Annotated in this window: 61 protein-coding genes (1 of these 61 running past the window's edge); 21 read left to right on the forward strand and 40 right to left on the reverse strand. The window is 29.6% G+C overall.

Features of this window, described 5'->3' with window-relative positions; genetic code table 11:
• Positions 1–169 precede the first annotated feature (169 nt).
• Genes Q0O83_RS06100 through Q0O83_RS06115 form a run of 4 tightly spaced genes read left to right on the forward strand, consistent with a single transcriptional unit; the run spans position 170 to position 2,980 of the window.
• Complete coding sequence (locus Q0O83_RS06100) at positions 170–628, forward strand: tRNA (cytidine(34)-2'-O)-methyltransferase (RefSeq protein ID WP_294095181.1); 459 nt, start codon at positions 170–172, stop codon at positions 626–628.
• A gap of 1 nt (position 629) precedes the next feature.
• Positions 630–1,118: a dihydrofolate reductase gene (locus tag Q0O83_RS06105; protein WP_294095183.1), complete on the forward strand. Its 489-nt coding sequence runs from the start codon at positions 630–632 to the stop codon at positions 1,116–1,118.
• 55 nt (positions 1,119–1,173) lie between these two features.
• Positions 1,174–2,388: an outer membrane protein transport protein gene (locus tag Q0O83_RS06110; protein ID WP_294095185.1), complete on the forward strand. Its 1,215-nt coding sequence runs from the start codon at positions 1,174–1,176 to the stop codon at positions 2,386–2,388.
• A 16-nt stretch (positions 2,389–2,404) separates the two neighbouring features.
• Positions 2,405–2,980, forward strand: a complete 576-nt coding sequence (locus Q0O83_RS06115) for a TetR/AcrR family transcriptional regulator (protein WP_294095188.1) — start codon at positions 2,405–2,407, stop codon at positions 2,978–2,980.
• A gap of 31 nt (positions 2,981–3,011) precedes the next feature.
• Here the strand turns inward: Q0O83_RS06115 and Q0O83_RS06120 are convergent, their stop codons facing one another.
• From Q0O83_RS06120 to Q0O83_RS06130, 3 genes are all read right to left on the reverse strand, one after another.
• The gene (locus Q0O83_RS06120; protein ID WP_294095190.1) at positions 3,012–3,743 is read right to left on the reverse strand and encodes a hypothetical protein; all 732 of its coding nucleotides are present in this window, start codon (positions 3,741–3,743) and stop codon (positions 3,012–3,014) included.
• A gap of 103 nt (positions 3,744–3,846) precedes the next feature.
• Entirely contained in the window at positions 3,847–6,363 is a 2,517-nt protein-coding gene (gene recJ / locus Q0O83_RS06125; RefSeq protein ID WP_294095193.1) for a single-stranded-DNA-specific exonuclease RecJ, read from the reverse strand.
• 24 nt (positions 6,364–6,387) lie between these two features.
• Positions 6,388–8,226, reverse strand: a complete 1,839-nt coding sequence (locus tag Q0O83_RS06130; RefSeq protein WP_294095195.1) for a transglycosylase SLT domain-containing protein — start codon at positions 8,224–8,226, stop codon at positions 6,388–6,390.
• 144 nt (positions 8,227–8,370) lie between these two features.
• On the opposite strand from Q0O83_RS06130, the gene mutL reads away from it, so the two are divergent.
• The 8 genes from mutL to Q0O83_RS06170 all read left to right on the forward strand — a co-directional run bounded on the left by mutL (position 8,371) and on the right by Q0O83_RS06170 (position 15,551).
• On the forward strand, positions 8,371–10,257 hold the full coding sequence (mutL, locus tag Q0O83_RS06135) for a DNA mismatch repair endonuclease MutL (RefSeq protein WP_294095198.1): 1,887 nt from the start codon (positions 8,371–8,373) through the stop codon (positions 10,255–10,257).
• Complete coding sequence (gene rlmH / locus Q0O83_RS06140) at positions 10,254–10,721, forward strand: 23S rRNA (pseudouridine(1915)-N(3))-methyltransferase RlmH (protein ID WP_294095199.1); 468 nt, start codon at positions 10,254–10,256, stop codon at positions 10,719–10,721. The genes mutL and rlmH overlap by 4 nt, the downstream gene beginning before the upstream one ends.
• A gap of 42 nt (positions 10,722–10,763) precedes the next feature.
• Positions 10,764–11,105 carry a hypothetical protein gene (locus Q0O83_RS06145; protein ID WP_294095201.1) on the forward strand — a complete coding sequence of 114 codons (342 nt, stop codon included), beginning with the start codon at positions 10,764–10,766 and terminating at the stop codon, positions 11,103–11,105.
• Positions 11,105–11,473 carry a DUF1934 family protein gene (locus Q0O83_RS06150; RefSeq protein WP_294095203.1) on the forward strand — a complete coding sequence of 123 codons (369 nt, stop codon included), beginning with the start codon at positions 11,105–11,107 and terminating at the stop codon, positions 11,471–11,473. Before Q0O83_RS06145 ends, Q0O83_RS06150 begins: the two co-directional genes overlap by 1 nt.
• 52 nt (positions 11,474–11,525) lie before the next feature.
• Positions 11,526–12,935: a tetratricopeptide repeat protein gene (locus tag Q0O83_RS06155; protein WP_294095205.1), complete on the forward strand. Its 1,410-nt coding sequence runs from the start codon at positions 11,526–11,528 to the stop codon at positions 12,933–12,935.
• Between the two features lie 23 nt (positions 12,936–12,958).
• Positions 12,959–14,437, forward strand: coding sequence for a lysine--tRNA ligase (gene lysS, locus Q0O83_RS06160; RefSeq protein WP_294095207.1), 1,479 nt, complete (start codon positions 12,959–12,961; stop codon positions 14,435–14,437).
• Between the two features lie 76 nt (positions 14,438–14,513).
• A complete protein-coding gene (locus Q0O83_RS06165; protein WP_294095209.1) occupies positions 14,514–14,855 on the forward strand; it encodes a CidA/LrgA family protein in 342 nt (113 codons plus the stop codon).
• A complete protein-coding gene (locus tag Q0O83_RS06170) occupies positions 14,856–15,551 on the forward strand; it encodes an LrgB family protein (RefSeq protein ID WP_294095211.1) in 696 nt (231 codons plus the stop codon). It abuts the gene before it with no gap.
• Positions 15,552–15,805: 254 nt separating this feature from the next.
• Here the strand turns inward: Q0O83_RS06170 and Q0O83_RS06175 are convergent, their stop codons facing one another.
• The 5 genes from Q0O83_RS06175 to Q0O83_RS06195 form a co-directional block, all read right to left on the reverse strand.
• Complete coding sequence (locus tag Q0O83_RS06175) at positions 15,806–16,048, reverse strand: hypothetical protein (RefSeq protein WP_294095349.1); 243 nt, start codon at positions 16,046–16,048, stop codon at positions 15,806–15,808.
• A 73-nt stretch (positions 16,049–16,121) separates the two neighbouring features.
• Positions 16,122–16,457, reverse strand: coding sequence for an STAS-like domain-containing protein (locus tag Q0O83_RS06180; RefSeq protein ID WP_294095214.1), 336 nt, complete (start codon positions 16,455–16,457; stop codon positions 16,122–16,124).
• Positions 16,458–16,477: 20 nt separating this feature from the next.
• Entirely contained in the window at positions 16,478–16,972 is a 495-nt protein-coding gene (locus tag Q0O83_RS06185; RefSeq protein ID WP_294095217.1) for a toxin-antitoxin system YwqK family antitoxin, read from the reverse strand.
• Between the two features lie 12 nt (positions 16,973–16,984).
• On the reverse strand, positions 16,985–17,395 hold the full coding sequence (locus tag Q0O83_RS06190) for a SoxR reducing system RseC family protein (protein WP_294095219.1): 411 nt from the start codon (positions 17,393–17,395) through the stop codon (positions 16,985–16,987).
• A gap of 141 nt (positions 17,396–17,536) precedes the next feature.
• A complete protein-coding gene (locus tag Q0O83_RS06195; protein ID WP_294095222.1) occupies positions 17,537–17,746 on the reverse strand; it encodes a hypothetical protein in 210 nt (69 codons plus the stop codon).
• A 165-nt stretch (positions 17,747–17,911) separates the two neighbouring features.
• Here Q0O83_RS06195 and Q0O83_RS06200 point away from each other — a divergent pair, with 165 nt between their 5' ends.
• The 8 genes from Q0O83_RS06200 to Q0O83_RS06235 all read left to right on the forward strand — a co-directional run bounded on the left by Q0O83_RS06200 (position 17,912) and on the right by Q0O83_RS06235 (position 24,861).
• Entirely contained in the window at positions 17,912–18,706 is a 795-nt protein-coding gene (locus Q0O83_RS06200) for a TIGR00282 family metallophosphoesterase (protein ID WP_294095224.1), read from the forward strand.
• Positions 18,707–18,716: 10 nt separating this feature from the next.
• Positions 18,717–19,646: a 50S ribosomal protein L11 methyltransferase gene (prmA, locus tag Q0O83_RS06205; protein WP_294095227.1), complete on the forward strand. Its 930-nt coding sequence runs from the start codon at positions 18,717–18,719 to the stop codon at positions 19,644–19,646.
• A gap of 11 nt (positions 19,647–19,657) precedes the next feature.
• The gene (gene cmk / locus Q0O83_RS06210) at positions 19,658–20,320 is read left to right on the forward strand and encodes a (d)CMP kinase (RefSeq protein WP_294095230.1); all 663 of its coding nucleotides are present in this window, start codon (positions 19,658–19,660) and stop codon (positions 20,318–20,320) included.
• 116 nt (positions 20,321–20,436) lie between these two features.
• Positions 20,437–21,552 (forward strand): glycosyltransferase N-terminal domain-containing protein, encoded by a 1,116-nt coding sequence (locus Q0O83_RS06215; protein WP_294095234.1) that lies wholly within the window; start codon positions 20,437–20,439, stop codon positions 21,550–21,552.
• The gene (trmB, locus tag Q0O83_RS06220; RefSeq protein ID WP_294095235.1) at positions 21,549–22,250 is read left to right on the forward strand and encodes a tRNA (guanosine(46)-N7)-methyltransferase TrmB; all 702 of its coding nucleotides are present in this window, start codon (positions 21,549–21,551) and stop codon (positions 22,248–22,250) included. The genes Q0O83_RS06215 and trmB overlap by 4 nt, the downstream gene beginning before the upstream one ends.
• A 24-nt stretch (positions 22,251–22,274) precedes the next feature.
• The gene (locus Q0O83_RS06225; protein ID WP_294095238.1) at positions 22,275–23,555 is read left to right on the forward strand and encodes an adenylosuccinate synthase; all 1,281 of its coding nucleotides are present in this window, start codon (positions 22,275–22,277) and stop codon (positions 23,553–23,555) included.
• Between the two features lie 52 nt (positions 23,556–23,607).
• Positions 23,608–24,639 carry an asparaginase gene (locus Q0O83_RS06230; RefSeq protein WP_294095241.1) on the forward strand — a complete coding sequence of 344 codons (1,032 nt, stop codon included), beginning with the start codon at positions 23,608–23,610 and terminating at the stop codon, positions 24,637–24,639.
• Positions 24,640–24,648: 9 nt separating this feature from the next.
• Positions 24,649–24,861: a hypothetical protein gene (locus Q0O83_RS06235; protein ID WP_294095243.1), complete on the forward strand. Its 213-nt coding sequence runs from the start codon at positions 24,649–24,651 to the stop codon at positions 24,859–24,861.
• 48 nt (positions 24,862–24,909) lie between these two features.
• Here Q0O83_RS06235 and tgt read toward each other — a convergent pair whose 3' ends face one another.
• The 22 genes from tgt to Q0O83_RS06345 all read right to left on the reverse strand — a co-directional run bounded on the left by tgt (position 24,910) and on the right by Q0O83_RS06345 (position 44,850).
• Positions 24,910–26,076: a tRNA guanosine(34) transglycosylase Tgt gene (gene tgt, locus Q0O83_RS06240; RefSeq protein ID WP_294095246.1), complete on the reverse strand. Its 1,167-nt coding sequence runs from the start codon at positions 26,074–26,076 to the stop codon at positions 24,910–24,912.
• A 9-nt stretch (positions 26,077–26,085) separates the two neighbouring features.
• Positions 26,086–28,266 (reverse strand): bifunctional (p)ppGpp synthetase/guanosine-3',5'-bis(diphosphate) 3'-pyrophosphohydrolase, encoded by a 2,181-nt coding sequence (locus Q0O83_RS06245; protein ID WP_294095248.1) that lies wholly within the window; start codon positions 28,264–28,266, stop codon positions 26,086–26,088.
• A 66-nt stretch (positions 28,267–28,332) separates the two neighbouring features.
• Positions 28,333–28,845: an adenine phosphoribosyltransferase gene (locus tag Q0O83_RS06250; RefSeq protein ID WP_294095250.1), complete on the reverse strand. Its 513-nt coding sequence runs from the start codon at positions 28,843–28,845 to the stop codon at positions 28,333–28,335.
• Positions 28,846–28,901: 56 nt separating this feature from the next.
• Positions 28,902–29,687 (reverse strand): hypothetical protein, encoded by a 786-nt coding sequence (locus Q0O83_RS06255; RefSeq protein ID WP_294095251.1) that lies wholly within the window; start codon positions 29,685–29,687, stop codon positions 28,902–28,904.
• Positions 29,688–30,347 carry a DUF502 domain-containing protein gene (locus Q0O83_RS06260; protein ID WP_294095253.1) on the reverse strand — a complete coding sequence of 220 codons (660 nt, stop codon included), beginning with the start codon at positions 30,345–30,347 and terminating at the stop codon, positions 29,688–29,690.
• Between the two features lie 2 nt (positions 30,348–30,349).
• Positions 30,350–31,609 (reverse strand): hemolysin family protein, encoded by a 1,260-nt coding sequence (locus Q0O83_RS06265; RefSeq protein ID WP_294095255.1) that lies wholly within the window; start codon positions 31,607–31,609, stop codon positions 30,350–30,352.
• Between the two features lie 119 nt (positions 31,610–31,728).
• The gene (accB, locus tag Q0O83_RS06270; protein ID WP_294095257.1) at positions 31,729–32,181 is read right to left on the reverse strand and encodes an acetyl-CoA carboxylase biotin carboxyl carrier protein; all 453 of its coding nucleotides are present in this window, start codon (positions 32,179–32,181) and stop codon (positions 31,729–31,731) included.
• Positions 32,182–32,190: 9 nt separating this feature from the next.
• Entirely contained in the window at positions 32,191–32,631 is a 441-nt protein-coding gene (locus Q0O83_RS06275; protein ID WP_294095259.1) for an ACT domain-containing protein, read from the reverse strand.
• 13 nt (positions 32,632–32,644) lie between these two features.
• Positions 32,645–33,499, reverse strand: coding sequence for a bifunctional methylenetetrahydrofolate dehydrogenase/methenyltetrahydrofolate cyclohydrolase FolD (folD, locus tag Q0O83_RS06280; RefSeq protein WP_294095261.1), 855 nt, complete (start codon positions 33,497–33,499; stop codon positions 32,645–32,647).
• Positions 33,500–33,501: 2 nt separating this feature from the next.
• Positions 33,502–34,152 carry a redox-sensing transcriptional repressor Rex gene (locus Q0O83_RS06285; protein WP_294095263.1) on the reverse strand — a complete coding sequence of 217 codons (651 nt, stop codon included), beginning with the start codon at positions 34,150–34,152 and terminating at the stop codon, positions 33,502–33,504.
• 26 nt (positions 34,153–34,178) lie between these two features.
• Positions 34,179–35,108 carry a methionyl-tRNA formyltransferase gene (gene fmt / locus Q0O83_RS06290; protein ID WP_294095265.1) on the reverse strand — a complete coding sequence of 310 codons (930 nt, stop codon included), beginning with the start codon at positions 35,106–35,108 and terminating at the stop codon, positions 34,179–34,181.
• Positions 35,109–35,116: 8 nt separating this feature from the next.
• Positions 35,117–35,548 carry a type II 3-dehydroquinate dehydratase gene (aroQ, locus tag Q0O83_RS06295; protein ID WP_294095267.1) on the reverse strand — a complete coding sequence of 144 codons (432 nt, stop codon included), beginning with the start codon at positions 35,546–35,548 and terminating at the stop codon, positions 35,117–35,119.
• Positions 35,545–36,006 carry a transcriptional regulator NrdR gene (nrdR, locus tag Q0O83_RS06300; RefSeq protein ID WP_294095270.1) on the reverse strand — a complete coding sequence of 154 codons (462 nt, stop codon included), beginning with the start codon at positions 36,004–36,006 and terminating at the stop codon, positions 35,545–35,547. Before nrdR ends, aroQ begins: the two co-directional genes overlap by 4 nt.
• Positions 36,007–36,015: 9 nt before the next feature.
• Positions 36,016–36,486: a PTS sugar transporter subunit IIA gene (locus tag Q0O83_RS06305; RefSeq protein ID WP_294095271.1), complete on the reverse strand. Its 471-nt coding sequence runs from the start codon at positions 36,484–36,486 to the stop codon at positions 36,016–36,018.
• Positions 36,480–37,184, reverse strand: a complete 705-nt coding sequence (recO, locus tag Q0O83_RS06310) for a DNA repair protein RecO (protein ID WP_294095273.1) — start codon at positions 37,182–37,184, stop codon at positions 36,480–36,482. The genes Q0O83_RS06305 and recO overlap by 7 nt, the downstream gene beginning before the upstream one ends.
• Positions 37,181–37,732 (reverse strand): hypothetical protein, encoded by a 552-nt coding sequence (locus tag Q0O83_RS06315; protein ID WP_294095275.1) that lies wholly within the window; start codon positions 37,730–37,732, stop codon positions 37,181–37,183. Before Q0O83_RS06315 ends, recO begins: the two co-directional genes overlap by 4 nt.
• Entirely contained in the window at positions 37,732–38,538 is an 807-nt protein-coding gene (gene mreC, locus Q0O83_RS06320; RefSeq protein ID WP_294095277.1) for a rod shape-determining protein MreC, read from the reverse strand. The genes Q0O83_RS06315 and mreC overlap by 1 nt, the downstream gene beginning before the upstream one ends.
• A gap of 2 nt (positions 38,539–38,540) precedes the next feature.
• Positions 38,541–39,644 carry a M20/M25/M40 family metallo-hydrolase gene (locus tag Q0O83_RS06325; RefSeq protein WP_294095279.1) on the reverse strand — a complete coding sequence of 368 codons (1,104 nt, stop codon included), beginning with the start codon at positions 39,642–39,644 and terminating at the stop codon, positions 38,541–38,543.
• Positions 39,645–39,777: 133 nt separating this feature from the next.
• On the reverse strand, positions 39,778–41,541 hold the full coding sequence (locus Q0O83_RS06330) for an NADH-dependent [FeFe] hydrogenase, group A6 (RefSeq protein ID WP_294095281.1): 1,764 nt from the start codon (positions 41,539–41,541) through the stop codon (positions 39,778–39,780).
• Between the two features lie 12 nt (positions 41,542–41,553).
• Complete coding sequence (locus Q0O83_RS06335) at positions 41,554–43,341, reverse strand: NADH-quinone oxidoreductase subunit NuoF (protein WP_294095283.1); 1,788 nt, start codon at positions 43,339–43,341, stop codon at positions 41,554–41,556.
• 36 nt (positions 43,342–43,377) lie between these two features.
• The gene (locus tag Q0O83_RS06340) at positions 43,378–43,872 is read right to left on the reverse strand and encodes an NAD(P)H-dependent oxidoreductase subunit E (RefSeq protein ID WP_294095285.1); all 495 of its coding nucleotides are present in this window, start codon (positions 43,870–43,872) and stop codon (positions 43,378–43,380) included.
• A 78-nt stretch (positions 43,873–43,950) separates the two neighbouring features.
• Entirely contained in the window at positions 43,951–44,850 is a 900-nt protein-coding gene (locus tag Q0O83_RS06345) for a LysR family transcriptional regulator (protein ID WP_294095288.1), read from the reverse strand.
• A 123-nt stretch (positions 44,851–44,973) separates the two neighbouring features.
• Here Q0O83_RS06345 and Q0O83_RS06350 point away from each other — a divergent pair, with 123 nt between their 5' ends.
• Positions 44,974–45,213 (forward strand): hypothetical protein, encoded by a 240-nt coding sequence (locus Q0O83_RS06350; RefSeq protein ID WP_294095295.1) that lies wholly within the window; start codon positions 44,974–44,976, stop codon positions 45,211–45,213.
• Between the two features lie 37 nt (positions 45,214–45,250).
• Here the strand turns inward: Q0O83_RS06350 and fba are convergent, their stop codons facing one another.
• The 10 genes from fba to mnmG form a co-directional block, all read right to left on the reverse strand.
• Positions 45,251–46,228 carry a class II fructose-1,6-bisphosphate aldolase gene (gene fba, locus Q0O83_RS06355; protein ID WP_294095297.1) on the reverse strand — a complete coding sequence of 326 codons (978 nt, stop codon included), beginning with the start codon at positions 46,226–46,228 and terminating at the stop codon, positions 45,251–45,253.
• A 73-nt stretch (positions 46,229–46,301) separates the two neighbouring features.
• Positions 46,302–46,772, reverse strand: coding sequence for a hypothetical protein (locus Q0O83_RS06360; protein WP_294095300.1), 471 nt, complete (start codon positions 46,770–46,772; stop codon positions 46,302–46,304).
• Complete coding sequence (serS, locus tag Q0O83_RS06365; RefSeq protein WP_294095303.1) at positions 46,759–48,030, reverse strand: serine--tRNA ligase; 1,272 nt, start codon at positions 48,028–48,030, stop codon at positions 46,759–46,761. The genes Q0O83_RS06360 and serS overlap by 14 nt, the downstream gene beginning before the upstream one ends.
• A 33-nt stretch (positions 48,031–48,063) precedes the next feature.
• The gene (locus tag Q0O83_RS06370) at positions 48,064–48,651 is read right to left on the reverse strand and encodes a TIGR03936 family radical SAM-associated protein (RefSeq protein WP_294095306.1); all 588 of its coding nucleotides are present in this window, start codon (positions 48,649–48,651) and stop codon (positions 48,064–48,066) included.
• A gap of 119 nt (positions 48,652–48,770) precedes the next feature.
• Positions 48,771–49,769 carry a UDP-3-O-(3-hydroxymyristoyl)glucosamine N-acyltransferase gene (lpxD, locus tag Q0O83_RS06375; protein WP_294095308.1) on the reverse strand — a complete coding sequence of 333 codons (999 nt, stop codon included), beginning with the start codon at positions 49,767–49,769 and terminating at the stop codon, positions 48,771–48,773.
• Between the two features lie 29 nt (positions 49,770–49,798).
• The gene (locus Q0O83_RS06380) at positions 49,799–50,284 is read right to left on the reverse strand and encodes an OmpH family outer membrane protein (protein ID WP_294095310.1); all 486 of its coding nucleotides are present in this window, start codon (positions 50,282–50,284) and stop codon (positions 49,799–49,801) included.
• A gap of 23 nt (positions 50,285–50,307) precedes the next feature.
• Positions 50,308–52,386 (reverse strand): BamA/TamA family outer membrane protein, encoded by a 2,079-nt coding sequence (locus tag Q0O83_RS06385; protein WP_294095311.1) that lies wholly within the window; start codon positions 52,384–52,386, stop codon positions 50,308–50,310.
• 23 nt (positions 52,387–52,409) lie between these two features.
• Positions 52,410–56,750, reverse strand: coding sequence for a hypothetical protein (locus Q0O83_RS06390; RefSeq protein ID WP_294095314.1), 4,341 nt, complete (start codon positions 56,748–56,750; stop codon positions 52,410–52,412).
• 41 nt (positions 56,751–56,791) lie between these two features.
• Positions 56,792–57,496, reverse strand: coding sequence for a 16S rRNA (guanine(527)-N(7))-methyltransferase RsmG (rsmG, locus tag Q0O83_RS06395; RefSeq protein WP_294095316.1), 705 nt, complete (start codon positions 57,494–57,496; stop codon positions 56,792–56,794).
• Positions 57,497–57,671, reverse strand: the 3' portion of a protein-coding gene (gene mnmG / locus Q0O83_RS06400; protein ID WP_294095320.1) for a tRNA uridine-5-carboxymethylaminomethyl(34) synthesis enzyme MnmG. Its footprint extends 1,715 nt past the window's final position; 175 of the gene's 1,890 nt are visible here — the last part of the coding sequence; its start codon lies beyond the right edge, outside the window; its stop codon occupies positions 57,497–57,499.

A 57,671-nucleotide genomic window follows, 5' to 3' on the forward strand; every position in this document is an offset into this window, starting at 1 on the left:
GCTGACAGAAATTATAGTACCACAATTTTTAAACTTCGTCAACAACTTTTTTTATTTTTTTTTACACAAATTAAATTACAGAGCTTTTTTAATTAATTTTGTCTTCTAAAAAAAATTATGCTAAAATTAAATGACTTTAATTATAATAACTTTTTTAAGGAGGATTTTTATGAATATAGTGCTAATGGAGCCGGAAATTCCATACAATACAGGAAATATAGGGAGAAGCTGCGTTCTTACGAATACTACTCTTCATCTTATAAAGCCTTTAGGGTTTTCTTTAGACGAAAAACAAATTAAAAGATCAGGGCTTGATTACTGGGATATGATAGATTTAAAAGTTTGGGAAAATTACGAGGAATTAAGAGCAGCTTATCCTGATTCAAATTTCTTTTTTGCTACAACTAAAACAACTCAAAAATATTCTGACGTTAAATATGGACCTAACGACTTTATTGTTTTTGGACCTGAATCTAGAGGTATTCCAGCTGAAATAAGAGAAGCTAATACTGAAACTTGTATTACAATTCCTATGATAAAAATGGGAAGATCTTTAAATCTTTCAAACTCAGCAGCTATTGTTCTTTATGAAGCTCTTAGACAAAATGATTTTGATTTAGGAGAATAATATGCTTTCACTCATTGTTGCAATGGATGAAAATAACCTTATCGGTAAAAACAACTATGTGCCTTGGGATATTCCCGAAGATTTAAAAAAATTTAAAGAGGTCACTACTGACAATATTATTATTATGGGAAGAAAAACTTTTCAATCTATAGGACGAGCACTTCCCAACAGAATAAATTTAGTTTTAACAAAAGATAAAAACTTTTCTTCTGATAATGTTGATGTATTTCATTCTCCTGATGAAGCTTTAAGAAAAGCTTTTTCTTTACAGAAAGAGTTAAATAAGAAAATTTTCATTATTGGTGGTAAAACAATCTATGAATATTTTTTACCTCAAATTAACGAGTTGCATATCTCGCATATTAAAGGAAGCTTTTTTGGAGATACTCATTTCCCTGAAATAAATCTTTCAAATTTTAACATAATCGAAGAGATTGAATATAAGGATTTCACTTATCGTCGCTACTTAAAAAACACTTGTAATTTTTAAAAACATGTGTTATATTACACTAGTAATTTTCAAAACTAGGGAGGAATATATACAAATGAACAGATTAAAATTATCATTACTAGCTTTAATCGCTAGTTTAAGTGTTTCTACAATGGGAGCGTCAATAGATCATATTCAAAACTACTCAGCTGAGTATGGAGGGAATCCTGCACAGCAAGGTGCTATAAATGTTGGTTCTACAGTTTACTTTAACCCTGCTGGTCTTATGAGATTAGAAAATGGTACTTACTTTGTTGGGGGGCTTCAGTACGCATTTGGAGATCAAAACATGTCTCAAGACGGAAGAGATTTCTCAACTAACCTAGCGTCACCAATTCCTAACTTTGCTCTTTATAAAAAAACAGATGATGGAGCATACTTCTGGACTGTTGGAGGAGTAGGTGGAGGAGCCACTCTTGAGTATAAGGATAGTATTCCTTTACCGAATCTTGGTAATTTAAACTTCAATGACATTTTAAAAAATACAAATGTTAAAGGATCAAATATGTATGCACAAACAACCTTAGGTAAAGCATATAACTTAACTGACAAATGGTCGGCTTCAGTTGCTCTTAGAGGTGTTTATGGAAAAAGAACTTTAGAGGCTAAAACTACTTTAGGTCAAAATGATGTTTCTATTGACTCTGAAAGAACCGCTGTTGGTTTTGGTGGACAACTTGGATTGAACTATACTCCTAATGATAAATTAAACATCGGATTTAGATATGATACAAAAGTAAATTTAGATTTCGAAACAGAATCTAAAATAAATGATAAAACAAATATGGTTTCTAATGCACTATTGGATATATATCCTGTTTATGCTGACGGACGTAAAACTAGAAGAGACCTACCTGCTTTAGCTGCTTTAGGAGCATCATATAAAGTGACTGACCAATGGACAACATTCATCGGTGGTAACTACTACTTCAACGAATCAGCTACTATGGATAGAGTAGAAAAAATGAACGTTGACTACGATAATGGATGGGAGATATCTGTAGGTTCTGAGTACTGGTTTACAAACCAATTCGCTTGGTTAGTTGGATTCAACTACGCTGATACAGGAGCACCAGATAAGAGTTTCGCTGCAACTGAGTACGCACTTGACTCAACTATGATCGGTACTGGAGTAAAATATAGACCAAACGAAACTATGGAGTGGACAGTAGCATTCAACCACTACTTCTACGACACTAGAACTGTTGAAAATATAAAATATGAAAAGGAAATATCTAGTGTAGGTATTAACTTTGTAAAAAAATTCTAATTTTTTAGGAGGCCTTATGCCAAAAAAAGCTATTTTTAAAAGAGAACAAATACATGCAAAAGCTTTTGAAATGTTTGTTAAATACGGTTTAGATGAAATTACAGCAAGAAATTTAGCTAAAGCTCTACACTGTTCACCAGCACCTATATACAGTTGCTACACATCTATGGATGAACTAAAATTAGAGCTTATCGAAAGAGCTAAAAGCATATTCATGGAATATGTTATGAGACCTGAAACAGATATGGTTTTCCTTAATAGCGGTATTGGACTTTGTACTTTTGCAAGAGAAGAAAAACAACTTTTCAAATCGATTTTCTTAAGAGATAACTCTTATGCTAATCTATTAAAAAAGTTTAGAGATTTAATGAAAGTAGAGATGGAGAAGGACGAAAGATTCAATAACCTACCTACTGAGTTTAAAAATGATCTATTTCTAGATTGTTGGTTATTTGGACACGGTTTAGCAACTTTAATAGCTACCGATTATTTCGAAAACCCAACAAACGAGTTTATCCAAGATAAACTTTTAAATAGTGCTGCTCTTATGCTTTATAAAAGATTAGATGATTTCAGATCAAAAAATATGTAATTAAAAATAACAAACAAAAAAAAGAGACGACCTAATCGGTTGTCTCTTTTTCAATCTCAACATTTATTTTTTCATTTTCTTTTTCTACACTATCTTTTTGCCGCTCAATCTTCAAAGAATACTTAGATCCCAATCCAAATATTATAGTTAAAATTGAAGTGATAAATATATACACAAATAAAATATAATAAAATACACCTTGAGCTAGATACATCGAAAATGTAATTAACACTCCAAAGATAGAATCTATAAATCCATCAAATATTAAAACTCTTTTGATAACTATCAAAGTTCTATTGTCCTCAATACCATCTTTTTCATATACTTTAGTAACCATATGGCTAATTCCTCTAAACATAAGAAACGTTCCAATATAAAATATTATCAAGTATCCTTGTAATTCAACTTTTGATGCCGTAACTTTCTCAATTGCTAAACTAACCTCTTCTATTAAATTTTTTTCAGCAATCAACAACCTATTTGAAAGTAGTATCCATCCAGAAAAAACCTCTATTACTCCCCAGAAAAATATTTCACCCCAATGAAAAGCTCTCTCTCCTATTCCAGAAAAAGAATAAATTAGATTTCCAATCCCAGTCAATAAAAATAAAAATCCCAATACTTTGACAACATCATCTAAAAATATTCCATTCCCTAGTATAACTATAGCTGTATAAAATAAAAATAATACCCCTATCACTATATGATAAAACCATTGTTCTCTTAACGATGCCCTTATCTTAGCTGTTAGCTCTTTATACATGATCTCACCGCCATTTTTTATTTAAAAACTTTCTAATTTCTTATACTCAAAATTTTCTAGCTTTCCTCTTTGACAATTAAAATCACACCTTCACTTCGAAGTTCTAAAAAACAACATTTATATCCTCTGTAGCAAAATACTTCACCCCTGCTTTAATCTCTTTAACAGCTAAAGCTCTCTCTTTTAGTGGTAATTTAAAACTAAAGATTTTTTCATTACTTTTCAACTCACTCTCATCCACAATTTTTACATTATTCGGAATATCATAGCTATCCTCTATATATTCATAACCCTCATATTTCACTTTATTTTTTCCAACAACTAAATTATACTCCTCACTATTTTTCAGAGCCTCTCCAATATATATGTAGTACTCAAATCCCTCTTTCTTATACTCTCCATCTCTAACTACACAAACCTTTTTACCAATCGCTTTATAATATAGCTCTATCGTTTTTATAATGGTATCTACACCTCTTTTATCTCCACAACTAACAACCACGTTTTTTCTTTCTTTAAAAATAGTTCTCAAAACTTTCTTTTGTAAAGAGTTATATTCAAAATCCCCAATCAAAAACATTTTAATATCTTTAAAAATCTGCCCCGCTTCAATCGCCAAACTTTTAAATTCTTTCTCTTTTTCTATTTTGATATGAACATTATAATTTTCCTCTTTTTTCACTATTTTTTCAACTTCAACTTTAAAATCATAATCGTAGTATTCTTTCAATTTTTTCAAAAGAATTTTTGTTTGATTATCTAAAAATCCAATACTATTTCTTCCAACATTTATTGAAACATCATCAGCTACAAAACTAATATTTAACTTTTCATTTTCTATATCTCTTCTTGTATAAAAAATAGATTTTATTGGGAATGTCAAATTGTATAAAGCTTCATATTCAGAATAGTTATTTATAACATTTGCAGATGGTTTTACATCCTCTATGAATATTTTATACTGGTACTTATCCTTATAAGTTTCCATTTTCAATTTAAAAGCTACATCTATCTCTGGGTTATTTAAAATTGTTTCTAACATATCCTCACTGTTAAACCAAACACAGTTTTTTATCTCTACACCATCTTTTATCAAATCCATCATAAGATGATTCTTCTCTTTCCCAATCGCTCTAAAGTTTGCATATTTACAGTTTTTTATTGAAAATAAAGGTGAGGAATTCCCAAATCCATATGGTTCTAATAACGACAATTTATCCATTAAATCAAACGATATTTTTATCATCGATAGCTCACAATCTATCTTTATCGGTTTTTTAGTATCCTCACTACTCAAACTCTCAAAAGCGTATCTATCTATCCTCTCAGAAAACTCCTCTATATTTTCAATAGGAATTGAAAACCCTGCCGCACCTGCATGTCCACCATACTTAACAAAAAGCTCTCTCATCGAATTTAAGGCCTCTATCATATTAAACGCCTCTATACTTCTACATGATGCTGTCGCTATCCCCTCTTCTGGCTTTATCTCCATTATTATAGAGGGTTTATAATATCTATCCAATATCTTAGATGCTACTATTCCTATTACTCCGTGATGAAATTTTTCCTCTGCAACAACTATAACACTTTTTTCATCTAATCTCTTCTCTTCTATTTTTTCTATAGCTTTTTTTAGTATATCCTCTTGGATCTCTTTTCTCTCACTATTCTTATTTATCAAATCATAAATTAAATTATCACAAACTATATGAGAATCACTTACAAACAACTCCACTGCCATTTTTGCATCCTCTAATCTTCCAGCAGCATTAAAAATTGGTGCTATTATAAATCCAACATCATACGTATCGAATTTTTTCTCCATTGGATTTTCATATAACCTTTTCATAAGCATATTAAGGCCTTGCCATTTACTACTTTTCAAAAGCTCTAAACCTCTTTTTACCAACAACCTATTTTCACCCTTTAAAGGGACTATATCGGCTATTGTTCCAATTGCTACTATGTCTAAGTATTTATATATATCATTTTTCTTTCCTAACTCTTTATATAAAGCTAAGAGAAGCATAAAAGCTGTTCCAACTCCTGCAAGATACTTATAATCAGTTTTATTATCAGTTCTTTTAGGATTTATAACTGCGTACGCCGATGGAAACTCATTATTTATTTCATGATGATCAGTTATAATTATATCCATACCTAAAGAGTTACAATGATCTACCTCTGCTATAGATGAAATTCCACAATCAACAGTTATTACTAAATTCCCTCCCTCTCCTTTTATATAACTTAAAGCTTCTTTATTCAACCCGTAACCTTCATCTCTTAAAGGAATATAGTATTTCACATCTAAGCCAATCTCTTTTAACGCTAAATAGCACAGCGACGTTGATGTTATCCCATCCACATCGTAATCTCCATATATCCAAATACTTTCATTTTTACTTTTTGCCTCTAATATTCTTTTAACTCCAGTGTCAACGTCAGCTAAATCACTTGGATTCATTAGATTTTCTAATGTCCCATCTATAAAAAAATTGATTTCCTCTTCAGAGACTACTCCTCTATTGTAAAGTATCTGCTCTATATCTTTATCAATCAACGTATTCCGCTTCTTAAACTCTTCTGATTTATATATCCATTTTGTATTTCTCATTTCGCCGTCCTTTTTTTCTAATTATTAATTATATATTGCACTATAAAAAGAGTAAGTGTAAACAATCTCTTCAATCTCTTTTTGAAACTTTTCATCAGTTATAGTTTCTATTTTCAAATCTCCATCTAATTCAAAATTCAATGTTTTTAAAACTTTCTCGCCATAAAGATATTCTATCAACGTTTTCAAAATCATTCCGTTATGTTTTTCATATATTTCTTTTAAAATTTTACTTCCCATCTCTAAATTTGTTTTAGGATCGAAATATAGTTCCTCGTTTCCTTTAATCATCTCTTCAGGGATACCCATCAACCCAACTCTTCCAAACTTAATATTTTCATTATCAAATCTGCTTTCAGTATACATAACCGTATATATCAAAGATTGTGGAAGAATATAGATTTTTCTAGCACTTTCAACTTCTCTTCTATAAAATTTTGGATATATATAATGCAATAAATTTCTATATCTATAAAACTCTCTTTTAAAATCGTCAACTTTTTCAAAAGCTTCTCTATAAAATCCACTATCTATAAAACTATTTATTATTGTTATTTTATCTTGAGTACTTTCTGAATCTAAATCAAAATTTGCACTCTGAACTGCCACCTCTAAAAGTTCAGATTTTCCCAGCTCTCCAATTTGAGTCAACGCATTTTTTAAGACTTCCTCTTTATAACCATTTTTCATCTCAAAGTTAACTAATGAATTTAGGTAACTTCTTACTACATAATTACTCGTAAAAAAGATATTATAATTCGCTAATTCCCAAGGGTTATCAACTTTCTGAGCTAATTTATTTGAAACCATATAATACAATCCCATCTTAGGATTTTGGGGATAAAGCTCTTTAAACTCATTATAATTTTGTATAAATCTTTTTTTATTTTGTAATTTTATATATATGTCCAATTTTAAACTTTTTATACTTTCATCTTCTTTAGTACTCTTCTCTATTATATCTTTCGCCTTTCTATACTCTTCTAATCGATAATAGATTCTTGCTGTTCTGAATAAAGCTCTATCTCTCAATCTCGAATCTTTTATATTTTCATAATTATAAATAGCTCTTGGAAAATCTCTATTTTGCTCAAATGCTACTCCTCTATAAAAAGCTAATCTTACTTCACCCTCTTCTAATTTATTCGTCAAATCAATCACTTTTCTATTTTCATCCATTCTCAAAAGGCACTCTACATAAACTATTTTTTTATCATAAGGTAAATTTTCAAACCCATCAACCTCTTTCAAAATTTGAATTACTTTTTCATATTTTTTCTTTTCATAGAAATAATCACTAAGTTTTAATAACTCATCTTTTTTAAACTCTTTTAAATATTTAAAATCTTCATTATATTTAACCTGATATAAAACTTTATACTTAGAATTAATTTTTTCTAAAATTTTCAACGCTTTTTTTTCATAAGGTTCTAATTGAGGATCATAGTAATCTAATAACAATCTTTTAAAATATTCTTCTGCTTTTACTTCTTCTCCTTTTTTCAGATATATCTCTCCACTAAAATAATCTCTTCTATATTGAAAATAATTTGTTTTTTTGACTTCTTGTTTCACATACTTCTCTGGAATATAAACTGCTCTTGAAAAATATAAAAGAGCTTCATCTAATTTTCCCATATCCATATAATTTTTAGCTATATAAAATTTAGCATAATTACTCTTTAAAGGATATGAGTAAGGGAAATTCTTTTGATAAACTTCATAAAAAAACAAACTATTTTTATATTCTTTTTTTTCATTCGCTTCTACAGCTTTATTAAAGAATATATAATCATCAATATTGTATGAAAAACTTTTAATTCCAAGGCTCAGTAGCAATATCAAAATCTGTAAATATCTCATTTTTCACTCCTTTAAGTACTTTATATTTTTATTATATCATATAATTTTTACTAAAAAATTTATATTTTCTAAAAAAAATAGTTGAAATTATTTTAAATCTGTATAATAATAAATAATGTTATAATTTTTGTGGGAGGTGATTATTTGGGAATAATTAAAATTTTAGATGAATCTCTTTCGAATATGATTGCGGCCGGGGAAGTTGTAGAAAATCCTGCTAGTTTAATTAAAGAACTATTAGAAAACTCACTTGATGCTGACAGTAAATATATTCGAATTGATATAAAAAAAGGTGGCAAAGATATAAAACTTACAGACGATGGAAAAGGAATGTCTCGAGAAGACCTTCTACTTTGTATTGAAAGACACGCCACTAGTAAGATCTCTTCTAAAGATGATCTTTTCAATCTAAATACATATGGCTTTAGAGGAGAAGCTCTTTCTTCTATTGCTGCTGTTTCTAAAATGATTATCTCAACAAAAAGAAAAGATGATTCTATTGGTCATTCAATCAATGTTTCTGGTGGAAAAATAACAAATCTAAAGGAAATTCAAAAAAGTTCTGGTACTGAAATTGATATTAAAGATCTTTTCTTTAATACTCCTGCTAGATTAAAATTTTTAAGAAAAGACACTACTGAAAACACTAAAATAAAAGAAGTCGTTTTGCAAGAAGCTATTGCAAACCCAAACGTATCAATTATCCTTAGTATCGACGGAAAAGAAAGCCTTCGTACAAGTGGAAAAGGAATTGAAAACACTCTTATTGAACTTTTCGGAGTCTCAACTCTTAAAAATTTAAAAAGCATCGAATTTGGTTATATAGGTAACCTTTCTTTAAGTAGATCTACTAAAGATTTTATTTTCACTTTTATTAACAATAGACCTGTTAAATCTAAAATTATTGAAGAAGCTTTAATTGATGGCTACTATACTCACCTTATGAAGGGAAAGTATCCGTTTGCAATAATCAATCTAAAAGTAGACCCTAAATCTATCGATGTCAATGTTCATCCTTCGAAAAAGATTATTAAGTTTTCAGATGAGAATAAAATCTATCATGAAATTTACTCTGTTATCGAAGCAGCTTTAAATTTCAATAAAGATTTTACTACTCCAACTTTTGAAGTGAAAAAAGAAAATCTAAATTTTGAAGAGTTAGACATCAATACAATAAAAATTTCAAATAACTCAAAAAATTCTTTTGAAAATTTTGAAATTAATGATATAAAAGGAATAGAAGAAGTAAAAAAGGAAAATAAAATTTCTTTAGAAAATAGTAATATGTTTTCTCCTATAAAAGTTGAAGAGAAAAAATTAGCTCTTACAATAGAAGAACATAATACACCTACAATGCATTTTGAAGAGACAAAAGCAGAAAATGAAAAAACATTAATTGAAGTAAAAAGTTTTAACGAAACAACCACTAAAGAGTTGCCAAAAGAAGAGATTAATGAAGTAAGTTTACAAAATATTAGGGTTATTGGACAGTTTTCAAACTCTTTTATCTTAGTTGAAGAAGATAACGGCTTAATCGTTTACGATCAACATATTGTCCATGAAAGAATTCTATATGAAAAACTGAAAGCTGAATATGAAGATCATAAAATCTCATCACAAGCTTTATTAGTTCCTATAAAAATCTCTTTAACATTAAAACAAATAGAACTACTTAAAGATAAAATTAAATTCTTTGAAGATTTTGGTTTTGAAATAGATCAATTTAATGATTTAGACTTTTTAATTAGAGCTGTTCCAACTTTAAAAACGAAAGATTCTTTTGAAAATATATTTTTCGAAATTCTTGAAGGATTAAATAAGGTTAACTCAAAAAATGAAGTGATTGAAAGTATGATCATTTCAATGTCTTGTAGAGGTGCTATCAAAGCAAATGAAAAACTAAGTATTTCTGAAATGGAAAAGCTTATACTCGAACTTCATAAAATAGGCCGTTTTACTTGCCCCCATGGCAGACCAATAACATTCAAAATAAACCTATTAGATATGGAGAAAGGATTTAAAAGAAAATGAACATAAATATTATTTGTATTGGAAAAATTAAAGAAAAATATATACTAGATGGTATACAAGAGTTTTCTAAAAGGCTTCAAGCCTTTGGTAAACTAAAAGTTTTTGAATTAAAAGAGGATGGAAATGATTCGAATAGAAATATCTCTATCGAAAAAGAATCTAAGGCTATTCTTGAAACTTTAGAAAAAAACAAAGGATTTAAAATTCTATTAGATATTAGTGGAAAGAATTTCTCTTCAGAAGAGATGGCTAATCACATAGAAAAAATAGCTGTCAATGGTGACAGTACTATCAACTTTATAATCGGTGGTTCTTATGGTGTCTCAGATGAGATTAGAAAAATTTCTGATTTAAGATTAAGTTTTTCTAAAATGACTTTCCCACACCAACTAATGAGATTGATACTAATTGAACAAATATACAGATGGTTTAGTATAATAAAAAATACTAAGTACCATAAATAAGTTATTTTATTATTTTATTTTTATAAATTTTAGGAGGAAACAATGTATTCGCAAGGAGAAACTTTTTATCACAATATCGATGACGAGGAGTTCGAAATAACTGTCTTAGAAAATCTTATTATCAGGGATAAGGAATACCTTATAACTGAAGATACTGATGGAACTAACTATATATTTTTATATGATGAAGACGAGGATGATTTAGTTCCTGTCGATGACTCTAACGAAATTAATTCTGTTTTAGATTTCTGGAAAGAGGAATATTTAGGAGCAGATAATATCGGAGATTGGGATGATGACGAATATTATGATCGTGAAGATTCTTATGATCATGGTGATTATTATGATATGGGATATGATGATGATGAGAAGGATTACTATTAATGGCTAAGATCGTTATTAACAGTCTTGATTCTTTTGGTGAAGAAATATCTCAAAAAATGATTGCTCAGAAAGTAGTTTCAGATGAATTTACTACTTTCTCTTATGATAATAAATATGGAAAAGGTGAAATAAGAATATCCCCTTATTTTGCTGAGTTTTTCAAATTTGGTGAGATTGAAAGTACTCTTATAGTTAAACCGAATTCAAAAACTAATTTTATCTACAACACACCGTATTTAAAAAAGAATTTTACAGTTTTTTGTAAAAAATACGTTTATTCTGAAAATAAGTTGACAATTGCCTATATTATATACGATAATAGTATAGAGATAAACCAACTAGAGATTGAAATAATCGAAGTACAATAAAAGTTAGAATAGAGCAATCTCTTTGCTCTATTTTTTATTAAAGGAGGGGTAAATGAAAAAAATATTTTTAGTTTCTACAACAGCATTGATTCTTTTTAGTTGTACTAATCTTCAGACACAACTTCCAAAACAAACTCAAGTTGTTGTTCCTAGTGTTAAAAATCCAGTTTTACAGCAGGATAGTTTTTTCCTGAATGAATCTGGAGTAGCTTATTTATATGATTTGACTCAGAGAGATTTGGCTTCAAATTCTATTCGTGAGTATCTACCATCTCAAATAATGGCTCCTGTAGAAGTCTATGCTGGTGAGACACTAATTATTAACAACATTAATGCTGATAGAGTGAAAATGATTTCTTCTCCTATTAAAAGTGACTATACTTTTAATATAACTAATAACTCTTTAAATTTTAACAGCTTATATCAAGGTGAGTATGTAGCTGAAATTTATAGAGGCTTCACTTATATTGGTACTGTTAAGATAAAAAATAAATTGAAATATAATTTTACTGAGAAAGATAATTATGCTATAATTTTAAACAGCTACAACAATAAAAATTTAGATTTATTGGTTAAAAGTGCCCATCTATATCTAACTGCTTTCCCTACGAATAGCAATCAAAAAGATGTAGCTTTTATGGTGCTTGACCTAAGTTCTACAAGTGAAAATAAAGTCTTAATTAATAAAGAGATTAGGTATCTAAAAGAGAATTTCTCTCTTAATGAGGATGAAAAGATAAAACTTCTAAGCTTTGAAGAGAAAGCAACTTCTGGAAGTTTTGTTATTAATAACTACTATTTAGATTATAATAGAAATAATCTAAAATTAAATACTGAAATAGTGAGAGCTATTAAAGCTAAAAATAGTGCTACATTAGATGAATTACAATTTTTAGAAAAATTCTACAGCGACGCCCAGAGTCCTGAGCTTGCTACACTGATTGGTTCTTTATATTCACAAAATGGTGACAAGGATAAAGGTAACTACTACCTTAGCTTAGCTGGTTCTACTAGTGCACCATCTTTAATAACTACACCAACAGAAATTCCTACTTCGACATTGATAGATCAAACAGAAAACGATGCAATCCCTGTTATTTCATCATCATCTGATTCTTCTAAAGACATGGCAAATGGAATAGAAGCTCTTAATCGTAAAAGTTATAATGAAGCATTAATATTCTTTAATAAAGCTCAAAATTCCTCTACTAATATATCTGAACTTAACTTCTATCGTGGAAAAACATATTTCTCAATGAATAATTTTGACAAAGCTCTAACAGACTTTGAAAAAATAAATGTTCTTGATGAAAATACATCTGAACTTTACTATTACTTAGGAGTTATTTATCATAAAAAAGGGGATATTGAAAAAGCTAAAGATTACTTAAGAAAGTCTAGAGAAAATAACCCAAGCAACACTTGGGGTAGAAAAAGTAGCATATATTTATTGAAACTATAAATTTTAAAAAAGGGAGAAAAAATATGGAAAAATACTTTGACAGAGTTGCAAAAGAACGTCTTGTAATGGAGCAATGGGATAAAATAAAAGAGATTGAAGCTCTTGGAGTTTACCCATTCGGAAAGAAATATGATAAAGTTCATATGGTTGGAGATCTTTTAGTATCTTCTCCAGAAACAGAGACTACTTTCAAAACAGCAGGAAGAATCATGGGATTCAGAGAGCAAGGTAAAGCTGTATTTGCTCATATAGAAGACCAAACTGGAAAAATCCAAGTTTATATCAGACAAGACCAAATAGGTGAAGAAGCCTTCGAAATAGTTAAAAAATTAGGAGCTGGAGACATCATCGGTGTTGAAGGAGCTTTATTCATGACTCAAAAAGGTGAGTTAACTTTAAGAGGTTCTCAAGTTGAATTACTTTCTAAAAACGTGAGAGCTCTTCCTGAGAAATTCCATGGATTAACTGATGTAGAAACTAGATACAGAAAAAGATATTTAGATTTAATCATGAACAGAGAAGTAAAAGAAACTTTCATGAAAAGAGTTAGAATCATAAACGGAGTTAGAGAGTTTTTAAATAAAAAGAACTTCTTAGAAGTTGAAACTCCTATGATGCACCCTATTGTTGGAGGAGCTGCTGCAAGACCATTCATCACTCACCATAACGCTTTAGATATGGAATTATACTTAAGAATAGCTCCAGAGCTTTACTTAAAAAGATTAATAATTGGTGGATTTGATAAGGTTTATGAAATTAACAGAAACTTCAGAAACGAAGGAATGTCAACAAGACATAATCCTGAGTTCACTATGATGGAACTATACCAAGCTTACGCTGATTATAACGATATGATGGATTTAACTGAAAGCTTATTCCAATTCCTAGCAACTGATGTTTTAGGAACTACTACTATTGAGTACAATGGAAAAGAGATTAACCTTGATAAATTCAACAGAATTCACATGGTTGATATGATTAAAGATATTACTGGTGCTGACTTCTGGCAAAACTTAACAGTTGAAGAAGCTAAAGCTTTAGCTAAAGAAAACAACGTTCACGTTGCTGATCATATGACTACAGTTGGACATATAATCAATGAATTCTTCGAGCAAAAATGTGAAGAGCATATTGTTCAACCTACATTTATCTATGGACATCCAGTTGAAATCTCTCCTCTAGCTAAAAGAAATGCTGAGGATGGAAGATTTACTGACAGATTCGAATTATTTATTGATGCTAGAGAATATGCTAACGCATTCTCTGAGTTAAATGATCCAGCTGACCAAAGAGGAAGATTAGAAGCTCAAGTTGAAGAAGCTTTACTAGGAAATGATGAAGCTACTGCTGTTATTGATGACGATTACATTGAAGCTTTAGAGTATGCTTTACCTCCAACTGGTGGATTAGGTATCGGTATCGATAGAATGATTATGCTTCTTACTGGTGCACCATCAATAAGAGACGTTATCCTTTTCCCTCAAATGAAAAGAAAAGACTAATTTTTAAATTTAGAGGTGTTCCTTTGGAGCACCTCTTTAATATTTTTTATAGACAATTTAAATTGGAGGACTACTAATGTTGTACGAATTTCTTATTATTTTAAGCGTTAACTATCTTGGAGTTATTTTAGAAAAAATGTTGCACCTGCCCACTCCAGGTACTGTAAATGGTTTAGTTTTACTTTTTGTTTTTCTAACTTTAAAGTGGATTAAATTAGATTCTATTAAAAATGTCGGTGATTTTTTCATTGCTAATATGATTATAACCTTTATTCCACCTAGTGTTAAACTTTTAGATGTTGTAGATATATTAAAAACTGATTTTTTTAAATTAGTTTTACTTTTAGTTTTAACAACATTAATTACTATGGTTGTTACAGCTTTATTTGTTGATTTTATGATGAGGGGGAAAAAATAAATGAAAGAGATATTTTTTGACAATGCATTTTTTGGAATTTTTATAAGTTTAATTGCTTTTAAATTAGGAAAGGATATCTTTAATAAATTTAAGCTTCCAATTTTAAATCCAATTTTAGTTGCCTTAGTTATTATTTTATCAATAATGAAAATTTTTGATATTCCTACATCTTATTATAATAAAGGTGGTGATATTTTAGGATTCTTTATCGCTCCTGCAACTGTTTGTTTAGCTATCCCTCTTTATAAAGAGTTAGAAAGCCTTAAAAAACACTATAAAATTATTTTAATTGGGTCTTTGGTTGGATCTATAACTGCAATAGTCTCTGTTTTAGCTTTAGGAAAATTGCTTCACATTCAAGATGTTATTCTTTTATCTTTTGTTCCTAAATCTATAACAACTCCAATTGGAATTGAAGTAAGTAAACTTCTTGGTGGAATTCCTGCTATAACTGTTTTCGCTATTATGGTAACTGGAATAACTGGAAATATATTTGCTCCTTTTATGTTAAAACTATTTAAAATTGAAAATGCAATTGCTAAAGGCCTTGGAATTGGTATATCGAGTCATGCTGTTGGAACAAGTAAAGCCATTGAAATGGGAGAGGTTGAAGGAGCTATGAGTGCTTTATCTATTGTTATAGCTGGAATTATAACAATTTTTATTGCTCCAATTATTCTAAAAATCATTTGGTAAATAAAAAATCCCTCCTGGGGGGGAGGGTTTTTTATAACACGGGGGAGTGTTAAAAAATAAAAAAGATTAAAATAGATTTTTGGGGGGTATATAGATCTATTCAATCAAATTCGGTCTTGTATTTAGTATATAATAAGAACACTTTTATGTCAAGTTTTTTTTCTGAACATTTTTTTATTTTCCTTTGTTCTGTTTCAAATGTTTTTTAAATACTTTTTGTATAAAAAAAGAAAAGAATGGATTAAATCCATTCTTTATACTAAACCTTTTTTTATCATTGCTAAAGCATACTGATGAGCATCTACTGTTGCACTAGCATAAGCAAATTTTGTTTCTCCTTCGAAAAATCCATTTAATAATACTTGCTGTTGCTCGTCTATATTCATCGTTAACCTTTCAATAGTTAATATTCCTTCTTTAAACTCTTCTAATAACGCATTATAAACTGCATCAAATGTACTATCATATATTTCATTTTGTATCTCTTCAAAAAACATATTTTTTACACCCCTTTTTGGTATAGTTTCTTTACTTTTGTATGTTATCATTTTTTATTAATTTTGTCAACAATTATCCTATATATGCTATTTCAAAGTTTTGATGAACTCCTAAAAACTTTGTTTTCAACTCTTTATAGTTATCTTTCAAATATAACATCTGACTGAATAAGCCTTGCGATGCGTTTTTTATAGTTAATTTATTCTTCAATTCATTTCCATATTCATTCCATAAATTAGTAAAAAGTACGTATAAAAATACTAATGTCGTTGCTTGAATTCCTGCAAAATCAAGTACAACCTCTTCCTCTTTTTTTAAAATCTCTTTTATTTTTTCGTAAAAACTTTTAGCTTTATCTGGATTTATAAGCATTGAACTCTTAAAGTATTTTTTTAATTTTATTTTCATAAGATTGTTTTCTCCTGTATTTAGTTTGTCTGATCAAAATGATTTGTATCTATCGTATACTCTCTTTTTCCTATCAGCTTTCCATTTTGATTGTAGTAATTCCAAATTCCTATTGCTTGACCATTATTAAAATTCCCTACTATATGAGGCTTTCCATTTTCATGATAAAGCCTAAATAATCCGTGATCTTTTCCTTTTAAATAATATGTCTGAAATGTTTTATGGCCATCCTGACTATATAAAACATATTTTCCGTTTAATTCTCCATTTCTCCAATTTTCTATTGATTTTATTTTACCATTTGTATAAAAAGACAACCACTTCCCTTCTGGTACACCATTTTTGTAAAACTCTCTATCGTTCTGAAATGTCACCATTCCCGTAAAAGGAGTCCTATTATTTTTGACGAAAATTTTTCCGTTTTTGTTTAAAATTTTAGAGTATTCCACTTGTGAGTATCTAGCAAAAGTTATTTGCACCAATAAAATAAAAGCTATTGATATTTTTTTTATCATTTTAATCCCTCACTATTTTCTTTCTACATCTATTATTTTTACTGCTTTTTCCATTTTATGTTTAACTACTTTTCTATCATAAATAAATATACCTACAAATGCCGCTATTAAACTTATAAAACTTGTAGCTATTGTTTTTCCCTCTGTTAATCCAAACTTACTGCCCATATAATATCCTAAAAACATAAATATCAATGGAATTATATATACTATCATAGCTGCCTTAAAAACTTGATTATCTTCCATTTCAAATGTTATCACATCTCCGATACTAATGTCATTTCTATCAGATATAAATGTAAAGGTATTTGCTATTTTTGCACTTTCACTACAATTATTACAGTGAGAACATGCACTCTCTTTATACATTGAAATAACCAGTTTATTCCCCATTTTATCCTTCACTAAACCACTACTTTTCATTGTCTGCTCCTTATTGAAATGATTATATTGAAATGATTATATTGAAATTATAACATATTTTTTTATAGAACTTAATTTTTTTGTAATAAAAAAAAGGTAAGAAAAAAATCTTACCTGTAATTTACATATTTTGAATAAATTTTATAATTTTTCGTGTAGTGTTCCACCAACAGCACACTTACATCCCATACCTACTTCTACACATCTACTTGGATCAATATAAACTACATCCCATCCATCATCTTCGTCGCCATATCCAACTTCACCTATGAACATTAACTCAAGCCCTTTTGCTTTTAATTCCTCTTCACTTTGTCCTATCTTTTTTAAAAATTCTTCTTTAGTTAACATATGCGTCACTCCTAGTTTGTTTATTATCTGACTCAATAATACACCATTTTCGTGTAGTTGTCAACATGCAATTTGTTTTTTTTAAAAGTATTTTTTGAGTTTTAATTTCTAGTAAAAAATGTTATAATATTTTTTGGTAATACAAATATAGAAATGAGGTAAATAATGAAAGTTTTAGTTATAGGTGACGTTGTAGGGAATCCTGGTAGAAAAACTTTAAAAGCATATCTTGATAAATACAAAAACAACTATGATTTTATAATTGTTAATGGAGAGAATGCTGCTGCTGGATTCGGAATCACTGCAAAGCTTTGTGATGAAATTTTAGATTGGGGAGTAAACATTATTACAAGTGGAAATCACATTTGGGATAAGAGAGAAATTTATGATTATTTAGATAGAAGTAATAGACTTCTTCGTCCACATAATTATCCTAGTGGTGTGCCTGGAAATGGTTACTCTATTTTAAAAGATAGAAAAGGAAATAAGATTGCTGTTGTGTCACTTCAAGGAAGAGTTTTTATGCCTCCAATTGATTGCCCATTTACAACGGCTAATGCTCTTATCGAAGAGATCAGAAAAGAATGTAAACACATTATAATAGATTTCCACGCTGAAGCTACTTCAGAAAAATTAGCTCTTGCGAACTACTTAGATGGAAAAGTTTCTGTAGTTTATGGAACACATACACATGTTCAAACTGCAGATAATAAAATTTTATTAGAAGGTACTGGTTATATCAGTGATGTTGGAATGACTGGTTCTGATAACGGTATTATAGGAATGAAAAAAGAATCAATCATCCCTAAATTCTTAACTGCTTTACCACAAAAATTCGACATTGCCGAAGGTAAAGAAAGAATTAATGGATTAGACATTGAACTAGATGATGAAACTGGTGAATGTACAAAAATTGAAAGAATCAACCTTTCTCTTATCGAGTTAGGAATATTTAATTAGGACGGTTTTTATGAAAGTTGTTGAAATAAAAGTTATATTTGATAGTGATAGTATCGATGATACTCAAAAAGAAGTTTGTGATATATTTTATGGATTTGGAGCTACTGGTTTAAAAATTGATGAACCATTAAAAACTAAAAATCCTTTAGATTTTTATAAAGATGAAAAGCAATTTTTAATGGTAGATTATGCAGTTTCTGCATATTTCCCAATGAATCCTTATTCTCAAAGAAGAAATGACCTTATAAAGGCTGCTTTCGAAGAGAGATTCAATGATAGAGATGATGTAGTTTTCACTATAGATTTCTATGAGTATGATGAGGAAGATTATCAAAACAGTTGGAAAAAATACCTTTACCCTGAAAAGGTTAGTGAAAAGTTTGTTGTAAAGCCTACTTGGAGAGAATATGAACCTGAAGAGAATGAGTTAGTTATTGAATTAGATCCTGGAAGAGCTTTTGGTACTGGGTCTCATCCTACAACATCTCTTTGCTTAAAAATAATGGAAGAAAATATAAATCCTGGAAACACTGTTATCGATGTGGGAACAGGATCAGGAATATTAATGATTGCTGCTGAAAAATTAGGAGCGACTGATATCTATGGAACTGATATTGATGAGTTAGCTGTTGAAGCTACAAAAGAAAATTTAGAGTTAAATAAAATTTCAGAAAAAAATGCTCAAGTTTTCTTAGGAGATTTAATCTCAGTTGTTCAAGATAAACAATTTGATGTTGTTGTAGCTAATATCTTAGCTGATGTTATTTTACTTCTTTTAAAAGATATCTTTAAAGTTGTAAAAAAAGATGGTTTAATTATATTCTCTGGAATTATTGAAGATAAATTACCAGAAATAGTTAAACAAGTAGAGGAAAAAGGTCTTGAAATACTAGAAATCAAAAGAGATAAAGAGTGGAGAGCTCTTCTTATCAAAGCTTAGGGAGGATTTTTATGAAGAATTATATCATTGCATTAGATGGTCCTGCTGGTAGCGGAAAAAGTACTATCGCCAAAGTAATTGCTAAAAATTTTGGTTTAACATACCTTGATACTGGAGCTATGTACAGAATGGTAGCCCTTTATATTCTTGAAAATAATATTGATTTTCATACTCAAAGTGATGTTGAGAAAATTTTAGATAATATAAAGGTAGATATAATCGGAGATAAATTTATATTAAATAATGAAGATGTCTCTTTAAAAATTAGAACTCCTGAAGTAACTAAAATAGTTTCTCCAGTTTCAGCTATTAAAGCTGTTAGAACTAAATTAGTAGATTTACAAAGAGAGATCAGTCATGGTAAAAAAGTTATTTTAGATGGTAGAGATATTGGAACAGTTGTATTTCCAAATGCTGATTTAAAAGTGTTTCTAATAGCCTCTGCTGAAGAAAGAGCTAAAAGAAGAGTAAGAGATTACGCTTCTAGAGGAATAAATGAAGATTTTGAAACTGTTCTAAAGGATATTTTAGAAAGAGATCACACAGATTCTACAAGAAAAGAGAGTCCATTAAAAAAAGCTGATGATGCTGTTGAAGTCGATACAAGTTTCATGAATATAGAAGAGAGTGTCGCTGCTATAGCAAATCTAATCCAAACTAAAATTGGAGGATAATAATGCTTTACAATTTAGTAAGAAGTTTTTTATATCCTTTTATACTTATTTTTTTACTTTTTAAACCCAAAAAGATGAAATTTGTTTTTACTCGATTTTTTCAAGATATATCTATCTTGAAAAAAGGTGAACAATATATTTGGGTACATTGCTCATCTGTAGGTGAAATAAATCTTTCAGATGCCCTTATAAAAAAGTTAAAAGAAAATTTTAAAGATAATATTTTAATTACAGTCTTTACTGATACAGGTTATGAAACTGCTTTAAATAAATATTCAAAAGATAATAGAATATCTATACTAAAGTTTCCTTTAGATGATATGTTTATTTTAAAAAAAATATTTAATTATATTAAAGTATCTAAAGTTATTTTAATTGAAACAGAGATTTGGCCAAATTTGATAACTTTAGGAAATAAAATATCTAAAGTATATATCATTAACGGAAGAATCTCTAATAAAAGTTTTCCTAGATATAATAAAGTTAAATGGATTTTAAAACCTTTATTCTCTAAGATAAATGGATTTTCTATGCAATCAGATGAAGATAAAAAAAGAATAATATCTCTTGGAGCTGAAGCTACAAAAGTTTCAGTTTCTGGAAATTTAAAATTTGATATTTCATTTGAAGAGTTTAACTCAAGTGAGAAAACAGCATTGAAAAAGTTATTAAAAAGTAATTCTAGAAAAATTTTTGTTGCTGGAAGTACTCGTGATGGTGAAGATTCTATTCTTATTGATATATATAAAGAACTGAAGAACACCTTACTTGTAATAGTTCCAAGACATCTAGAAAGAGTTTCAGAAATCGAAACTCTTTTAAAAGATTCAACTCTAAGTTATAAAAAATTAACTGACTTAGAAAATAACCCCTGCTCAGAAGAGTTCCAAGTATTAGTCGTTGATAAAATGGGAGTTTTAAGAAAATTCTACTCTATTGCTGATATTACATTTGTTGGTGGAACATTAGTTGATATAGGTGGCCATAGTTTATTAGAACCTCTTTTCTATGGTAAAACACCTATTTTTGGATCTTATCTCCAAAATGTAAAAGATATCTCAAGAGATATTTTAACACTTGGTATTGGATATAAAGTACATAATAAAGAGGAGTTTTTAAATGCTATTAATCTCTTAGAAACAAATCCTGTTTCTGAGGATAAAATAAAAGAGTTTTTCAAAAGTAATAAAAATGCTGCTGAAAAAACGATTAAATTTATGGAGGAAGAATGAAAGAAAGATTAGAAGATACTCTATGGAGACACTTCTTCACAAATCCAAGAATTAACTATAACCCTTATATGGTTAAGTTAGTAGAATACCCTAATCACATTATCTACGATAGTGAAATTATGGATTCTTACAGAGATAATTGGAACCAAAAAGCTTTTGGAAACAATAACCCTGTATATCTAGAAATTGGATCTGGAAGTGGAAATTTTGCTGTTGGAATGGCTGCTAAATATCCTGAGAGAAACCACTTAGCTCTTGAAATAAGATTTAAAAGATTAGTTTTATCTGCTACTAAAGCTGTTAAAAGAAATCTTAACAATGTTGTTTTCTTAAGAAGACGTGGTGAAGACATTACAAAGTTTATCGGTAAAGGAGAGATTGAAGGTTTATACATCAATTTCCCAGATCCTTGGGAAGGAAATGAAAAAAATAGAATCCTTCAACCTAGATTATTTGAACTTCTTGATGTAATCATGAAAGTTGAAGGAACTTTATTCTTTAAAACAGATCACGACCAATATTACGCTGACGTTTTAGAATTTGCTAAAGAATTAGAAAATTACGAGGTTGTATATCATACAGCTGACTTACATAATAGTCCTAAAGCTGCTGATAATATTAGAACAGAGTTTGAAGATTTATTTATATGTAAACATAATAAAAATATCAACTATATTGAAATAAAAAAAATCAAATAACGAATAATACATGGAGGTATTTAAATGGCAGGATATGTTGTAGTTGGAACTCAATGGGGAGACGAAGGAAAAGGTAAAATAATCGATGTTCTTGGAGATAGAGCTGACTATGTTGTTAGATTCCAAGGTGGAAACAATGCTGGACATACAGTTGTTGTAAACGGAGAGAAGTTCATACTTCACCTATTACCATCTGGTATGTTACACGGACAAGGAAAATGTATCATTGGACCAGGTGTTGTTGTTGATCCAAAAGTACTTTTAAAAGAGTTAGATACATTAGAAGGTAAAGGAGCTAAAGTAGATCACCTATTCATTAGTGATAGAGCTCACCTAATTATGCCTTACCATATTCAACTTGATATCTTAAAAGAAGAGAGAAGTGGAGATAACAAAATCGGAACTACTAAAAGAGGAATCGGACCTTGTTACTCAGATAAATTCTCAAGAGTTGGAATCAGAGCTGTTGATTTATTAGATATGGAGTTATTCGCTAAGAAATTAAAAATGAACTTAGAAGAGAAAAATGAGTTATTCACTAAAATATACGATGCACCTACTATGGATTTCAACGAAATCTTTGAAGAGTACAAAGGATATACTGAGAGATTAAAGCATAGAATCATTGATGCTACTCCTGAAATTAACAAAGCGTTAGATGACGATAAATTCGTTTTATTTGAAGGAGCTCAAGCTATGATGTTAGATATTAACTATGGAACATACCCATATGTTACATCTTCATCACCTACAAGTGGAGGAGTTACTACTGGAGTTGGAATTTCACCTAAGAAAATCGATAGAATAATCGGAGTTATGAAAGCTTATACAACTAGAGTTGGAGAAGGTCCTTTCGTTACTGAGTTAAACAACGAATTAGGAGAAAAAATCAGACAAATCGGTGGAGAGTTCGGAGCTACTACTGGAAGACCTAGAAGATGTGGATGGTTAGATCTTGTTGTTGGTAAATATGCTGTAGATATCAACGGATTAACAGATGTTGTTATTACTAAAATTGACGTTTTAAGTGGATTAGATACTTTACAAATCTGTACTGGATATGAAATCGATGGAAAAGTTTATACGACTGTTCCTGCTGCTACTGAAAAGTTAGCATATGCAAAGCCAATATATGAAGAGTTACCAGGATGGACAGAGGATATCTCTAATATGAAAAACTATGATGAGTTACCTGAAAACTGTAAAAAATACCTTGCTAGAGTTGAAGAGTTCTTAGGATGTCAAATAACTGTTGTTTCAGTTGGTCCTGATAGAAGTCAAAATATATTCTTAAAAGATATATAATAAAAAATGTAATCCCCTAGGTAACTAGGGGATTACGTTTAGGAGGAGTTAAATGTTAGAAAAAATTCTTATTATAAACACTGGGGGTACCATTGGTATGGTTAATAGTGAGGAAAATAATCCTAACAGCCCTTTAAGACCAGCAAAAAACTGGTTTGAAGTTGCTAGAAACCATCCTTTATTAGAAAATTTTCCAGCTGACTATTGTCAAATTCCAACTCTAATTGATTCATCAGATATGAATCCTGAAATCTGGATTGATATCGTAAAAATTATTGAGCAGAATTACTACTCTTATAGAGGATTTGTAATTTTACATGGAACTGACACTATGGCATTCACAGCTTCAGCTTTATCTTTTATGCTTAAAAATTTAGATAAACCTGTTGTACTTACTGGGTCTCAAGTACCATTAGTTACACCTAGAAGTGATGCTCTTCAAAATTTAATCACATCTATTCAAATAGCTGGAAATAGAATCTATGGTGTTAAAAGTATTCCAGAGGTAACTATCTGTTTTAGAGATGAACTTTTAAGAGGAAATCGTGCTAGAAAAATTGATGCTACTAATTATTTTGGATTTGCTTCACCTAACTATAGACCTTTAGGAGAGATTGGGTGTGAAATAAAAGTTACTGATAAAAGGGTTTTAGATATGCCTACAAAAGAGTTTTATATTGATCCATTTATAAATAACAATGTTCTTATAGTTGAAATATTCCCTGGAATGAACCCTCTTTATATTAAAACTCTTGTTGAGGCTCATCCTGAAATCAAAGGGGTTATTTTAAAAACTTATGGAAATGGAAACGCTCCAACATCTGAATCATTTGTAACAGCTTTAGAGGCTATCATAAACTCTGGTGTTGTCGTTGTAAATATAAGTCAATGTGCTACAGGAGCTGTTAAAATGGGACTTTATGAAGCTAGTAGTGCACTAAAAAGAATTGGAGTTATCAGCGGTGGGGATATGACTCCTGAAGCTGCTATAACAAAACTTATGTATCTTTTAGGAAAAAATCTTTCTACTGAGGATATAAAATTATATATGGAAACTGATTTATGCGGTGAAATAACTGTTTGAAGGAGTGCTATGAACAAAGAGCTTTGGAAAAATAATAAAAATGGAAAGCTTTATGAAGTTTTAAATTATAATGTCATGAATTGTACTAATGAGCAAGATGGACAAAATATGTATCTTTATAGAGTTTTTTCTGAAAAAGTTTTAGATTCAAATGGAGATGAGATGTTTTTTGTTAGATCTGAAAATGAATTTAAACTTAAATTTACAAAAGAAAATATTTAATTTAGATTTATATACTGTAATAAAAAACGGGTCGAAAGACCCGATTTTTTATTTATCAAACTTTATAGGTTTAATCCATTCACTGCTTTTTCCAATTTTATAGTTAGCTTCAAACTCAGCTTTAAACTCATTAAATCTTTTATCCTTTATAGCTGTTCTTGAATCTTTCATTAATTTCAGTAAGAAGTATAGGTTATGATATGTTGCTAGTCTTCCACCTAAAATCTCTCCTGCTTTAAACAGATGTCTGATATATCCTCTAGTATAATTTCTACATACATAACAGTCACATCCATCATCTAAAGGTCTTGTATCCTCTGAGTATGAAGCATTTTTTACAACTAATCTTCCGTATTTTGTAAATACAGTTCCATGTCTTCCAATTCTAGATGGTTGAACACAATCCATCATATCTATTCCAGATGCAACTGCTTCTAACATATCTAAAGGTTCACCTACACCCATTAAATATCTTGGCTTATCCTCAGGTAATTTTTCTACTATGTAATCAAGAATTCTATACATATCCTCTCTTGGCTCACCTACAGCTAATCCACCAACTGCGTATCCAGAGAAGTGCTCATCCATCTCACTTAATTCAGCAAAACTTTTATCTCTTAACTCTTCATATACTCCACCTTGAACAATTGCAAATAAACCTTGCTCGTCTGGTCTTTTATGTGCTTCAACACATCTCTTAGCCCATCTAGTTGTTCTCTCTATCGAAGGAATTAAATACTCTTTTGAAGACATCCCTGGAGGACACTCATCAAACAGCATAACTATATCTGAACCTAAGTTATTTTGAATATTAATTGACTTCTCTGGAGAGATAAAATGCTTTGAACCATCTAAATGTGATCTAAAATATACTCCCTCTTCTTTAATCTGTCTTAAATCACCTAAGCTGAATACTTGGAATCCACCGCTGTCTGTTAAAATTGGCTTATTCCAATTCATAAATTTATGTAATCCACCAAATTTAGCAACAAGCTCATCACTTGGTCTTAAATATAAGTGGTATGTATTTCCTAGTATTATTTCAGAACCCATCTCCTCTAACTCTTCTGGAGTCATTCCCTTTACTGTTGCTTGAGTTCCAACTGGCATGAATACAGGTGTTTCTATCTCTCCATGTGGAGTTGTAATTTTTCCTATTCTTGCCTTTCCATCTTTTTCATATAACTCGTACGTCACTGGTAACTTTCTACTCATTCTTCTCTCCTATCTATCTACTGATATAACATCTTTTATTTTTAAAAGATGATTAACTAACTGTTTGTATTCATCTTTATTATTTAGTTCAACTGTTGCTTTGATAATAGCTATTGTATCTAATCCCTTTTTTATATTATGAGAGTTTAGTGACAATACATTTATCTTATGATTTGAGATTGTTGTAACTACATCCATTAAAATACTCTGTCTATCAAAAGCTCTAATAGTAAATACAAATGTATACTTACTTTTTTTAGATGGAGTATTTAATAGTTTCTCATCCCAATGAACATCTATAACTCTAGCTGGATCATGATTTACCATTGATATATAGTTTGGACAATCTTTTCTATGGATTGCTATTCCTGTCAATTTTGTAACATATCCACTTATATCATCTCCTGGTAGTGGAGTACAGCATCTTGCAAATCTTATCAATGTATTTTCTGTTCCATCTATCACAATTCCTTGATCATCTTTTTTAGCTGATTTTTTCTTAGTTGGTTCTTTTATAAAATCTTCTACGGTTGTCTCTTCGTAAGCTTTATGTTTTTCTTGCTCTATTTTTAGTTTGGCTATAATTACATCAACCTTACTCTTAGTTTCACCCATGTGGAAATAGAAATCATTTAATGTTGGCATATTATGTTTTTCTAAATGCTTCTTTAAAACAGCGCCCTCTTCAAACTCTTTTAAAGTTACTCCTAGTTTTAGAAGCTCCTTCTCTATTAACTCTTTACCTAATTTTATATTTTCATCTAACTTTTGATCTTTTAGCCATTTTTTTATTTTACTTTTTGCACTTTGAGTTGCAACAATATCTAACCAATCATTTCCTGGTCCTTTTGCAGTCTTTGAAGTTATTACTTCAACTCTGTCACCATTATTTAATTTATAATCTAATGGAACAATTCTTCCGTTTACTTTTGCTCCAATACATTTAATTCCAATCTCTGTATGAATATTAAAAGCAAAATCTATAGGTGTTGCACCCTGAGCTAACTCTACAACATCACCTTTAGGAGAGAATACAAACACTGTTTCTTTTACAATATCTCCTGTAACCTCTCTTATAAACTCCTCAGTATTTTCAGCACCTTGATTTAGCTCAACTATATTTCTTAACCAACCATAAACTTGATCTTTTTTACTTATTTTTTTATTCTCTTTATAACTCCAATGAGCTGCAACTCCCTCTTCTGCTACTCTATCCATACCCTCTGTTCTAATCTGAATTTCAACAAATTTTCCTAAAGGTCCAACTATGGTTGTATGAATAGATTGGTAGTTATTAGATTTTGGAACTGCTATATAATCTTTAAATCTTCCTGGGACAGGTCTATAATTACTATGAATTACCCCTAAAGTGTTATAACACTCTGCTTCACTATCTAAGATTATTCTTATTCCTATTAAATCATATATTCCATCAAAGTCTTTTCCTTTTTCAAACATCTTTTTATAGATACTATAGAAATGTTTAAATCTTCCTCTAACTTTACCGTAAATTTGAACTTCATTTAAAAGACGAGTTATATTATTTACCATCTCTTCTAAATATTTTTTTCTCTCATCTTTTTTCTCATCAATTAAAGCTTTTATATCTTTATATTTTTCAGGTTCTAAATAATATAAAGACATATCTTCTAACTCCCACTTTATCTTTGCTATTCCTAGTCTATGAGCTAAAGGAGCATATATTGAAAGTGTTTCGTGAGCTATTCTTTTTTGTTTTTCTGGTGGCATAAACTTTAAAGTTCTCATATTATGAAGTCTATCCGCTAATTTTATAATAATAACTCTGACATCTTTAGCCATAGCTATTATCATTTTTCTTATATTTTCATCCTGTTTTTTAGTTCCATTTGGTAAATGATCTAGTTTTGTAACTCCGTCTACAAGGTGAGCAACTTCGTCACCGAAGTTATATTTTATATCTGCTATCGTTATTAGAGTATCTTCCACTATATCGTGAAGTATTCCTGCTATTATTCCCTCTGTATCCATTTTCATATCTATCAATATTTTAGTTACTTCTACAGGATGTATTATATAGCTGTCACCTGATTTTCTGTATTGTCCTATATGGCATTCCTCTGCAAAAAAGAAAGCCATTTTGATCTTCTCTCTGTCTACTTTTAAATTATGCTTATCTATTTCACTTTCTATCTCTTGCCAATATTTCATAATACACCTCTTTCTAATAAGATTATACAAATAAGGCGACACAACTTTGTGCCGCCTCAAAAGTTATTAATACTTCATTAAAGTTAATACTGGATATCCTTCTAATTTCTCTTTACCATTTAAATCTTCTAGTTCAATTAAGAATGCTAATCCTGCAACTACTCCACCTAATTCTTCAATTAACTTTACTGTAGCTTCTATTGTTCCACCAGTTGCTAATAAATCGTCAACGATTAATACTCTTTGCCCTGGCTTTACTGAATCTTTATGCATACATAATACATTTGAACCGTACTCTAAATCGTAAGCGTATTCAATAACTTCTCTTGGTAACTTTCCTGGCTTTCTAACTGGAGCAAATCCAACACCTAAAGCGTATGATACTGGACATCCAAATATAAATCCTCTTGCTTCTGGTCCTACTACTAAATCTATGTTGTGATCTTTTGCGAACTCTACAACTTTATCTGTTGCAAATTTATAAGCTTCACCATTTCCCATTAGAGGAGTGATATCTCTAAACTTTATTCCTGGTTTTGGATAATCCTCAACTAATGCTACATATTTTTTTAAATCCATTTAAATCCTCCTAAATATTACTCTTTTAAAAGTTTATTTCTATATAATTATCTATATCAACTGTCAATTAAATTTAAAGCTTTCTCTACTTTTTCTTTATCTCCATTTTTATAGTATAATTTAATTAATTTATTAACTATATCTTTATCCACTTTGTTATACGTTAAATAATTTTTTAAAGCCCTTTCTGATAACTCATCTTTTTTTAAAGATAAACTATAGAAATCCGACAATTTTATAGTATTTTTTTTATTTTTTTTAACTCTATCTTCTATTTTCAAAAAAATATCATTATTAAAAGTTTCTACTCTTTCTAAATTATTAAGATATGAATTAAAAAATAAATCATTATTAAAAATATTTTGATCTTCAACATATCCATAATAATTTAAAGAATTTAAGTAATTTCCATTTAGAAATTCAACATACCCTAAAATAAAATAATCCTGATCTTCTCTGAAATCTAAAGGAACTTTTTTTAAATATTCTAAACTTTTTTTATAATTCTTTTTTTCAAAATTCAAATACCCTAAATTTTTTAAAATCAGATTATCTTTCGGATTTAAATTTAAGGCTTTAAGTAAATCTTTTTCTGCTTGAAGTTTGTTTCCAAGTTGACCTTCTATAATAGCTTTCTCTCTTAATGCTTCTGAGTTTTTACTATTAATCTTTAAAATTTCATCATAAGTTGACAGTGCTTCACTTTTTTTTCCTAAAGAATATAAATTAGCGCCTTTAAGTAATAAATATTTTTCATCCTTTGTTTCAAGATTTTTATTATCTACTATTTTTTTATTGCTACACCCAATGAATATAAAAACTAAAAAAAGATATTTATACATCTAGTTCTCCTTTTTATTGTTTGGTGGTAATATTACTCCTCCTGAAATTATAAGCTTTATTGCATCATCTACTTTTATATCTAAAATTCTCACTTCAGATTTTTTTAATATTATAAACATCCCTGATGTAGGATTTGGAGAAGTTGGTAAAAATACATTGCACATCTCCTCTTGTGTTACCTCTTCAGCTAAATGATTGCTATTAGAAGTCATAAAGCCTATACTATAGATTCCTTTTCTAGGATATTCAAACATAACTACTTTCTGATAAGATTTTTGTCTATCTGCTGCAAATAAAGATATTATTTGTGTAATTGTACTATATATCTGACTAAATAATGGAATTTTTACTAATAGATTGTTTAGAAAAGACCCTATTTTTTTAAACAGAAATACTCTCATTGCAGTTCCAATTATTATCAAAGTTAAAATAACCGTTATAAAAGATAATACATTTATTAATATCTGAGTATACAGATGTAAATCCTGTTCTTTTCCTAAACCTGCATGTATTACTAAACTTCTTATTGCTACAGTAACAAAAGAATCCTGTAATAATCCTAAGAATATTTGAAATATCCAGTTAAATATATAAACTGTGATAACTATCGGCAATATCGCAATTAATCCGCTATAAAAACTGGCCTTTACTCTTTTCATTATTATTCCTCTCTCTGTATCTCTACCTTAGATACTCTCATCTTTTCGACTTGAATAACAACTAATTTTACATCTTCAAATTCTACAACATCTCCAATTGATGGTATTTTTCCAAGTTCAGACATAAGTAATCCACCTAAGCTTTCATAGTCTTCTGATATTGGAAGTTCTATACTTAAATTTTTATTTATTGTTTCTATATCTAGCATAGCGTCAACTTCATATCTATTATCATCAATCTCTTTTATTGTTTCCTCTTCTTCATGATCAAACTCATCACGAATCTCTCCAACAATCTCTTCTAACAAATCTTCTATTGTTAAAACTCCACCAATTCCTCCATACTCATCTAATACCAATGCAATATGAACTTTTTTACTTTTAAACTCTTGAAGAATTTCAATTATAGATTTAGTTTCAGGAACATAATATGCTTCTCTAACTAACTCTTTTACTTGAGTATTTGTACTATTTGCCTTTAGGTAGTTCAATACATCTTTAGTGTACAAAACTCCTATTATATTATCAATTGTTTCTTCATAAACTGGAATTCTTGAAAATCCAGCATCAATCATTTCATCCCAAATGTCATCTAAAGTTTTATTTCCCTCTACTGCAAACATCGAAGTTCTTGGAGTCATTATCTCCTTAGCACTAGTTTCTCCTAGTCCAACGATAGAATGAATCATCTCTTTTTCCTCTTCTTCAATAATTCCTTCTGCTTCTCCAACATTTACAAACGAGATTAAGTCCTCTTCTGTGAACATTATATTTTCCGTTTTTACTTCAACTCCTAATATTCTTCCTATTAAAATTGAAGTCCACATCAATATTTTTACTAACGGTTTCATCAATACACCAAAATAATATATCGGCCCTATAACAACTTTCGAAAAATATCTAGCATTGTTTTTTGCCATAATTTTAGGTGTTATCTCTCCAAATATAAGTATTAAAACAGTCATTACTCCTGTAACAATAGCTAAACTTCTAGGAGAATTTCCCATTATATTAATTGCTAATGCAGTAGCTATAGATGATCCTAAAATATTTACTATGTTATTTCCTAATAGCATTCCTGTTAAAATCTCATTTGGACTTTTCAACCATTTTTTTAATAAATGTGCTGTCTTTTTATTCGATTTCTCTACATCTTCTAAATCTGTGGTTTTAAAAGAAGTTAACGCTGTTTCTGAGGCTGAGAAAAAACCAGATAGTAAAATTAATACAACTAATATAATAATATCACGATACGTGTCCAACTTTACAATACACCTTCCTTATTTTTTTAAATTGAATACCTATATATTCTACCATAATTCTCCATAAAAAACAACACGCTGCCTATCAAAGAAGAAAAAGGAAAGCTATCAGCTTTCCTCTATTTTACTAAGAATAATATCTCTCCCTTTTTAACAGCTTTTCCATTTTCTGACTTTAATGCAATAACTGTTCCCGCTACTGTTGACTTAACTTCATTCATCATTTTCATAGCTTCAACGATACACACTGTATCTCCAACTTCAATTTTATCTCCAATTTTTACAAAATCCTCTGAATCTGGTGAAGGAGCTGAGTAATATGTTCCTACCATTGGTGATAAAATTTCTATTCCCTCTTCTACGACTTCGTTAGTTTCAGTTTCAAAAGAACCCTCATTTGATAAAATAGTTGGTTGTTCAACATACTTTACTGTTGATGCTACCACTTCATCTTTTGGCTCCTCTTTTTTCATTGTAAGCTTTGTTCCGTTCACTTCTACACTAATTTCAGAAAGATTGTGCTCCTCTATACTTTTAGCTAATTTTTTTATGCTTTCTAAATCTAACTTCATTGTTCCTCCCTAGTTACTTCCGATAACTCTTAACTCTTTTACTAATTCTAATGAACTTATTTTTTCTAACATCTCTTCTATTTTTCTAAGTAAATTCTCTGTTGTTTGAATAGAGATAGTTACTCTACTGATTCCATCAATAGCTATATTTTGTACTATTGTTAAGATATTCATTTGCTCTCCTGCAATAATATCTAAAACTCTAGCTAAAATTCCTGGCTTATCTTCTAAAGATAAATAGATACTAAATACCTTTTCTTTTCCACCTTCGAAGAATGGCTTTATATAATCTTTATATTTATAGTAAGTACTTCTACTTATTCCTACTCTTTTAATAGCCTCATATTTAGAGATTCTCTCAGCTTGAACAATCTCATTTACTTTAATAACACTTTGTATTGAGTTTGGTAATATTCTTTTATCAACAATATAAAATTCTTTTTTCTCCATTTTAAACTCTCCCCTATATTTTTTTTCCGATTTTGAATGCTTTTAATGTATTATTAAGTAGCATTGCAATTGTCATTGGTCCTACTCCTCCTGGAACAGGCGTGATATATGATACCTTATCTTTTACAGATTCAAAATCTACATCTCCACAGATTTTATTATTTTCATCTCTGTTAATTCCAACATCTATTATAATAGCTCCATCTTTTACCATATCCCCTTTTAAGAAATTAGCTTTTCCTATAGCTACTATTACAACATCTGCATTTTTTGTTTTTTCTGAAAGATTCTTTGTTTTACTGTTACAAACAGTAACTGTTGCTCCTTCATTTATTAAAAGTGCTGTCATTGGTTTCCCTACAATATTACTTCTACCTATAACAACAACATCTTTCCCCTCTAAAGCAAGCTTATACTCTTCAAACAATCTAAGTATTCCTGCTGGTGTACAAGAGATTAGTGCAGTTTCATCTCCTAAAACAACCTTACCTAAATTTTCTGGTTTAAACCCATCTACATCTTTTGCAATATCTATAGTTTCTATAACTTTTGGTGTATCTATATGATTAGGTAATGGTAATTGAACTAAAATACCATCTATTGCATCGTCTTTGTTTAATTCATCTATTTTATTTAAAAGTTCCTCTTCAGTTACATCTGCTGGTAAAATAAAGTTTTTTGACTCAATTCCCACCTCTGCACACTGCTTTATTTTAGAATTAACATAAATTTTAGATGCTAAATTGTCTCCAGCTTGTATCACTGCTAAACCTGGAACCTTTCCCATTTTTTCTTTTATCTCAATTATCTCACTTTTTATAGAATCTCTAACTTTTTGAGATACGTATTTACCATCTAAAATTTTCATTACTATTCCACCTTTTCTTTCCAGTAATTCAACTCTTGAAGCTTTCTATTTAAATCTATATGCTCAATTACAACATCTTTTGGAACTTTTATCTCTAAAGATGTCATATTTAATATTGCTTTTACTCCAGATTGTGTAACAATATCTGTGACTTGTTGAGCGATTGATTTATTTTCTGTTATGATTGCTAAATCTATCTTCTGCTCAGCAGCAATTCTAGGGATATCACTTACACTACTTATTTTTATTCCTTTATACTCTTTTCCAATTCTACTTTTTGTTATATCAAAAATTCCAACAATATTAAATCTAGGTTTATCAATATCTCCCTCTAGCAATATCGCATTTCCTAATTTTCCAGCTCCAACAATTATTACATTATTTTGTTTATTTATTCCCAATATATTTTCAATCATTTCGTAAAGACACTTTACGTTATACCCTTTGCCCCTTATTCCTATACACGACTCGATGTCCATTATAAAATTAGAGAAATCTTTCCTTATTTGAGCTGCTGTTACTCCCAATAAAACGCCCATTTCTTCGGATGAGATATAATCCTCCGGTGAAAATTTATCTAAGCACTTTAAATACATCGTCAGTCTCTCTATGGTCTTTCTCGAGATTTTTTCTTTTCTTTCTGAAGTCTTCATTATTTTACATCTCCCCCCACTTAATTTTATTTTAAAATTTCACCTATTTTAAATAAATTACCATTTATACTATCTCTTCCTGAAATATTTTTTTTGTTTTCAGGTTTAATATCTGTTAAGATTACGCTTCCATTACCAACTTTTACAACAAACCCTTTTCCTTTAATAGAATCTACTATCTCTCCATTTTCCCCATCGTAAACTCTATTAAGTTTTTCCACAGCATAAACTTTTAAAATCTTGTCGTTATGTGTTGTATAAGCTGTTGGGAAAGGATTCATTCCTCTTACAAAGTTGAAAATCTCTTCCTCTGTTTTGCTCCAATCAATAATACAATCAGTTTTCTTATACGGTTTTACAAAAGTAACAGCTGAATGGTCTTGAACCTCTCTTTGAGCTGTTCCATTTTGAATTTGATCCACTGCCTCATCAAGCTTTTCAGCTCCAATAAGTTTTAATCTATCGTGTAAAGTTAAGAATGTATCCTCTTCGTATATAGGAGTTACCCCTTTTAATATTATATCTCCTGCATCAAGTTCTTCTGCTATATCCATAATAGTTACTCCACTCTCTTTCTCTCCAGCTATAATAGCTGCATTTATAGGAGCTGCTCCTCTAAATTTTGGAAGTAGTGATGAGTGAACATTTATTATTCCATATTTTGGAAAATCTATTATGTTGTTTGGAATTATTTTACCATATGCAACAACTACAATTAGATCTGGATTTAACTCTTTTATTAAATCAAATGTTTCATCTGTTTTTAATGAATTTGGTTGATAAACTGGTATATTGTTTTCTAACCCATACTCTTTAACTGGTGTATATTTAATTTTTTTTCCTCTAGTGTTAGGTTTATCCACTTTTGTAAATATTCCTACTATCTCATGCTTTTTTCTTAATGTATCTAACGATGGAACCGCAAACTCTGGTGTTCCCATAAATAAAATTCTCATTTTGCCTCCTATTTTTTTAAGCTACTCAAGTATTGAAGAGCCATTTTATACCCTTCTGAACCGAAACCAGTAATTTTCCCTATACATATATCCGATATTACGGATTTATGTCTAAACTCCTCCCTCGAGTAAACATTAGATAAATGAACTTCTATTGTTTTCATATTAGTTGACAAAATCGCATCTCTTATTCCTATCCCATAATGTGTTAATGCCCCTGGATTTATTATCAAGTAATCAATCTCTTTATACACTTCCTGAATTTTATCAATAATAAACCCTTCGTGATTCGATTGATAAAAACTTAATTCCATCTCATGGTTTTTTCCAAATATTTCAATTTCGCTATTTATTATATCTAAAGTTTTGTTTCCATAAATTTCAGGTTCTCTTTTTCCTAGAAAATTTAAATTTGGTCCATTTATAATTAGAACTTTCATATTTTTTTATCCTTTTTTATATCTTCAACAGTATCAATAAAAGATTTTATATCATCGAACTCTTTATATACAGATGCAAATCTAACATATGCAACCTCGTCTAACTCTTTTAATTTATCTAGTACAAGCTCCCCTAACTCCTGTGTTGTTATCTCATTTTTTAAAGTGTTTTGTATTACTTTTTCCACATCAGCAATAAACTTTTCTAAGTCATCTCTACTTATATTTCTTTTGTTAGTTGCTCTTTCTAATCCTCTTAATAATTTTTCTTTATTAAATTTTTCTCTACTTTTATTTTTTTTAACTACGTAGATTGGATTTTCCTCTATTCTTTCATAGGTAGTAAATCTTTTTTCACAACTATTACAGCCTCTTCTTCTTTTTATAGAATTATTTTCTGAAAATGCTCTACTATCTATTACTTTTGTGTCTTCACTATTACAAAATGGACATCTCATACTCTCTCCCTATAAAGCTTCCTCTTTGTCTATACACTCCAATATCTCTTTTGCATTTCCACAATTTAAAAGCTTTTCTCTAAAATTTTCATCTCTTATTAATCTTGAAATTCTTGCCAGTACTTTTAAATAAATTTGACTATCTTTAAATGGTGATGCAAATACAAAAAATATCTTTACTTTTTCTTGATCTAAAGATTTAAAATCTACTCCCTCTCTACTTATTCCAAAAGCTATTGTTAAACTCTCCGCTGCATCAGTTTTAGCATGTGGTATTGCTACCCCTTTTCCTATCCCTGTACTTCCTAAATTTTCTCTTTCTAAAAGAGCTTTATATATCACATCTTTTTTGCTTATTTTCTCTGATTTTCCTATCAAAGTTGATAACTCTTTTAATGCTTCATCTTTTGTTTTAGCTTTTAGATTAAGTGATATTAGTTCCTCTGACATATAATCAGTTATTTTAACTATGTTTAACATGAGTAACCTCCAAATAAATGTTTCTTTAGATTTAATTTCGTATCTAAATGATAGTTTATATATTTTTCATAAAGAACAATCGCATCAATCACCGTATTAATATCTGTTTTTTCTTCTGAGATTGATTCAGCTTTCTCTATATTTGACAACACTTCAAATAATTCTTTTTTTAAAGGTATAACTTTATCGTTTCCAAAATCATTTATAACCGATTCAGAAATATTAAAATATTTTTGACCAGCTATATCTATTCTATATCCTTCATTTTTTATCATCCAATTTAGCATTTTTAAAACTAATAAAAAATTAGTGTAACTACTATTTTTCACAATAAAATATAAAGTTTTTTCTAACCTTTCAAAAAACTCTTTTTTTCTCTCACCTGGCAAAATTAGTTCATTAACTATAGAGAGAATATAAGATACAATTTCTAACTTTTCTATATCCGTTTTTAAATCATAAAAAAAGTCAATACTGTCTATTGTATTAAGTATAAAATTATCACCTTTTTTATAAAATGTAAAATTTGATAGAGTCAATAAATCTACCGAACTTTGGTCTCTTTTTTTACTTTTTCTAATTCCTTTAACCAAGAGATCAATTTTTCCAAAATTTTCAGAAAAAACAGTTATAATTCTATCTCCTTCTCCAAAATCTACTTTTTTTATTATCAATCCCTTGGTTTTTATAAATTTCATTTTTTTAGTTCCTTTCTTTTAAGGCCACTATTAACTTTTGTATTTTCTAAATGTAGTTCTGCTACTTTAGTGTTTTTTTCAAAAATTTCCATTTTAATAGGTAGTAAGTACCCATTTATTTTTCTATATTGCTTTACTTTTATTGTGTAAGCATCTTTGTATTTTATCTCTTTTATTTTTTCTAGATAATAATTTTCACTAAATTCTTTATCATTTTGATCTTTTATTTTCAAATCTTTAATAATTGATAAAAAATTACTCACATCTTCACTTTTATTTTTTGAAACTTCGTTAAATAAAGGTATATACTGATAAGATTCTCCATTTTCATATTGAAAAATCTCTCCTTTATTCACATTCGGAAGTGACATCTCTTTTCTTAAATAATCCTGAGCTACATACTCTATCGTATACTCTTTTTTTCTTTCCTCTCCATTTAAGTAGATACTCTCTTTTACGTTTGAATAAATATCTTTTATATTAGATATTCTATTAGTTGCTGCAAAAAGTGATGACGATACTACTAAAAACATAAAAAATTTTTTCATTATCTATCCACCTCTGTAAGAACTATTATCTCATTCATATCCGTTATATTAAATGGTAATTTCACTATGTACTCTACAGTTTTGTCATATTTAGGTTTTATCTCTACAATCTCTCCAATCGATAGACCTTTTGGATAAACATCACTAATTCCAGAAGTTAAAATTTTATCTCCAACATTCAATTGTGCTTCGTGGAAAGAAACTGGTTCAAAAATTAATTGATCACTTCTATTTCCTTTTATAATTCCAATCGTGTCATCTCCTGCAGTTGCACTTACTATAGAATCTTGGAAAGTTATCATTTGTACAATAGAGTAATTTTTAAATACTTTTTCCACACGTCCTACTAATATCTCATTGAAAAGAACTGGCATATTTTTTTCAATTCCATCCGTTTCTCCAATATTTATTGCAAAACTTTCATACATCTCTCTTGTTTGTTGAAAACTTATCTTACCAACTTTAAATTTAAATTTAAAATGTTCTTTCATTTCTAAAAGATCTCTTAATCTTGTATTTTCTTCTAATAGTCTTTGATTTTTTTCTTCAACTAATGACTTTTCAGCTATACTATGTTTTAACTTACTATTTTCAGAAACTAAATCCTTATAGTTTATAACACTCTCAGTGCTTTCTTTTGCTGCTTTTCCTAAGAAGTATATACGTGATTGAAACGGAAGTAAAAACTCTTCAATTCCCGTCATTGTATACATAAAAACATCTTTTGCAAAGAAAACTACAACCATTATAATAATTAATAAATAGATTATATTTAAAACACCATTTTTTTTCTTTCCTGTTTTCATCTCTATCCTTTTATAATTTCAACTAATATTTTTGACAGATCAACTAAATCCTTTATTTCAATATACTCCTCTAGTGTGTGTACTTTTGACATCCCTACAGCTAAATTTACACTTGGAACACCTTTGTTATTATAGATATTAGTGTCACTTCCTCCACCTGAAGAAACTGTTTCACTTTCAATTCCAACTTTTTGACAAGCAGCTTTGACTATTTCAACAACCTCTGCATTATCCTCTAAAGCAAATCCTGGATACTCTACTTTTACAGTATTTTCCATTTTAGCTCCAAATTCTTTGCAAACATCTTCGAATATATCAAATGTTTCTTTTAATAAAACTTCTAATTTTTCATTAGATAAACTTCTTGCTTCATAATCTAACTCTACTGAAGGCATAACAATATTTGTTGCTTGTCCACCTTTAACCACACCAATATTTGATGTTGTTTCAGTGTCAATTCTTCCTAATTTTATTTTTGTAATTGCATGTGCAGCAACTGTTAAAGCGTTGATTCCACTTTCAGGTGATATTCCTGCATGAGCTGGTTTTCCTACTATTGTTATAATTCCTCTTGCAGCTGATGGTGCTTTTGTTATTATTTTTCCTGGCTTTCCACTCGAATCTAAAATAAATCCAAAATCTACACCATAACTTTCTATATCAAAAGCTTTAGAACCTAATAATCCAATCTCTTCTGCCATAGAAAAAACAACTATAATTTCTGGATGATCCAAGTTATTTTCTTTTATCACTCTTAGCATCTCAATTATTGCTGCTATTCCTCCCTTATCATCTCCACCTAGAATTGATGTTCCATCTGATTTTATAACTCCATTCTCTACTATTGGAGTTACTTTTTCACAAGGTACTACTGTATCCATATGTGCACTGAATAAAAGTTTTTTCTTTCCTGGAGATTTTAAAACTCCAATTATATTACCACAGTTTCCACCGTTTACTTCTCCTGCGTTATCCTCTTTTACTTCTAATCCTAACTCTTCTAGTAGTTTAATCAGATAGTCTCCCATAGCTCTTTCATTCTTTGAAGGAGATGAGATTTTTACCATATCTAAAAAATTCTCTACCAATCTAGTTTCTTTTATCATTTGTCCTCCCGTAGGTTATCTATTTTTTGATATTCTTCCTTAGATTATATTACATTGTCATTCCTTTGTAAAGAGTTAAAGACAACAAAAAATAACAGTAGTTAGGTACTACTGTTATTTTTTTCTAATATGCTTATTCGTTTTTATTTTTTTTAGAATAATATTTCGTATGTAGTATTCTATGAGCTTCTGAACTTAAAGGATGTTCTAAATATTTTTCATATAAAGACTGAATATATGGATTTTCATGTGATTTTCTAAACATTTTTCCATTATCAATACTTTGTAGTCCCTCTGCTCTTTTTATTACCTTTTCAAAATCTCCGTGATGATAAGGTTGCCCTCCCCCTCCAACACATCCACCTTTACATGCCATAATCTCAATCGCATGGAAAAACTCCTCTCCTGATCGAACTCTATCTAAAACCTCTCTTGCTGAAGATAATCCATTTGCGATAGCAATCTTCACAAGAGTATCACCAATTTTTACTTCACTGATTTTTATTCCATGCATCCCTCTCATTGATTCAAAGTTAACCTCTTCTAAAGTTTCATTTGTCATCCATTCATAAAGAGTTCTTGTAGCGGCTTCAATAACTCCTCCTGTTCTACCAAATATCACCGCTGCGCCCGTTGAATATCCTAAAGGATTATCAAACTCTGAATCCTCAAGCTTTCTTAAATCAATATTTGATTGTTTTAAAAGGTGTGCTAACTCTCTTGTTGAAATAGAATAATCCACATCAGGAACTCCATCTGTTGAAAACTCTTTTCTCGAAGCTTCATATTTTTTAGCTAAACAAGGCATTATCGAAACGTTTATTATCTCTTCTCTTTTTATTCCTCTCGCTGGTCCCCAAATATTTTTTAAGACCGCTCCAAACATCTGTTGTGGTGACTTTGCAGAAGATGGAATATCTAGCATATCTGGATAATGATACTCTATAAAATTAACCCATGCAGGGCAACAAGATGTCAATATTGGTAATTTTACACCTTTATCACCATTTAAATATTTTTCCAATCTCAATTTAAACTCTGCTGCTTCCTCCATAATTGTCAAATCTGCTGCATAGTTTGTATCAAAAATATCATCAAATCCTAACTTCCTCAAAGCCGTTACCAATTTGCCTGTAACATCTGTTCCTGGCTCATAGCCAAACTCTTCACCTATTGCTACTCTAACAGCTGGTGCAACCTGAACCGTAACTCTTTTTCTCGGATTTGCTATATCTTTTATAAGTCCCCATGTATAATCTTTCTCATAAAGAGCTCCTACTGGACAAACAGCAACACACTGCCCACAGAATGTACAATTGGTTTTATCTAAATCTGATTCAAAAGCTGTAGAAACAACTGATTTAAATCCTCTATTCACAGCTGATAAAACCTGACATTGCTGAATATTATTGCACATATTTTCACATCTTCTACACATTATACATTTATCCAAATCTCTAACTATAGATGGTGAAACCTCTCTTCTATATTCAAATATTTTTCCTTTAAATCTTATATCTCTAATTCCAAACTCCATTGCCAAAGTTTGTAAATCACATTTTCCATTCTTAGCACAGATCAAACAATCTGTTGGGTGGTTTGAAAGCATCAACTCCAAAACATTTCTTCTCTTCTCTAGAACTTCCATTGTATTTGTATTTATTATCATTCCTGGTGAAATCGGCGTTGCACAAGATGGAACTAAATTTTTCCTTCCAACTACTTCTACAACACATATTCTACACGAAGCACAATCATTTTTAAATCCAATCTCTGGTATATTCATGTAACATAAGCTCGGTATTTTTATTCCAGCACTTTTTGCTGCTTCTAATATTGTTGTTCCTGCTAAAGCTTCTACTTCTTTACCATCTATTATAACAATAACATTTTTCATAAACTACCTCCACTAAGCTACATCTATTGCATTAAATTTACAAGCACTATGACAAGCTCCACATTTAATACATCTACTTTGATCTATCACATGTCTCTCTTTTACTTTACCATCAATACAAGCCACTGGGCAAACTCTTGCACAAGCTGTACATCCAACACATCTATCATTAACAAGATATCTTCTTAAAGCTTGGCATTGTCCTGCTCTACACTTTCTGTCGTGTATATGTTCTAAATATTCATCCATGAATTGATTCAACGTTGATAGTATTGGATTTGGAGATGTTTGTCCTAATCCACAAAGAGAAGTTGTTTTTATTGTTTGAGAAAGCTCTCTTAAAAGTCCTATATCCTCTTCTTTTCCCTCTCCTTTCGTTATTCTATCTAGTATTTCCCAGAGCCTTGTGTTACCTATTCTACATGGTGCACACTTTCCACAAGATTCATCAACAGTAAATTCCAAATAGAATTTTGAAACTCCAACCATACAATCATCTTCATCCATTACAATCATTCCACCTGATCCCATCATTGATCCTTTTGCCAACAACGTATCAAAATCTATTGGTGTATCCAAATCATTCTCTGTTAAACATCCACCAGATGGTCCTCCTGTTTGAACCGCTTTAAACTTTTTATTATTTTTTATTCCTCCACCTATTTCAAAAATAACCTCTCTTAAGGTTGTTCCCATAGGCACTTCTACTAATCCAACATTGTTTATTTTTCCTGCTAAAGCAAAAACTTTTGTCCCAGGTGAGTTTTTAGTTCCTATACTTCTAAACCACTCAGTTCCTTTTAATATGATTTGAGCTATATTCGCTAGTGTTTCAACATTATTTACTATTGTTGGTTTCCCCCAATATCCTGATTCAGCTGGATAAGGTGGTTTTGTTGTTGGCTCTCCTCTTTCACCCTCCATAGAGTGAATTAAAGCTGTTTCCTCTCCACAAACAAATGCTCCAGCTCCATACTTAATCTCTATATCAAAAGAAAACTCTGTTCCGAATATATTTTCACCCAAAATACCTTCAGTTCTTGCAGATTCAATTGCTTTTCGCAATCTATCTATTGCTAATGGATACTCAGCTCTTATATATACAAGCCCCTTTGTAGCTCCTATCGAATATCCAGCTATCGCCATTCCCTCTATTATACTATGTGGGTCTCCCTCTAAAATAGATCTATCCATGAAAGCTCCTGGATCTCCCTCATCAGCATTACAAACTATATATTTTTGATCTGATATATTTTTAGAAGCAAACTCCCATTTCAAACCTGTTGAGTATCCTCCTCCACCTCGACCTCGAAGTCCTGAATCCTTAATAATCTTTATTACATTTTCTGGTTTTATTGTTGTTAAAACTTTTTTGAAAGCAGCATATCCATCTGCAGCAATATATTGTTCTATTGATTCAGGATCAATAGTTCCACAATTTTTTAAAGCCATTCTCAATTGCTTTTTATAAAACTCCATATTTTCACCTTCAAAAACTCTCTCACCATTTCTTGGATCGATATACAACAAATCAACTATTCTTTTCTCACTAATTATGTCTTCTACTATTATTCTTTCTGCATCCTCTGGTTTTACTTCAATATAAAATGTATTTTCTGGAATTATTTTAACTATAGGTCCTTTCTCACAGAATCCAAAGCACCCCGTTTGAATAACCTCTACATCCTCTTTCAATCCATGCTCTTTTATTGATTTTCTTAAGTTTTCCACAATTTTTGCTGCTTTTGCAGATAAACAACCAGTACCACCACAAACAAGTATTTTCTTTATCTCTTTCATAACTAGCCTCCTAAAATACTTTTAATGTAATAACGATTATTTCGATTCTTGTTTTCTATACTTCTCTAGTATTTTCTTCATATCTTTCACATCTTCTTTACCATATACATCTTTTCCGATAAGAACAACTGGTGCTAATCCACAAGCTCCCACACATCTTAGAGCGTCTATCGAGAACAAACCGTCCTCTGTTGTTTGACCAACATCCACACCTAAATAGTTTTTTATACTGTTCAATACCTTTTCAGCTCCCCTAACATAACAAGCCGTTCCCATACAAACTGAAATTGGATGTTTCCCTTTTGGAACCATTGAAAAGAAATGATAAAAACTTACTACTCCGTATACCTTTGCTATTGGTAAATTTAATTCTTTTGCTATAAACTCTTGTACTTCTTGAGGTAGATATCCAAATATCTCTTGCCCCTTATGAAGTACAGAGATTAAAGCACCATTTTTCTCTCTAACTTCATCTATATACTTCTTCAATTCATCATACAACTCTTTTTTTAACTCATTGCTGCAAGCCATTTTTACCTCCTATTTTGATTTTATTTTCTGAAGAATTCACTATATTCTATTACTATATTTTTTTTTAAAAATCAATAGCTAAAATAACTTAAATTTTTTTTGTAAAATTTCTATAAATTCTTTTTCAACATTATTTATTTTTTTATTTTTTTTAAAAACAACTGCAAACTCTCTATTTAAACCATCTTCATTTAACTGAAAAGCTTCAATTTTATCCTCCCATCTTTTATTTTTTAAAATCATATTAGATGTGAAACCTACCCCCATTCCCAAAGATATCATCTCTAAAACACACTCTTGGTTTTCTGTTTCTAAGTATATATTTGGAATAAATCTATTTTTTAAAAATACACTTTCAATAACACTTCTCAGCTTTTGTTTTTCTTTCAATAAAATAAATTTTTCCTCAGCTAGTAGAGTAAAATCTATTTTTCCATCAACAAATTTTTTACTATACTCAGTATTTTTAGGTGTAACTAAAAATAGCTCCTCTTCGAAAAATTTTATATAATCTAAATCTGCATTTGTTAATGGTAAAGATATTATAGCAATATCTATTCTTCCATCTAAAACTCCTTTTTCCAAATCTTGGCTATTTTTTTCTACAATTTCAACTCTTATATTTGGAAAACTATCTTTTAAATCTGAAAAGAAATAGGGCAAAAGATATAAACTTCTATTTGGAGAAACTCCAATTGAAATATTTCCCACCAAATTATCTGCTAAATCTTGTAGTTCTCTCCACAAATCTTTTTTTAATTCTAAAATTTCTAAGGCTCTTTTTATAAAAATTTCTCCTGCCAAAGTTAATTTTAATGGTGTTACACTTCTATCAAATAGTTTAACTTTAATTTGTTCCTCTAAAGTTGCAACATATTGACTTAACGCTGGCTGAGAAATATAAAGTTTTGCTGCTGCTTTTGTAAAACTTCTCTCCTGTGCTACACATAGTATATATTCAAATTTATTTAAATCCATTTTAACACCTCCAAAATGATTATAACATAAAACTTATAACTATTATATATATTATAATATTGGACCAATAATGTTTGAGATGTTATATTATGTTTAATAAAACTAATCGAGGTGTAATTAAAAATGAAAAAATCTATTTCTGTTCTTACTATTTTGTCACTATTCTTTTTACCAAAGTTGCAAAAAAATAGTGAACCTAAAAATTTAAAAAATGGAAAAGAATTAACATATTTTGAAAATGGCTCTGTAAAATCAGAAGCAAACTATAAAAATGGAAAGTTACACGGAGTATATACTCTTTATAAAAATAATGGCGAGATAAGTAAAACTTATATATATAAAATGGGGAAATATATAAAATAAAAAAACCTGTAGAAATCTACAGGTTTTTTTATTTAAACTACTTTGCAGCAGTGTAAGCGTTTTCTGATCCGAAAACAGTTTTGATTTTTGATTTGTAGTAAGCTTTCATTTCAGCTTGTGCAACACCTAAGTATTTTCTTGGATCGAACTCTGCAGGTGTTTCTCCGAATACTCTTCTTACTCCAGCAGTGAACGCAAGTCTTCCATCAGTATCAACGTTTATTTTTGCAACACCTGATTTAGCAGCTCCCATTAACTCTGTATCTGGAATTCCGATAGCATCTTTTAATTGTCCACCGAATTTTTTGATCTCTTCAACGTACTTTTGAGGTACTGCTGATGATCCATGTAATACAATTGGGAATCCTGGTAATCTTCTTTCAATTTCAGCTAAGATGTTTAACTCTAACTTAGGGTCAGTTCCTGGCTTGAACTTGTGAGCTCCATGAGATGTTCCAATAGCGATTGCTAATGATTCTACTCCAGTTCTTGATACAAACTCTTCTACTTCATCAGGGTTTGTGAAGATGCTGTGCTCTGCAACAACGTCATCCTCTACTCCAGCTAGAACTCCTAATTCAGCTTCTACAGTTACGTCAAATTGCTTTGCGTACTCTACAACTTCTTTTGTAATTGCTATATTTTCTTCGAATGAATAGTGAGATCCATCGATCATTACTGATGAGAATCCTGCATCTATACAAGCTTTTACTGCATCTAAGTTTGGTCCGTGATCTAAGTGTAACGCTACTGGAATGTCTGATCCCATAGCTCTTGCTCTATCTACAGCTGCCTTTGCTAATAATGGAGCAACCTCTTTTGTCATATATTTTAATGCTCCTGTAGAACATTGTAATATAACTGGTGATCCCATTTCAGCACAAGCTTCTACGATTGCTAACATTTGCTCCATGTTGTTGAAGTTGAATGCTGGAACTGCGTAGTGCTCTTTATTAGCTTTTGCGAACATTTCTCTAGTGTTAGATAATCCTAAATCTTTATAATTATATGACATAACTTTTCCTCCTGATATTTTATTCATCTATTAATATAACAAATTTTTGAACTAAAATCAATTTTTGAAACTATTAGTTTTTTATCTTTATTTGACTTAAAATATATCTAAAAAACCACTTTATTTTTCTTTTACTCTTAAATATTTTAAAAACTTCAGGAATAAGTTCAATTACATCCTCAACTATTTGTTGATAAGATGCTAAACTCTTAGGTAATACCTTTTGAGTATTCACTAACCAAGATAATAAAATTAAATTGATTATTCTTAAAAAACTCGAAGCAAAATTTAAAATACCACCTTTTGTAACATAGATGTTATAAATTTTAAAAAATACCTCTCCCTCTTGATTATAATATATCTGAGCTAAAAAAGTAGTTAAATAGATAAATAAAAGAAACTTTAATTTTTTCAGATGTTTCAGTAACTCTTTATTTAAAAATATATTTAATAAAACTCCAACAAATAACAAAACTCCCAATACTCTCATATCTTTAATCAATAGATTCAAGATAAATAAAACTAAAAGACTACTTTTTAACAACAGTCATACCACCCATGTATGGTACTAATGCTTCTGGTATTAAGAATGACCCATCCTCTTGTTGGTAGTTTTCCATGATTGCAAGTAATGTTCTTCCTACTGCTAATCCTGATCCATTTAATGTATGGCAGAACTCACTCTTTGAGCTTCCTTCTGGTCTATACTTTAATCCCATTCTTCTTGATTGGAAATCTCCACAGTTAGAACAAGAAGATATCTCTCTAAATTTATTTTGCCCAGGTAACCATACTTCTATATCATAAGTTTTAGCTGCCCCGAATCCCATATCTCCTGAACAAAGGTGAATTACTCTGTATGGTAACTCTAATCTTTGAAGAATAGTTTCAGCGTTAAGTAACATTTTCTCTAACTCATCATACGATGTTTCTGGAGTTGCTAACTTAACCATTTCAACTTTATTAAATTGATGTTGTCTGATTAATCCTTTTAAATCTCTTCCATATGATCCAGCTTCTCTTCTGAAACAAGGCGAGTACGCTGTGTAGTATTTTGGTAGATCACTTTCATTTAAAATCTCTTGTCTGTGAATGTTTGTTAATGTAATTTCTGAAGTAGAAATTAAGAACATATCATCAGTTGTTTTATACATATCCTCTTCGAACTTAGGTAGTTGTCCTGTTCCTTCACATACCTCTCTTCTTACGATGAATGGTGTTAAGTGCTCTGTATATCCATGCTCTGTTGTATGTATATCTAGCATAAAGCTGATTAAAGCTCTCTCTAATCTAGCTGCTGCTCCTCTATATATAGTAAATCTTGATCCACCTAATTTAGCTCCTCTTTCGAAGTCTAATATTCCTAGCTCTTCTCCTAATTCCCAGTGCTCTTTTGGTGTGAAAGAAAACTCTTTTGGTGTTCCCCATCTTCTGATTTCAACGTTATCGTCTTCATCTTTTCCTACTGGAGTACTTGAATGGTAAGCGTTTGGAAGTGTCATTTGGAAATATGTTACTTTCTCTTCAACTTCAGCAAGTTTTGCATCTAACTCTTTTATTTGAGCAGAAACTTTTCCCATTTCAGCAATTATTTCTGATGCGTCCTCTCCAGCTTTTTTTCTTCTAGCTACTTCTGCAGACTCTGTATTTCTTTTATTTTTTAATGTTTCAACTTCGGATAAAATTTCTCTTCTCTCTGTATCTAATGTTACAAACTCTTGAAGATCAATATTGCTTCCTCTGTTCACAAGCATCTCTTGAAGTGTATCAATATTTTCACGAATAAATCTTAAATCTAGCATAGCCTTTTCTCCTTTATATTTATATTATATATTTTAGATTTTATAACCTTTTTTTATTATATGTACGTTTTTAATGTCTACTCCCGCTAATATTAAAAACGAATTTGGTGAAGTATTAACCAATTCTAAATTGATTGTATTTTCAACTCTAGAGAAATCTTTAACTCTTTCCCCTAAATTTCTTTCTGATATTTTTCCATTTTTTTCTTTTCTCTCTATAATCTCTTCTTGATTGAAAAGTTTCTCCAATGTATCTATATCATCTTTAGTTCCTGTTATTTGGAACAATGCATTTGTATATGTATCAACAATACTTTTTTTATCCTCTATTGTTTCAACTTTATTAACTCTAAATCCTGGAACACTTGCAGAGTTCATTCTCTCTAAAACTTCCTCGTTTGTCATCATTTCTGATAACTCTATATCCATTAACTCATTAAAAGCCTCAGTTCCTAATGATATTGGATTTCCTAAAGATATTTTTGGTCTTGGATGGAAACCTTGCGTATATTTCATAGGTATATGAGCTTTCTTTAATAGTCTATCTGCAAATCTAAGCATATCTAAATGGGATATAAATCTCATCTCCTCATACTTATCAAAAAATATTCTCTTTTTCATTAAACTACCTCATTTTTCTTATTTTGTATATTGTACCACGTTAACCCTGTAAATTAAATACCTTTCTTTAAAAAAATAAAAAATCTAAAAGGATATTTTTGTCCTTTTAGATTTCATTTTTATATTTTTTTCTCTAACTCTTTAACTCTTTTTAATAACTCAGGTAACTTCTTTTGTACTGCTTTTACTTTTAAATCATCTTTCAGATTCATCAGTGGATGACCTGCTAAAATCTGATTATCATCAACATTTCCAGTAACACCAGATTTAGCTCCTATCATAACATTACTTCCTATTTTTATATGACCACCTATTCCAACTTGTCCTCCTAAAGTCGTATTATCTCCAACTTCAGTACTACCTGCTATTCCAACCTGAGAAATAATCAAACAATTTTCTCCTATGATATCATTATGAGCTATTTGAACTAAGTTATCTATCTTTGTATATTTTTTTATTACTGTATCTCCTATAGTCCCTCTATCAATAGTTGTATTTGCACCAATTTCAACAAAATCCTCTATTATAACAGATCCTATTTGATCTATTTTTGTATTGTTTCCATTTACTTTAACAAATCCAAATCCATCTGATCCAATTACAGCTCCTGGTTGAATAACACACTCTTTTCCAATTTTACAAAACTCTCTTATTGTTACATTTGGATAAACTGTTGTATTGTCACCAATTTCTACTCCTTCACAGATTGTTACATTTGGATAAATCGTAACATTTTTTCCAAGTTTTACATCGTGCCCTATGTATGAGTTCATAGCTACGGTAGTCTCTTCACCTATAACTGCTGAATCCTCAATCATTTTTTCCATTCTCTTAGTTTTTCTTTTAAAGAAATTTAATAGTTTTGGCATTAAGACTCTTGGGTTTGAAGTTACAAGTAGATATGTTTTCCCATTTTCTGGCAACTCTATTCCTGCTGGTACTATAACAACACTTGCCTTTGTCTCATTTAATTTTTTTAAAAACTTTTCATCCGAAGCAAAAGTTACATCTCCTTCTTGAGCTTGAAAAAAGGGAGATAACCCTGTAATGTTTACCTTGGCATCTCCCTTTACCTCACATTCAAGAAGGGATATTAACTTATCTATTTTATAAGTCATTTTTATCCCTCTCTTTTTTTACAATTATATTAGTTTATTTTTTTACTTTTTTCCATAACGTTTAATACTTTTGGAGTTAAATTCTCTCCACCAAATTTGATTGCTCCTTGCTCTAGAACATAATCATATTTTTCTGATCTTGCTACATTTTGAATAGATATATTTATTAATCTATCAATCTCTTGCATTTTTTTAGCTTCTTCATTTGATAACTTTGCTTGAGACTCTCTTACTAGCTTTTGGAAAGCTGCTACCTTATCTTCGAAAGCTTTCTTTTCAGTTTCAGTTACATTTTTTCCTTTTCCTTGTAATTCAACTTGAAGCTTTTGTAAATCTATCTCTTGCTTTTGTAATGTTGCCTCTAAAGTTTGCTTCTCTTTTGTTAAATTATCTCTAACAACCTTTGTTTGCGAGTATTTTGCAAAAAGCTCTTGGCTATTTACATATCCAACTTTTAATGCAAACGCAGATGTTGATAATGCTCCTAGCATTGCAATTAGTGCTATTTTCTTCATTGTAAATCCTCCATATATATTTATTAGAATGATTGTCCCATATTAAAGTAGAACTTCATACCGCTTTCCTCTGAATCTCCCACTGGCCATCCAAAGTCAAATCTTAAAGGTCCTACAGGTGTATTAACTCTTAATCCTAGTCCAACTGTTGTTGCTATATCATCAGGTGCTTTAGCATCTCTTCCTTCTCTTAAATATCCAGGGTCTTCTCCTTGATAATCCCAAGCTCTTCCGAAATCAGAGAACACAACGAATCCTAAAACGTCATTTATTTGAGTTCTATTTTCAACTGTTGCTGTTACCTTTTGAGTTCCTTGATAGAATCCTCCATCATATCCTCTAAGAGTACTTCCTCCTCCTACCCAGAATCTTTGAGATTCAGGAGTAGATGAAGTCATTATTCCTCCAACTGCTCTATATGCAAAAGTATTATTTTTAAATAATCCTCTATGATATTTTCTAAACTCTAATGTTGTATTAGCAAAAGTTCCTGAATCAATAGTATCAGCATATCCTACTTCTACTTGGTATTTTCCATACCAACCAGATGTTGGATTCCAATAACTATTTCTAGTATCATAAGTTATTGATGGATAGATACTAAATAATCCGTAACTTCTCTCATCTCCCCATTTTGTTAATAGCTCTTTTCCTGAATTTTCTAAAAGTAGCTCTTCTGTATCTGTCTTTTCTGTTATATATTCAGCTTTTGTTCCAAGACCAATTCTCAGATTCTTAGTTAATCCTTTTCCTACATTAAGCTTAGCTCCATATGTATCTGTTTCATTGAATAGGATACTATCGCTGTTTTCATACTCATTTTTGTAAAGACTCCATCCCCAAGAGATTCTATCTGTATCTCTTATCCATGGATCTGAGAAATTAATTGAGAAGCTTGTGTAGTTTTCATCTGATTTTTCAAATGTTACTCCTAGCTCTTGTCCTTTTCCTTTCCAGTTCATATCTTTAACAGAAAGCATTCCCAGCAACCCTATTTCAGAACCATAAGATACAGCTCCTTGTAATGTTGCCGTTCTTTCCTCTTCTAAAAGAAGTAGTAAATCTGTTCCAGAACCTTGTCCTGCTCTTTGTTTAGTTTCATATTTTACATTCTTGAAATATCCAGTTCTCATTAAGTTAGAAACTGTTTCATTGTACTCATTGATATTAAATACTTCTCCATCTTTAATTTCAATCTCTCTTTCAACTACATAGTCTCTTGTTTTTAACAGTGTATCTGTGGCCTTTCTTCTTTCACCTTTTTGCTTTGTTACCATTTTAGTGAAATCTACTTTTCCAACTACACCTTCATTTATAATAATTTCTAAATCGTTTGTTCCTGTTAAATCAATGTCCTCTATCTCAGCTAAAACATAACCATCTTCGTTATATTTTTTTAATATCTTATCTCTAGCATCTCTTAAGTTATTTAAGTTTAATACTTTTCCTGTTTCTATATTAACTAAAGCTTTTAACTCTTCTGCTGTATATTTTGTATTTCCTGATATTTTTATTCCATTTATAATTGGATTTTCAATAACTGAGTAAACTACAACTAACCCTTCTGGATATTGATATACATCTGGTATTACCTCTCTATACATACCTGTTTCTAAAAGCTCTCTTTGCCCTCTAACTATTTTATTTTTAGAGAAATATCCTCCAGTTTTAATTGGAATCTTTTTAACAACTTCTGATACTGGAACATTTACACTTCCAATTATTTCTAAGCTTGAAACAACTAAAGATGTATCCACTCTTTCTCTTTCTGAGGCTGGTAATATTCCTTGCTTTTCTAAAAGATCTCTAGTTTCTCTTTTTTCTTTTACATCCACTACCAATTTTATTCCACCATCAAAAACTTGTGGATAGATTGCTAGTTCATCTATATAATCACTTTTCTTTATATTATTATAATCTTTTAATAAACCTTCTGTTGAGAATATTTGACCTTTTTTTAAACTCATCTTTTGTATTAAAACATCTTGAGGTATCTCATTTAAATTTCTAAACTCTACCCCTTTTACTAAATATTCACCTTCTGCTCCAAACGAAACTATAGAAGCTATTAGTGATATTATTCCGATTAGGTGTTTTCTCATCCTAAATTGCCCTCCAATTTTTTTTATTTAGAAAAAATATCTTTTATACTATTATATTTTCTTTCAAATTTAAAATCAACATAATAATTTAAATTTCCTTTTTTCTCTTCATCTATCATATTTTCTTGATTTAATTTTGATACTCCAACTCCGTAAGACCATCCCGATCTATATCTTCTTTCAACTTTAAAGTCAAATTGATTAACTGAATTTGATACCTCATTTGACTGGCCATCATCTGTACTTTTCCCAAACTCATATTTACTACCATCAATTATTCCTAATTTTAATACCCAGAAATATTTATCTCTATATATTGGATTTTCAGCTTCTAAATAAGCTCCAAATCCAAATACATTAGGATCTTGTGTTTTAGGATCATCTGAGTTTGCCAGTACTTCTTGATTAAAAACATCAGATACTATTCTAAACTTTGAAATATGGAAAGTATTTTTTATAGTTTTAGAAATAGGTCTTAACAATGTACTTGATATCTGACTATCTATAAGAGTTTTAAATAGTAGTGCCACTATATTTTTATCGCTCTCATCTCCACCACCATCAAATATATTTTTTAAGCTACTACTTTCACTACCTTGATTGGTTAATATATTTAATCTTAAACTATTTAGCTCTCCTTGTAAAGAAATTTCTATATTTCCGTTTGCAGTTAATGATGAAATATCGAAAATTAAATTAGGATTAAAATTAGATAGTAATCCATTTTTCTTATCTGATAACAGCAATGCTCTTGTCACTGTGAAATCTTCACTACCTAAAACAAAACTTCCTTTTTGAATCTCTAATTCACCGAGTACAAATATTTTATCATTTTTTCCAACTAAATTAAATCTTCCCATTAAAACACCTTGAACATCTTGAGCAAAAGTTGATATATCTGGAATATTTATATTTATTCCATCTTTTATCATCACCCCAACATTAAATTCTGGAGTTTCATCTAACTTACTACCCTTTATTTCAAAGTCTTCTCCCAATCTTTTACTTTCACCTATTATTGCTCTTGTCTTATCTATTATAAAGTTTAATATAGTTAAAATCAAGCCTTTATCTTCTTTTAAGATACCTGTTATCTCACCTTTATTCACAATAACATTACCTGATACTTTATTTTCTGAATACACCAAGTTAGTTGAAAGGTCTATTTTGAAATAATCTTTTAGTTCATATATCACATTTTTTAATGTCACATTAAATGCATAATCTAAATTTTTATAAAACTCATCATCAGCTTTTATCTCATCGATAGATGGCAGTTTTAAATAACCACTACCTTTTATCTCACCTTTATTTATTAAACCAGTTAAAGAGTTTACAGTCAATCTCTCATTATCAATTTTCAAAACCATATTTATTTTTTTTAAATCTAATAGTGTGCTTGGCAGATTAGCATTAAAATCTATTAAATCTACATATCCACTATTTTCTTTTAAAATACTTGAAAGCCACACATCTATGTTTGCAGTTCCACTTATATCTTTTACTGTTTCTTTCGGTAAAATTGCATTTAAAAAACTCAAATCTATATTTTTAGAGAAAATATTAAATTTATACTCTTGCGAATCTATCAAATACTCTCCCTTTCCTCTTATTTCATTATTCTCATAGTATCCTAAAAGTTTATTAACATTTAACTTTTTCTTATCTCCATTCAAATCTAAAGATATCTTATCAAAATCTATCCCTTTTATTTCATACTCTCCATCAAAAAGCTTTAATGAATATTCTGGGTCTATTATTTTTCCAATAATCTCACTTTCTATTCCTATACTTCCATTCATATCTTTTACATTCAGATTTAGTATTCCAGAAAAATCTTTTAAGTATAAACTTTGCTTTGGAATAGAAAAATCGATTGTATTTTCTATTAAATCCAACTCACCCTTTGAGTAAAGTAGTCTTTTCCCTTCTAAATTAAAAATGTCTAATCCATTTATTTTCAAAATATTTTCTAAATCATCTTTTTTATATGATAAATCAAGTTTTAAATTCGGAATTGAAGAGCCGTTTAAATAAGCTCTATCCACATTTATTCCTATGTTAGCATCTATATTTCCATCTATTATTTTTCCATCTATTCTAGATAGAACTCTATATTTAAGTGCTCTAAAATTATAATATTTGGCTAAGTTTTCCTCTAAAATATTAATAGAGAATTCACCCTCTTTATTTTCCAAACTATATCTAACATTTGCTAAACTTTGATTTATTTTAAATTTATTTAAAATAACCTCATTATCTTTATATTTAATATCACCATTTAAAAATACAAGTGCTTTATTCGGTGTTTCTATATAAGCCTCATTCACTTTTGCAAAAGCTTCTAAATTATCAAACTCTCCTACGATATCTCCTTCAATATCTTGAAGCACAACATTGATTTTATTATTTTTAAATTCACTACTTCTTAGTCCTGAAACTTTATATTTCAAATCAATATATTTTCGTAAAGTATCTAGCTCTCCATCCACTTTAAAAAAACTATTTCTTACATCTGACATCTTTAGTTTTCCATCTTCAAAGCTTGAAACTATTTTTATACCTTGAAGCTCAAAATTTTTATACCCAATTTTTCTAAGTTCTCCATCTATCTGAGCTTGTAATCCTTCATTATTTACAAGAGAGAGATTAGCATAACTCTCTATATTCAAATCCTTATTACTTATTTTAAAATCTTTAATCGTACCTCTTAAAATAAATTTTTCTTTTTCTCCAGCTATTTGCCCTATAAAATCTAAATTAGCTTTTAACGAAAGATTTCCAAATAAGTTTTCCTCTTCAAAGTTTTTAGTATGAATTTTAAAATTATATTTTAAACTCTCTCGATTTAACTTTCCTACAAACTGTAAAACTTTTTGATTTTGGTTATTTATCATTGAAATCTCTTCAAAGTCTATCTCTTTATCTTCCTCTTTAGCTTTAAATTTAAAAGTATAATTATTTATTAAATTTTTCCCAACTAAATTTAATAAATCTAAATTTTGTTTTTCTAGATCATAACTTAAAGCTAACTCTGATTCTTGATACAGATTTATTATTTTTTCCTCTTTTTTATACTCTCCATTAAAATCTATAAAAGTTGATTTCACATCAAATTTTAAATCTTCCTCTTTCAAATCTAAATCAACACTATAGGTAAATATCTTTTTATAATCTACACCTTTAAATAAGATATTTAACTCATTTCCAGAAAGATTTAAAATACCATCTTTAAATTCAACCTTTCCATTTAAATTGTCAATCTCTACTTCAGATAACAGAAAAGGGTACGCATTATATAAAACTTCAGCTTTAAATCCTAACTCCTCTTTATACGAAAGCTCCACATCTACATTTTTAAACTTTAAATCATTTAAAGGAAGATTCAAATCCCCTAACAGCTTATAACTACTTGCAGTTGAATATGGTAAATCTTTAAATTTAAAATCAACCCTAACTCCTGTTGCTTCTGAATAAAAAACTTTAAATATTCCAGGAGTCTTATTTAAATCATATTTAAAATCTACATCAATTCCACTTTCACCAAAAGTTATATCTCCATTGACCTCTTTAACAATGTCACTCAAACTATCATAAATAACTGTACCATTACTCAAATTAGCATAGCCTTTTAATCCACTTGTTGCTATTGTTAAATCCATATTAAATATTCCTGAGGCTCCACTTAACTCTTTATCATCATATCCATACTGAATCAGCTCTGGTTTTATATCTATATTTTTTAATATTATATTCATATTTAAAGGCTCATTTAAATTATTTAACCTATACTCATATATCTCTTTATCTTTACTTCCTTTAAACTCTAAATCTATTCCTTTTATCTTATCAAAAGCCACATATCCATTTACTACATCTAACTCTTGCTTTATCTCTCTTGAATATGTTGTATCTCTAAAAACCAAAGTTCCATTCTGTACCCTTATAATATCTATTGGAACAGCTGCACCAGCTTTACTATTTGGATCTGATTCTCCACCACTAGAAAAAGCATCAACTATATTTACACTCTCTCCTTTTCTTTCTATATGAACCCAAGGGTTTTCTACATTTATCTCTTTCAGTCTAAAATTCTTCAGTGATTCTTTTGAGTATGTAATAATAACTTTTGGAGCTTTAACCATTGTGTCGTCTCCTTTAGATAAAACTATATCTGTTATATCAATCTCCCCAAATTTTGGGAATTTAATCTCTTGAGAAGATATTGTTGGTCCTAATGCAAGCTTTAATATAATCTCTACAATTTTTGGTAAGTTATATTTTACTAACAATCCTCCACTCAAAAAAATAAAAAGAGGAAGAGCTATGAATATAATTTTTTTATATTTTTCAAAAATTTTCATAGTTCTTCCCTCCCTAGTTATATTTTATGTTTTTATTTATTTTATAAAGGTTTTTTTAAAGCTACTCCTGCTCTTCTTGGATACTTTTTATCTGTTGAAGTTTCTTTTAAAATCTCAACAACTAATCTTTCATCCCCATAATTTGGTAAATTATATTGATGAATTTTTACTATTTTAGCTCCAAGAGTGTTTAAAGCATTTGTTGCTTCTCCCTCCTCTTCAGTTCCAACCATTTTTTGAGCTAAGAAATGTCCACCCACAGATATAAATGGAATCATATACTCTAAAATTACATTTAATTTATTTACTCCTCTACAAAGCCCTATATCAAAGCTTTCTCTATTTTCTTCATTGATATAGTCTTCTGCTCTTGAATTAACAACAGTAACATTATCTAAGTTTAACATCTCTTTTACGTTTTGTAAAAATGTTGTTTTCTTTCCAACAGAATCCATAAGTACAAACTTTACATTTGGATTAAATATAGCTAACACCATTCCCGGGAATCCAGCTCCTGTTCCTATATCAATAGCTTTTTTAGCTTTTTTTTCATCCAATAGATTCTGAAGTAAAAGAGAATCTAAGAAATGCTTCTCGATAGCATCTTTTGTATCTCTGATAGCTGTTAAATTTGTATGTTCATTATACTCTACTAAATACTCTAAATACTTTACCAAGTTATTTATTTTTTCATCTGTATAACTTAACCCAATTTTTTTTATTCCATCAATTAAATATTCTCTCATCTATTTACTACCTCTTATCTTTAAATACATTAATAGAACTTGGATATCTGCTGGAGAAACCCCTGAAATTCTTGAAGCTTGACCTATATTGTATGGTCTAACTTGCTTTAATTTATCTTTTGCCTCTTTTGGCATATTTTCTAAAGAATCATAATCCATATCTTCTGGAAGTTTT

It is taken from the genome of uncultured Cetobacterium sp. (genome assembly GCF_945952365.1).
In the GTDB taxonomy this organism is placed as follows: Bacteria; Fusobacteriota; Fusobacteriia; order Fusobacteriales; family Fusobacteriaceae; genus Cetobacterium_A.

Bases quoted from the DNA above. Each gene is read 5' to 3' on its own strand.
- Q0O83_RS06100 (WP_294095181.1), top strand. From the start codon at position 170: ATGAATATAGTGCTAATGGAGCCGGAAATTCCATACAATACAGGAAAT.
- Q0O83_RS06105 (WP_294095183.1), top strand. From the start codon at position 630: ATGCTTTCACTCATTGTTGCAATGGATGAAAATAACCTTATCGGTAAA.
- Q0O83_RS06110 (WP_294095185.1), top strand. From the start codon at position 1,174: ATGAACAGATTAAAATTATCATTACTAGCTTTAATCGCTAGTTTAAGT.
- Q0O83_RS06115 (WP_294095188.1), top strand. From the start codon at position 2,405: ATGCCAAAAAAAGCTATTTTTAAAAGAGAACAAATACATGCAAAAGCT.
- Q0O83_RS06120 (WP_294095190.1), bottom strand. From the start codon at position 3,743: ATGTATAAAGAGCTAACAGCTAAGATAAGGGCATCGTTAAGAGAACAA.
- recJ (WP_294095193.1), bottom strand. From the start codon at position 6,363: ATGAGAAATACAAAATGGATATATAAATCAGAAGAGTTTAAGAAGCGG.
- Q0O83_RS06130 (WP_294095195.1), bottom strand. From the start codon at position 8,226: ATGAGATATTTACAGATTTTGATATTGCTACTGAGCCTTGGAATTAAA.
- rlmH (WP_294095199.1), top strand. From the start codon at position 10,254: ATGAACATAAATATTATTTGTATTGGAAAAATTAAAGAAAAATATATA.
- Q0O83_RS06145 (WP_294095201.1), top strand. From the start codon at position 10,764: ATGTATTCGCAAGGAGAAACTTTTTATCACAATATCGATGACGAGGAG.
- Q0O83_RS06150 (WP_294095203.1), top strand. From the start codon at position 11,105: ATGGCTAAGATCGTTATTAACAGTCTTGATTCTTTTGGTGAAGAAATA.
- Q0O83_RS06155 (WP_294095205.1), top strand. From the start codon at position 11,526: ATGAAAAAAATATTTTTAGTTTCTACAACAGCATTGATTCTTTTTAGT.
- lysS (WP_294095207.1), top strand. From the start codon at position 12,959: ATGGAAAAATACTTTGACAGAGTTGCAAAAGAACGTCTTGTAATGGAG.
- Q0O83_RS06165 (WP_294095209.1), top strand. From the start codon at position 14,514: ATGTTGTACGAATTTCTTATTATTTTAAGCGTTAACTATCTTGGAGTT.
- Q0O83_RS06170 (WP_294095211.1), top strand. From the start codon at position 14,856: ATGAAAGAGATATTTTTTGACAATGCATTTTTTGGAATTTTTATAAGT.
- Q0O83_RS06175 (WP_294095349.1), bottom strand. From the start codon at position 16,048: ATGTTTTTTGAAGAGATACAAAATGAAATATATGATAGTACATTTGAT.
- Q0O83_RS06180 (WP_294095214.1), bottom strand. From the start codon at position 16,457: ATGAAAATAAAATTAAAAAAATACTTTAAGAGTTCAATGCTTATAAAT.
- Q0O83_RS06185 (WP_294095217.1), bottom strand. From the start codon at position 16,972: ATGATAAAAAAAATATCAATAGCTTTTATTTTATTGGTGCAAATAACT.
- Q0O83_RS06190 (WP_294095219.1), bottom strand. From the start codon at position 17,395: ATGAAAAGTAGTGGTTTAGTGAAGGATAAAATGGGGAATAAACTGGTT.
- Q0O83_RS06195 (WP_294095222.1), bottom strand. From the start codon at position 17,746: ATGTTAACTAAAGAAGAATTTTTAAAAAAGATAGGACAAAGTGAAGAG.
- Q0O83_RS06200 (WP_294095224.1), top strand. From the start codon at position 17,912: ATGAAAGTTTTAGTTATAGGTGACGTTGTAGGGAATCCTGGTAGAAAA.
- prmA (WP_294095227.1), top strand. From the start codon at position 18,717: ATGAAAGTTGTTGAAATAAAAGTTATATTTGATAGTGATAGTATCGAT.
- cmk (WP_294095230.1), top strand. From the start codon at position 19,658: ATGAAGAATTATATCATTGCATTAGATGGTCCTGCTGGTAGCGGAAAA.
- trmB (WP_294095235.1), top strand. From the start codon at position 21,549: ATGAAAGAAAGATTAGAAGATACTCTATGGAGACACTTCTTCACAAAT.
- Q0O83_RS06225 (WP_294095238.1), top strand. From the start codon at position 22,275: ATGGCAGGATATGTTGTAGTTGGAACTCAATGGGGAGACGAAGGAAAA.
- Q0O83_RS06230 (WP_294095241.1), top strand. From the start codon at position 23,608: ATGTTAGAAAAAATTCTTATTATAAACACTGGGGGTACCATTGGTATG.
- Q0O83_RS06235 (WP_294095243.1), top strand. From the start codon at position 24,649: ATGAACAAAGAGCTTTGGAAAAATAATAAAAATGGAAAGCTTTATGAA.
- tgt (WP_294095246.1), bottom strand. From the start codon at position 26,076: ATGAGTAGAAAGTTACCAGTGACGTACGAGTTATATGAAAAAGATGGA.
- Q0O83_RS06245 (WP_294095248.1), bottom strand. From the start codon at position 28,266: ATGAAATATTGGCAAGAGATAGAAAGTGAAATAGATAAGCATAATTTA.
- Q0O83_RS06250 (WP_294095250.1), bottom strand. From the start codon at position 28,845: ATGGATTTAAAAAAATATGTAGCATTAGTTGAGGATTATCCAAAACCA.
- Q0O83_RS06255 (WP_294095251.1), bottom strand. From the start codon at position 29,687: ATGTATAAATATCTTTTTTTAGTTTTTATATTCATTGGGTGTAGCAAT.
- Q0O83_RS06260 (WP_294095253.1), bottom strand. From the start codon at position 30,347: ATGAAAAGAGTAAAGGCCAGTTTTTATAGCGGATTAATTGCGATATTG.
- accB (WP_294095257.1), bottom strand. From the start codon at position 32,181: ATGAAGTTAGATTTAGAAAGCATAAAAAAATTAGCTAAAAGTATAGAG.
- Q0O83_RS06275 (WP_294095259.1), bottom strand. From the start codon at position 32,631: ATGGAGAAAAAAGAATTTTATATTGTTGATAAAAGAATATTACCAAAC.
- folD (WP_294095261.1), bottom strand. From the start codon at position 33,499: ATGAAAATTTTAGATGGTAAATACGTATCTCAAAAAGTTAGAGATTCT.
- Q0O83_RS06285 (WP_294095263.1), bottom strand. From the start codon at position 34,152: ATGAAGACTTCAGAAAGAAAAGAAAAAATCTCGAGAAAGACCATAGAG.
- fmt (WP_294095265.1), bottom strand. From the start codon at position 35,108: ATGAGAATTTTATTTATGGGAACACCAGAGTTTGCGGTTCCATCGTTA.
- aroQ (WP_294095267.1), bottom strand. From the start codon at position 35,548: ATGAAAGTTCTAATTATAAATGGACCAAATTTAAATTTTCTAGGAAAA.
- nrdR (WP_294095270.1), bottom strand. From the start codon at position 36,006: ATGAGATGTCCATTTTGTAATAGTGAAGACACAAAAGTAATAGATAGT.
- Q0O83_RS06305 (WP_294095271.1), bottom strand. From the start codon at position 36,486: ATGTTAAACATAGTTAAAATAACTGATTATATGTCAGAGGAACTAATA.
- recO (WP_294095273.1), bottom strand. From the start codon at position 37,184: ATGAAATTTATAAAAACCAAGGGATTGATAATAAAAAAAGTAGATTTT.
- Q0O83_RS06315 (WP_294095275.1), bottom strand. From the start codon at position 37,732: ATGAAAAAATTTTTTATGTTTTTAGTAGTATCGTCATCACTTTTTGCA.
- mreC (WP_294095277.1), bottom strand. From the start codon at position 38,538: ATGAAAACAGGAAAGAAAAAAAATGGTGTTTTAAATATAATCTATTTA.
- Q0O83_RS06325 (WP_294095279.1), bottom strand. From the start codon at position 39,644: ATGATAAAAGAAACTAGATTGGTAGAGAATTTTTTAGATATGGTAAAA.
- Q0O83_RS06330 (WP_294095281.1), bottom strand. From the start codon at position 41,541: ATGAAAAATGTTATTGTTATAATAGATGGTAAAGAAGTAGAAGCTTTA.
- Q0O83_RS06335 (WP_294095283.1), bottom strand. From the start codon at position 43,341: ATGAAAGAGATAAAGAAAATACTTGTTTGTGGTGGTACTGGTTGTTTA.
- Q0O83_RS06340 (WP_294095285.1), bottom strand. From the start codon at position 43,872: ATGGCTTGCAGCAATGAGTTAAAAAAAGAGTTGTATGATGAATTGAAG.
- Q0O83_RS06345 (WP_294095288.1), bottom strand. From the start codon at position 44,850: ATGGATTTAAATAAATTTGAATATATACTATGTGTAGCACAGGAGAGA.
- Q0O83_RS06350 (WP_294095295.1), top strand. From the start codon at position 44,974: ATGAAAAAATCTATTTCTGTTCTTACTATTTTGTCACTATTCTTTTTA.
- fba (WP_294095297.1), bottom strand. From the start codon at position 46,228: ATGTCATATAATTATAAAGATTTAGGATTATCTAACACTAGAGAAATG.
- serS (WP_294095303.1), bottom strand. From the start codon at position 48,030: ATGCTAGATTTAAGATTTATTCGTGAAAATATTGATACACTTCAAGAG.
- Q0O83_RS06370 (WP_294095306.1), bottom strand. From the start codon at position 48,651: ATGAAAAAGAGAATATTTTTTGATAAGTATGAGGAGATGAGATTTATA.
- lpxD (WP_294095308.1), bottom strand. From the start codon at position 49,769: ATGACTTATAAAATAGATAAGTTAATATCCCTTCTTGAATGTGAGGTA.
- Q0O83_RS06380 (WP_294095310.1), bottom strand. From the start codon at position 50,284: ATGAAGAAAATAGCACTAATTGCAATGCTAGGAGCATTATCAACATCT.
- Q0O83_RS06385 (WP_294095311.1), bottom strand. From the start codon at position 52,386: ATGAGAAAACACCTAATCGGAATAATATCACTAATAGCTTCTATAGTT.
- Q0O83_RS06390 (WP_294095314.1), bottom strand. From the start codon at position 56,750: ATGAAAATTTTTGAAAAATATAAAAAAATTATATTCATAGCTCTTCCT.
- rsmG (WP_294095316.1), bottom strand. From the start codon at position 57,496: ATGAGAGAATATTTAATTGATGGAATAAAAAAAATTGGGTTAAGTTAT.